The organism is Hydrogenophaga sp., assembly GCF_965657535.1.
Lineage (GTDB): Bacteria > Pseudomonadota > Gammaproteobacteria > Burkholderiales > Burkholderiaceae_C > Hydrogenophaga.
Genome location: NZ_CBFHOP010000005.1, coordinates 368,379 through 425,022, shown reverse-complemented (window position 1 = coordinate 425,022; position 56,644 = coordinate 368,379). Strand labels below are relative to the sequence as shown.

The following is a 56,644-nucleotide window of genomic DNA, read 5'->3' as shown; positions in this document are numbered from 1 at the left end:
CGGCATCAGTGTGGGCAGCATGCTCGCCGTTTCGGTGGCCGCGCGGGCCTTGTGCCTTGTTGATGATATGGACGACCGCACTCAGCGTAAAAAGGAGTGCCATACGCTCTCCCTGCTGACCTTGGGGCAGTGCATTCCCATGCTGGGTCTGATGCGTCGAGCCGCTCGGTTTCGAGCCGATCTCGCTGCACTGGCGGTTCACGCACGGCTGGGCTGGCGCGACTTTTCATCGCCCACCGACTGGGTCAGCTTTGGCTTGACCGATCCGGTGGCGGCATGTGGTCTGCACGTCAGGCCTCGCCCGCCAGGCCAGCCGCAACAGGCTTCTCCGCGCTTCCACACCCTCTTTGAGCCCGACAACTACCGCGCGCTTGTCAAAGACAAGATCCGTCTGCACCGCCAGTACATCATGTCCAGCGACCGTCCCGGCCCTTACGATTACTTCGCCATCACTGCCGGCTCGACGAGCCTGGTGCAACGTTTCCCATTGCGCGATCCAGTTCCATGAGTCATTTCTGTCCAGCCTACCCCAAGCCCCGCAAGAGCCGTGCATCCGCGCTGCTGATGTTTTTCAGTGCCCGGCGCTCCTGGTTAGATGCGCTGTATGAGCGAAGCTACCGCATGCAGATGGGGGAAGTGCATCTGCCGGGTCTAGACCTTTACATGGTCAACGAACCGGGACTCGTGAGGAAAGTGCTGTCGGAGCGGGCGGCCGATTTCCCAAAGAGTGCGCTGCTGGGCGAAGCCTTGAAACCCTTGCTGGGCGAAAGTATCTTCACGACCAACGGTGCGCAGTGGCAGCGTCAGCGCGACATGATGGAGCCAGCCTTTGCCCAGGCTCGCTTGGGCGTAGCGTTTACGGTGATGAGGGCAGCCACGGAAGACATGCTGAAACGCCTGGCGGCCCTGCCGCGAGGCGCCGAGCACGATCTAGAGGTGGAAATGACCCATGTCACCGCCGACATCATTTTTCGCACCATTTTTTCGGTACCCATGGAAGGGCCTGACGCACACCGCGTGTTTGACGCCTTTGCTCGATTTCAGGCGCTGGCACCCCGCCTGTTGCTCCCCTCCATTTATGGCGTGCGCTGGTTGGTGTGGCCCTGGGACGCGTGGCGCAGCCGTCGCGCAGCCCGCGAGATCCGGGGTTTGCTCGAAAAATTGATTCGGCCGCGTTTTGAAGCGCACAGAAACGGGACGGCGGCATCGCAGGTCGACATCCTTTCATCGTTTCTTGAGGCGCGAGATGCTACAACGGGCGAGGCGTTTGGTTTTGACGAGTTGGTCGATCAGGTCGCCATGCTGTTTCTTGCGGGCCATGAGACGTCGGCCAGTGCGCTCACGTGGGCATCCTATTTGCTGGCTGAGGCACCCGATGTGCAGCAACGCATGCATACAGAAGTTTGCGCTCAGTTGGGGGAGCGCAAGCCGGAGCATGGTGATATGAAGCAGCTTACGCTGACCTGGAATGTGTTCCGGGAGACCTTGCGGCTGTTCCCCCCCGTGGGATTCATGGCGCGCCAGTCAGCCAAAACCTGCCCCATGCGCGACAAGTCGGTACCTGCGGGTGCCACCGTGGTGGTGGCGCCGTGGCTGATGCAGCGGCACCGAGATATTTGGCCGCAACCCGATGCATTTGACCCCGATCGATACGACGACGATCAATCGCGCGATGCCCTTCGGCAGGGTTACCTGCCTTTTGGCATGGGCCCTCGCGTGTGCATGGGGGCGGCGTTTGCGTTGCAGGAAGCCGTGCTCATTCTTTCCAGTCTGATCCAGCATTACCGCCTGACGCCGGTGGCTGGCCACACCCCACAGCCTGTGGGTCGGTTGACGATACGCTCGGCCAACGGCGTTCGCCTGCAACTGCACCGGCGGGCGGGCGCATGCTGAAAGAGCGATTGGCTGGGTTTTTGCTCATGGCCGCCATGGTGCCGCTCGCCGTCTTGGGTTACCTGATCTTGGTGTGGGTGGGCTACTTCGGGCGCAGCAATGCGCGTGCGCGCGCCGGCGTGCGCGCACTGGACAATTTTGTCAACGCCACCGTGTTTAACGGCTGCGCCTGGGAGTCGGTTTCGTCTCATGCGTGGCGCGTGCGAGACGAGAAACGTTGGGCCAGGGTGGTGATCCGCCTGACCGACAAAGTGCAGAAGGACCATTGCCAGCGAGCCAACAAACGCGAGCAACCCTTGGTGGATTTCGTTGTGAAGTCAGGACTTGACAAGCAAACCATCTTTTGAAGCCATGAGTGAACCTACCGTGCGCAAGCGCTGCGTTCTGTATGTCAGCGGGTTCGACCCCAAGGGGGCAGGGCATTATCACGCGTCGTACCGGGATGGGGCTGCCCGACAGGCACGGGTGAGCGGGCTCAAGGTTGCTGTAGGCCCACGGCGAAAGCTGTCGAATGGCAACGCGCAGTGGTCTTTGCAAGCCGAGGACGGCGGTGGGCTTGTTGCGACCGACTATGAGTTTTTGCGTTGGGATGACGTGGTGCGCCAACATTGGCACCGCCAGGCTTGGCGTGTCTGGGTGGACGTGATGACCACGTCTATGCACTATATGAGGACGGGCGCTCTGTGGCGTATGAAGCGCCTTTCTTGGCCCCCCTTCATCGCGTTATTTGCACCTTTTTTGTTGCTGTGCGCGGTGGTGCTGGTTATTCCTGCCGTGGCCTTGGGGATTTGGTTTTTGGCTGGCAACCTGGGTGGCAACCGGGCCTTTGCTGGTGTTCTGGCGGTTGTTTGGCTGCTGGGTACATTTTGGGGCGCGCAGCGGCTGGAGGGCCGCTTCAGCATGTTGTGGCTGATGCGCAGTTATGCGTTCACCCGCCGGCAGGCGGCCGGTGAAACACCGGAACTTGAGAAACGACTGGATCAGCACGCCGCGACCTTGCTGGAGCGCGTTGCGTCGGGTGAATACGATGAGGTGTTGCTGGTCGGTCACAGCTCGGGTTGCATCATGGCAGTCGAGGTCTTGGGCCGGGCGCTACAGCGTGTGCCTGAGCTGGCCTGCCAGAGGACGGCTGTTAACTTGCTCACGCTGGGACAGTGCATCCCCTTGTTGGGCACCTTGCCCGAAGCGACCGCTTTTCGAGGCCATCTGGCGCGTCTTGGAACCGCCGATCGCGTGGGTTGGATCGACGTGTCGGCCCCACCCGACGGCTGTTGTTTTGCCTTGTGCGATCCATTGGTCGTATTGCCGGTGCCACTCGCTGGACGACAGCCTGACCGGCCCAAACTGGTTTCTCCGCGGTTTGTAAAAATGTTTGAACCTGCGGTGTACGACAAACTCAAGCAGGATCGGTTTCGCATCCACTTTCAGTACATCATGGCCGCTGACCTGCCCACCGATTACGATTATTTTCAGTGGACGGCTGGAAGCCGATATCTGGTCAAACCCACTGGAGACAACCCGCCTTGAACCCCGAACACCCAGCAGACCTGCCGCCCGCAGGGCTGAGCAGCTGGCTGCAAACCGCGCCAGGCCAATATCTGTTGGGCTGGGAGCAGGCGCAGTTTGATCTGGCTGTGGCCGATATGTTTGGCTACAACGCCTTGCAGTTGGGACTGGCCGAGCTGGAGGCGCTGCGCGCAAACCGCATGCCGCACCGCTGGTTGGCTTTGCCCGAAGAGCTGGCGCCGCTGTTGAGCGGTCACTTGATCTGCACAGAGGGCGAGCGCTCGGTCGACAGCCGCGCTGAAGCCGCTCCCACGCCGCGCGTGGCGCTCATCACCGATGCCGCTGCGTTGCCGTTTCCGGCTGCCAGCCTCGATTTGGTTGTGCTGCCTCACGCGCTCGAACTCAGTGCCGATCCGCACCAGGTGTTGCGTGAAGTCGAGCGCGTGTTGGTGCCCGAGGGGCGGGTGGTCATTTCAGGCTTCAACCCGGCGAGTTTGTGGGGCCTGCGCCAGGGGCGTGGGCGGTTGGGTTTGAAGCTGGGTCTGGGGGGAGCGGACGCTGCCCACCTGTATTTGCCAGAGGCAGGCGACTTCATTGGCCCGTGGCGCTTGCGCGATTGGCTGCGTCTGCTCGGTTTTGAAGTAGAGTCTGACCGCTACGGGTGCTATCGCCCAGCGGTGCAGACCGAAAAATGGTTGCAGCGCACCGCCTGGATGGACCCGGCCGGGGCGCGCTGGTGGCCCATATTGGGTGCGGTTTATTTTGCGGTGGCGGTCAAGCGCGTGCGTGGCGTTCGCTTGTTGGGGCCGGCCTGGAAACCCCGGCGGGCATCGGCGTCGGCCCCCGTGGCGGTGACGAACCGCCACTGATCCAAACCTTGTCTTGAAGCTGCCCGCAGTGCGCTGTGGGCAGCTTTTGCATTTTTTTCTATTTTGTGGAGTTTTCGATTGAATCACGTGGTGATCTACACCGACGGTGCCTGCAAGGGCAACCCCGGTCCAGGCGGTTGGGGCGTTTTTCTCAAAGCCGCAGGGCATGAAAAAGAGCTCTGGGGCGGTGAACGCGAAACCACCAACAACCGCATGGAACTCATGGCGGTGATTGAGGGCATTTCGGCCCTGAAGCGCCCTTGCACGGTGGCGGTGTACCTGGACAGTGAATACGTGCGCAAGGGCATTACCGAGTGGATCCATGGCTGGAAGACCAAGGGCTGGAAAACGGCGGCCAAACAGCCGGTGAAAAACGCCGACCTGTGGAAGCGGCTGGATGCACTGACGCACGATGGCGTTCACACCATTGAATGGCACTGGGTAAAGGGCCACGCGGGCGATCCGGGCAACGAAAGGGCCGACGCACTGGCCAACCGGGGCGTGCCGGGTTGACGGTTGGTTCAACCAGCGTGGAGCTTGGCAACCCGCAAGGTGATTGAACTTCTGCCTGCGCCACCGTCTCTGGACTGTTACATTGTTTTTTTGCGTGCGTCCTGTGGTCGCTGTGTGTCACCTTCCTGTTGAATTGAAACATGTCAAACAAGACGCTTTACGTGGTGGTCGCTGCTGCAGGTATCGGGCTGGCTTCTGCCGGTGCCTGGTGGTTTCAAAACCGGGCCGCGCCGGCCCCGGTGGGTGGGCCACTGGTGGGAAAACCCGCCACCGGCGCACCTGCTGGAGCCGGGCGCTCGGGCGGTGTACCGGGTGTGGAGGTTGCACTTGTGAAGACGCTGCGCATTCAGGACGACGCCCAAGCTGTGGGCACGCTGCGTTCGCGCCAGAGCGTGACGCTGCGACCCGAGGTGAGTGGGCGCATTGCCCAGATCGGTTTTGCCGACGGTGCGCGTGTGCGACGCGGACAGATGCTGGTGCAGCTGGACGACGTGTTGCAGCGCGCCGAGCTCAGCCAGGCGCAGGCGCAGTTGTCCATTGCACGCGCCAACCTCAAGCGCAACCAGGAACTGGTGGCCGAGAATTTTGTGGCCCAGCGGGTGCTGGATGAAAGCCAAGCCAACCTGCAAGTGGCCGAGGCCCAGGTGGCGCTGGCGCAGGCACGTTTGCAGCGCATGCGGGTCACGGCGCCGTTTGACGGCACCGTCGGTCTTCGCAGCATCAACTTGGGCGAATACGTCAAAGACGGCGCCGATCTGGTCAACCTGGAAGACACATCGGCGCTCACGGTGGACTTTCGTTTGCCCGAGCGCTACCAGACGCGCATAGCGCCTGGCCAGTCGGTGCAGGTGCAGCTCGATGCCTTGCCTGGCCAGTCATTTGTGGCCCGCGTGCAGGCGGTGGACCCGCTGCTCGACGCCAATGGCCGCTCGGTGGCGGTGCGTGCGGTGCTGCCACCGTCGCCCGCCGGCGACTTGCGCCCGGGCATGTTTGCACGCGTGCTGACTGTTTTTTCGGTCGATGACGCGGCGCTGGTGGTGCCTGAAGAGGCGCTGGTGCCGCAGGGCGGCAAGCAATTCGTGTTCAAGCTGGAAAAAGGAGGCGAGGGCGATGCCGCCAAACTCGTTTCGCGCCGCACCGAAGTGCAGCTGGGTGTGCGCCAGGGCGCCCAAGTGCAGGTGCTGGCTGGGCTGGCTGCAGGTGACACGGTGGTGGTGGCGGGGCAGCAGCGGCTGCAGCGCGACGGCACAGCCGTGCGGGTGGTGGACATGAACAAGCCGGGTGGCGGGCCTCGTGCCGCAGGCGGTGCACCCGCAGGCGCCGGTGCCGCCCCGGCTGCTTCCTCCGCCAAATGACGGTGTTTGATGCGGTCCTGACCGCTTGACGGCCCTTTTCCTCGGGAGCTCGCTGCATGCAATTGCCTGAAATTTCCATTCGCCGCCCGGTGTTTGCCACCGTGTTGTCGCTGCTGATTCTGCTGGTGGGCTGGGTTTCGTTCAACGGACTTACGGTGCGCGAATACCCCAAGATCGACGAACCCACGGTCACGGTCAGCACCAGTTTCACGGGTGCCTCCAGCGAGGTGGTCGAATCGCAGGTCACCAAAACGCTGGAAGATTCGCTGGCTGGCATTGAAGGTGTGGACGTCATCACTTCCATCAGCCGCCAGGAGCGCAGCCAGATCACGGTGCGCTTCAAGCTGGAGCGCGATCCTGACTCGGCCGCGGCCGATGTGCGCGACAAAGTGAGCCGGGTGCGTCAGCGCCTGCCCCAGGGCATTGACGAGCCAGTGATTGCCAAGGTGGAGGCTGACGCTTTCCCGGTCATCTGGCTCGCGCTCAGCTCGGACACGCACGACGCGCTGCAACTCTCCGACTTTGCCAACCGCCTGGCCAAGCCGGTGCTGCAAACGGCGCCGGGTGCGGCCGATGTGCGCGTGTACGGCGAGCGCAAATACGCCATGCGCATCTGGATCGACCCCGACCGCCTGGCCGCCTACCGCCTAACGGTGCAGGACGTGGAAGACGCGCTGCGCCGGTCCAACCTGGAGGTGCCTGCCGGCCGCATTGAAAGCACGCTGCGCGAGTTCAATGTGACCGCCGCGACCGACCTGCAGACGCCAGCGCAGTTTCGCGACGTGGCCATTCGCAACATCAACGGCCAGACCATCCGTCTGGGCGACGTGGCCCGGGTGTTGCAGGGCCCGCAAGACGAACGCACCTCGGTGCGGCTGAACGGTCGCGACTCCATTTCGCTCGGCGTCATTCGCCAGGCCACGGCCAACCCGCTGGAGCTCTCGGCCGGTGTGCGCCAGTTGCTGGAAAAAGTGAAGGAAGACCTGCCACCCGGCGTGAACGTGGACATTGCCAACGACAACTCGGTCTTCATCGACCGCTCCATCAAAGCGGTCTACACCACCATTGCCGAGGCGGTGGTGCTGGTGGCGCTGGTGATTTTTGTTTTCCTGCGCACCTTGCGCGCGTCCATCATCCCGCTGGTCACCATACCGGTGAGCCTGATCGGCACTTTCGCGCTCATGGCTTTGTTTGGCTTTTCCATCAACACGCTCACCCTGCTGGCGTTGGTGCTGGCCATTGGTTTGGTGGTGGACGACGCCATCGTCGTGCTGGAGAACATTTACCGCCACATCGAAGAGGGCATGAAACCGTTTGAAGCGGCCATTCAAGGTGCCCGGGAGGTGGGTTTTGCCGTGGTTGCCATGACGCTTACGCTGGCTGCGGTGTACGCGCCGCTGGCGTTCACGCCCGGTCGCACGGGGCGTCTGTTTGCCGAATTTGCGCTGGCGCTGGCCGGCGCGGTGGTGGTGTCCGGCTTTGTGGCGCTCACGCTCTCGCCCATGCTGTGTTCCAAGTTGCTGCGACACAACCCCACCCCGGGCCGTTTTGACCGTGGCATGGAACGCGTGTTGACCGGCATGACGCGCGGCTACAGCCGCGCGCTGGCGCTCGCGCTGAAGCTGCGCTGGGCGGTGGTGCTGGTCATGGTGGCCAGTGCGGCCGGCAGCTGGTGGCTGCTGCAAACCACCAAGCAAGAGCTGGCGCCCATTGAAGACCGGGGTGTGATCTTGGCCAGCATCAACGGGCCGGACGGCGCGACGCTGGCCTACACCCGCCGCTACGCCGAAGCCATTGAGCGCATTGGGCAGGACTACCCCGAGTTTGACCGCATTTTCAGCAACATTGGCAACCCCACCGTGGCGCAGGGCAACGTGTTCTTGCGGGCGAAACCGTGGGAAGAACGCACGCGCACCACGCAAGAAATCGCCCGCGAAATTGCGCCGCGCATGGCGGCTTTGCCGGGTATCAGCGCGTTCCCCATCACGCCGCCTTCGCTGGGTCAGGGTTTTCGCGAGCGGCCGATCAACTACGTGATCGTCACTTCCGACAGCTACGACAACTTGTCCAAGGTGGTGCGCCAGTTTCAGGACGCCTTGGCCAAGAACCCCGGCTTTGTGCAGGTGGACACCGACCTGCGCCTGAACAAACCCGAGATCCGAATGGACGTGGACCGCGAGCGGGCCGCCGACATGGGCGTGAACGTGGACGCGATTGCCCGCACGGTGGAAACCATGCTGGGCGGCCGCATCGTCACCCGCTACAAGCGCGATGGCGAGCAGTACGACGTGATCGTGCAGACCGACAGCGCCCAGCGCAGCACGCCCGACGACATCGACCGCCTGTTTGTGCGGGGGCGCAACGACGCCATGATTCCGCTGGCTTCTCTGGTCAAAATCAGTGAAGTGGTGGTTCCGCGGGAGCTCAACCACTTCGGGCAACGCCGCAGCGCCTCCATCACGGCCAACCTGGCGCCCGAGTTGGCGCTGGGTGACGCGCTCAAGTTCATGGACGCCACCGCTGCCGAGATATTGCCGCCGGGTTACACCACCGACCTCAACGGCCAGAGCCGTGAGTTCAAAAGCTCGTCGGGCTCGCTGGCCATTGTGTTTGTGCTGTCGCTGCTGTTCATCTACCTGGTGCTGGCCGCGCAGTTTGAGAGCTTCGTAGATCCCCTGATCATCATGCTCAGCGTGCCGCTGTCCATGCTCGGCGCGCTGCTGGCACTGAAGTTTTCAGGGGGCACACTCAACGTGTTCAGCCAGATCGGGTTGATTACCCTGGTGGGGCTGATCACCAAGCACGGCATTTTGATTGTGGAGTTCGCCAACCAGCTGCGTGAGCAAGGCCTGGACACGCTGGAGGCGGTGAAACAATCGGCTGCGCTGCGGCTGCGCCCCATCCTCATGACCACCGGCGCCATGGTGCTGGGCGCCATTCCACTGGCCCTGGCCAGCGGCGCAGGCGCCGAGAGCCGCCAGCAGATTGGCTGGGTCATTGTGGGCGGCATGAGCCTGGGTACCTTGCTCACCATCTTTGTGGTGCCCACCATGTACACCTTGCTGGCGCGCAAGAAAACCTCGGGTGAGGTGCGCCAGGCTGGGTTGAATGCGGTGGCTTCGCCGCTGGAAACCCCGGCGACCTGATCGGCTGAGCGTCTTTCGCTCATGCCGGCGCACCCACCCAAAACGCTCAGTTTCTGAACCGGCAAGGAAGCCCGGCCTTTGAGCCAGCGCAATCTGGCTGTGAACTGAGGCCGGTAGCATGGTACGGCACCGGCTGCTTGTCGGTGCCGCGTTGAGGGTCGTGCCGTCGATCTCGCCGTGGTGTGGTCGGCGGCGGCCACGGGAGATCTCTGCGTGGGCACTGTTTTTGATCCATTTTTGTTGGCCAGCACCACAGCCCAGGTGCTGTCGCAAGCCCGCGCCAACGAGGCTTCGGTGGCCCGGTTGCAGCAGGAGCGCCTGGGCCAACTGCTGTCCGCGGCCCGGCGTGGCTCGGCCTTGTACCGGGAACGCTTGGCTAAATTGCCCGACAACGCCAGCGCCCTCGGGCGCGTGGCTCCCGTCGGGCGCGACGAGCTCATGGGCCGCTTTTCGGATTGGGTGACCGACCCCGATCTATCGCTGAACGACCTGCGGGCTTTCATTGCCGACCCTATGCGCGTGGGCGAGCCTTATCTGGGACGCTACCTGGTGTGGGAGAGCTCGGGCACCAGTGGCTCGCCCGGCATTTTTGTGCAAGACGCGCGCGTCATGGCCGTGTACGACGCCCTGGAAACCGTACGCCGCAGTCCCGACCAGCGCAGCCGCCGCTGGTTGGACCCGTTCTACCTGACCGAGCGCATGGCGTTTGTGGGCGCCACGGGGGGGCATTTTGCGAGCTTTGTCAGCATGGAGCGGCTGCGCCAGTTGCAGCCCTGGCTGGCGCCGTCCATGCGTTCGTTCTCCATCCTGCAGCCGGTGGACGCGCTGGTAGATGCGCTGAATGCATTTGCCCCCACCGTGTTGGCCAGTTACCCCACCGCTGCGCTGTTGCTGGCCGAAGAGGCCGAGTGTGGGCGCCTGAAGATGGGTTTGCGCGAGCTGTGGACGGGCGGCGAAACGCTGAGCCCTGCCGTGCGCCAGCGCATTGAAACGGCGCTGGAATGCCGGGTACGCAACAGCTACGGTGCCTCAGAGTTTCTGGCCATGGGATGGGAATGCGGGGCCGGGCATTTGCACCTGAACACCGACTGGCTGGTGTTGGAGCCGGTGGACGAACACAACCGCCCGGTGCCGCTTGGCCAGCCGTCTTGCGGCGTGTTGCTGACCAGCCTGGCCAACACCGTGCAGCCCCTGATCCGCTACGCCATGGGCGACCAGGTGACGCTGCACGCCGAGCGCTGCGTCTGTGGTTCACCGTTTCCGGTGATCGAAGTGCAAGGCCGGCGCGACGACATTGTGCGTGTGCGAGGGCTCAACGGTGAGGTGGCGTTGTTGCCGTTGGCCTTGTCAACCGTGCTGGAAGAGCAGGCCGGGGTGTTTGATTTTCAGCTGCGCCAGCGCGACGACAGCACGTTGGTGTTGCGTTTGCCGCTGGCGGGGCAAGCCGGGCGCGAGGCTTTGAAGTGTTGTCGTGCGGCGTTGCAGGCTTTCGCCACGGCGCAGGGTGCTTTACCCATTCGGGTGCTCGGCGAACTGGGTCAAGTGGTGCCTCGGGGACGCAGCGGCAAGGCCTGCCGCATCCTGGCCAAAGCTGCAGGCGGTTGACCGCTTCAAATCGCGCCGTCAAACATCATCACGTCCACCGCATCGCCCACCGCCACGTTGCCTTGGCTGTGGTGCAGCACGATCAGGCCGTTGGCTTCGACCATGGAGCGCAGCACACCCGACCCCTGGTTGCCGGTGGTGCACACATGCAGTGCGCCATCGGCACCGCGCGTGACGATGCCGCGCTGGTATTCGGTACGGCCCGGCTTTTTGCGCAATGGCTCACCACTCTGGGCCTTGAGCAACAGCGGTTCGGCGGTTGTGCTGCCCATGAGCCGCAGCAGAGCAGGGCGCACGAAGGCGAGAAACGTCACCATGACGGCCACCGGGTTGCCGGGCAAACCAAACAGGATGGCGGACCGGCCTTGTTCGGTGATCCGACCCACCGCCATGGGCCGCCCGGGCCGCATCGCAATGCGCCAGAACGCCACATCGCCCAAGTGCTTCATCATGGCCTTGGTGTGGTCGGCTTCACCCATGCTCACGCCGCCGCTGGTGATGATGGCGTCGGCCGTGGCCGCCGCTTGGCGGAAAGCCGCTTCAAGCAAGGCGGGCTGGTCGCCCACCACGCCCATGTCGACCACCTCTACGCCCAGGCGGGTGAGCAGGCCAAACACGGTGTAACGGTTGCTGTCGTAAACCGCGCCTTCGCGGGGGCAATCACCCAGGCTCAGAATCTCGTCGCCGGTTGAAAAATACGCGACCTTGATGCGCCGGAACACGCTGACGCTGGGCAGGCCCAGGCTGGCGATGAGCCCCAGCGCAGCCGGGCCCAGAGTTTGGCCCTTGCGCAGAGCGGGTTGGCCCGCCATTAGGTCTTCACCCAGCAGGCGCCGGTTGTCACCGGCGCTCACCACGCCGGGCGGAATGTGCACGCTGCCGTCTTCTCCCGCGCGCACGAATTCCAGTGGCACCACGGTGTCCAACTCGGGCGGCATGATGGCGCCCGTCATGATCTTGAGGCATTCGCCAGCACCCACTGGGCTTGCCCAGGCTTTGCCAGCCAGCGCGGTGCCGACCACACGCAGGGTGAGCGGCTCGCCGGGACGCAACTGCGCGCTGTCGAACGCAAATCCGTCCATGGCGGAGTTGTCGTGCGGCGGCACGCTGATGGGCGAGACCACGTCTTGCGCGAGCACGCGACCTAGGGCGTCAAAAACGGGCAGGGTCTCGGTCTCGGTGACGGGTTCGATCAGCTGGGCAAGAAAGTCGTTGACGCGCTCGGCGCTCAAGGCCTGCGGGTCGTAGCCCTGCAATTCAGCGGCTATCTGGGCAATGGTTTTCATGGCGCAACTCAGGGCTTGTCAGGGGTTTTCCAGCGCGTGCAGCTCGGCCAGTGTGTTGGTGTTGCAAAAAGCACGGGCATCGTCGCCCGGCAGGTTGAACGGCACCAACACCGTCTTGTGCTGATCGGTCCATTGGTCTATCTTGCGGCCCCCCGCTTGTGTGAACGCAACCAGGCTTTCCAGCAGTTCCACGCGCATCAGGCAAAACACCGGCTGTGCGCGCAGCTGGCCGTCTTCCTCCAGCGCCGCAGCCATCGCAATTTCGGTACTGTCGTCTTCAAAAGCTTGGGCCAACCGCTGCACGAGATCAAATGGAAACAGCGGCGTGTCGCAGGGCACAGTGAGCAAATAAGGTGTTTCGCAGCGCTCTAGCCCGGTCATGAAACCGGCCAGCGGGCCCGCGTAATCGGTCAGGGTGTCGGGCCAGACCGGTGCGCCAAAGGCTTCGTAGGCCGACAGGTTGCGGTTGGCGTTGATCATCAGTTCGCCCACCAAGCCGCCTTCTTGCATTTGCAGCCGCAGCACCGTGTGCAGCGCCAGGGGCGTGCCGTGAAAATTTTGCAGACCTTTGTCGACCCCGCCCATGCGGGAGCCACGGCCACCCGCCAACACGATGGCGGTGATTTCGTTGGGTTGAATGCTATTCATCTCGAAGTTTAAAAAGGGGTATTCGGCGCGTGAAGCGGACCAAACCGGGGACACCGCTGGGCCGGCTGTGCCGGACGGCAGGTGGTGCCCCCTCGGGGGGAGTCTTCAGCCACCGATGTAGCTCATCTCGACACGCCGCCCTCCGGTGGAGGCGTCGGGCGGCAGGCTGGCTCGCAGCTCGGAATAGCGGTCGCTGCGGCCTTGCCATATGGCGGCAATGGCGCTGGCCAGCTGCTCGTCGGTGGCGTCGCCGCGCACCAGGGGTTTGAGGTCGTGGCCTTGGTTGGCAAACAGGCACAGGTAAAGCTTGCCCTCGGTGGACAGGCGGGCGCGGTTGCAGTCGCTGCAAAAAGCCTGCGTCACGCTGCTGATGACGCCGATTTCTCCGGCGCTGGCGTCGTGCTGGCCGTTGGCGTCGGCATAGCCCCAGCGCTCGGCGGTTTCCCCCGGTGCTGACGGCTCCAACTGCACCAGCGGCAGTTCGCTGTGAATGTGCCTCACCACCTCGGCGCTGGGCATCACCTCGTCCATGCGCCAGCCGTTGGTGGCGCCTACGTCCATGTACTCAATGAAGCGCAGCACAATGCCGGTGCCCTTGAAGTGGCGCGCCATGGGCAAAATTTCGTGGTCGTTGGTACCGCGTTTGACCACCATGTTGACCTTGATCGGCCCCAGCCCCGCCGCTCGCGCTGCCTCGATGCCGCGCAGCACGTCGGCCACCGGAAAGTCCACATCGTTCATGGCCCGGAAAACCGTATCGTCCAGCCCGTCCAGGCTGACGGTGACGCGCTGCAGCCCTGCGGCCTTGAGCGATGCGGCTTTGCGTTCCAGCAACGAACCGTTGGTGGTCAGGGTGATGTCCAGCGGTTTGCCTTCCAATGTGCGCAGGGCCGCCAGTTGCTCGATCAGGATTTCAATGTTTTTGCGCAGCAGTGGCTCACCACCGGTGAGTCGGATTTTTTGCACGCCATGGGCGACAAACTGCTTCGCCAAGCGGGTGATTTCTTCGAAACTGAGCAGTGCGCTGTGTGGGAGGTAAGGGTAGTCCTTGTCAAAGACCTCTTTGGGCATGCAATAGCTGCAGCGGAAGTTGCAGCGGTCGGTCACGCTGATGCGCAGGTCGCGCAGCGGGCGACCCAACTGGTCGCCCAGCAGGCCGGTGGCCGCAATCGGCACAGAAGGAATGGCGGCAGAGCGCGAGGCCGTGCGCTGGTCTACCAGAGGAATGACGCGTTCAGACATGATGCGATTATGGGCGACACCTGCGCTTAGCGAGGGGACGCGCCCATAGACACTGGGGTTTCACCCGAGGGATGAAGCTCGCTCAGGCAGAACCAACCCGGGTGTACAGGTTGGCGTTTTGCTCCAGCCAGGTTTCAGACAAATCGCTCGACTGCTGGCTGGGGTGAAAGTCTGCACGGAAGTAAGCCCGCCAGGGCTGCAAGCTCAGGCGCAGCAGGCCCTGGCGGCCGAGCATGTGGTGCCAGCCGCTTTGCCAGGTGCTCCAGCGCCACAGCGTGCCGTCGCGCCTGAGGTTGTTCACGGTCTGGCGCAGGGTGTCGGTCAGAAAAATCAGGGTGACGCGGCGCATCCATTTCACGCGCCAGGCATGGCTGCCGCCGAGTGCCTGGTACAGGTCGAAGGCGGTGCATTTGTGCTCAGCCTCTTCGGCGCTGTGCCACAGCCACAGGGCTTTAAGTCGAGGTTCGCAGCCATCCAGCCGCTGCGGGTGTGCCAGCATCCATTCGGCGAACAGGGCGGTGAAGTGCTCGTTGGCTGCGGTGATGGCCAGTCCGTGGCGCGGATCGCTGCCTTCCACCAGACTCAAGCGCACGCGAGCCCTGGGTTCCCATTCGTTGACCAGACCATGTTTTTCGATTTGGGCGTTGAACAGCGCGTGGATGCGGCGGTGCGTGGCCTCCTGGCCCACGAACCCTTGTACCTCGGTTTTGAAATGGGTTTGTTGGCCATCCGGCAGCGCTTTGAATCCGGCTCGCACCGAATCGATGAAAAATTGCTCGCCCACAGGAAAGCTCATGGACAGGGCGTTGAACCACGCCGTCAGGAACGCGTCACCGTTACACCAGTGACGTGGCACCGGTTTTTCCAGGTCGATCAACAAGCGGCGGACGGTGAGTTCGGTCATGGGTGCGATGCTTTTTGACTGGTACCTTGTAGTACCGATAGCCGGATGTTGCACCCCTGGAGCCGGCCTGTCAACGGGGAAAGCCCGCCGCGCACTGTCAGCCAGGTGCAGCCTGTGCCACCTAAGATTGAGCGCATGAACACAGTCGAAACGCTCGATCACCCCCAAGAACTGGAGCCTGTGCACCGCACGCGCCTGCTTCAGGCCATGGCCACTGTGTCGGCCGGCAAAGGTCTGGCGTTGACCACCATCGCCGACATCGTGCGGGAGGCGGGGGTTTCAAAACGCACCTTTTATGAGCATTTCGCCAGCAAGGAAGCCTGTTTTTTGGCGCTGTACCGTGCTGCCAGTGCGTCGGCGTTGCGCACCCTGCGTGAAGCGCTCAAGCCTGATCGGCCGTGGCAGACCCAGATTGAGCATGCGCTGCTGGCGTATTTTGAGCATCTGGCAGCGGGGCCGGGCCTGGTTCGGGTGCTGTTCATTGACATTCACCACCTCGGCCCCGAAGGGCTTCGTGCGCGCCGCGATGTCATGCAGCAGTTGGCCAATTTCATGGTCGCCACCGTGAACGGCGCAGCCTTGCCAAGCGCTGCTCCGCTGCGCGCCCTTTCACCGGCCATGGCGATGGCGGCGGTGGGCGGCATCAACGAACTGGTGCTGCAGGCCATTGAGCATGGGCAGGCTGCCGAGCTGAAAAAACTCACGCCTTGCGCGGGTGAAATCGTGCGGGCGCTGACACACGCCGATCTCGCCGGGCTTTGAAGCCGGTTGGCGCCGTTTGGATCGACCATCCCCGAAAGCAAAACGGCCCGCATGAGCGGGCCGTTGGTCTTTCAGCAGAGCGGCATCACACCATGGGCAGCAAAGGCACGATCAGCAGCGCCACGATGTTGATGATCTTGATCAATGGGTTGATGGCTGGGCCGGCGGTGTCTTTGTAGGGGTCACCCACGGTGTCGCCGGTCACGGCGGCCTTGTGCGCTTCGCTGCCCTTGCCGCCGTGGTGGCCGTCTTCAATGTATTTCTTGGCATTGTCCCAAGCGCCGCCACCGGTGCACATGGAAATGGCCACAAACAGGCCGGTGACGATGGTGCCCATGAGCAAACCGCCCAGCGCTTTGGGCCCCAGGAAAATGCCCACGAGGATGGGCACCACCACCGGGAGCAACGAGGGAATCACCATTTCCTTGATGGCTGCGGTGGTCAGCATGTCGACCGCGCGGCCGTATTCGGGCTTGGCCGTGCCGTCCATGATGCCGGGGATCTCTTTGAACTGGCGGCGCACCTCGACCACCACCGCGCCGGCGGCTCGGCCTACGGCTTCCATCGCCATGGCGCCAAACAGGTAGGGGATCATGCCGCCAATGAACAGCCCAACGATTACCATCGGATCGCTCAGGTCGAACGTGATCTGGTGTCCGTAGGTCTCCAGCTTGTGGGTGTAGTCGGCAAACAGCACCAGAGCCGCCAGTCCAGCCGAGCCGATGGCGTAGCCCTTGGTCACCGCCTTGGTGGTGTTGCCCACGGCGTCCAGCGGGTCGGTCACATCGCGCACGCTGCTCGGCAGCTCAGCCATTTCGGCGATGCCACCGGCGTTGTCGGTGATGGGCCCGTAAGCGTCAAGCGCCACCACAATGCCGGCCATGCTCAGCATCGACGTGGCCGCAATGGCAATGCCGTAAAGCCCGGCGAGCTGGTACGAAGCCAGAATGCCGACGCACACAAACAGCACCGGCCAGGCGGTGGACCGCATGGAAACGCCTAGGCCGGCAATGATGTTGGTGCCGTGTCCGGTGGTGGAAGCCTGTGCAATGTGCTTGACCGGTGAGTACTGGGTGCCGGTGTAGAACTCGGTGATCCAGACCAGCGCGGCGGTGAGCACAAGGCCCACGGCGCAAGCGCCCCACAGGCGCAGCTGGCTACCGTCGGCGCTGATGGCGTTGTCCGGCATGATCCAGGCGGTGGCAAACCAGAACGCAATGAGCGAGAGCACACCGGCAATGGCCAGGCCCTTGTACAGCGCAGGCATCACGTTTTTCATGCCCGGGCTGGCCTTCACAAAAAAGCAGCCAATGATGGAAGCGATGATGGAAACGCCACCCAGCACCAGGGGGTACAGCACCGCCTGCATGGGCGCGGCAGACACCATGAGTGCGCCCAGCACCATGGTGGCAATCAGCGTGACCGCATAGGTTTCAAACAGATCGGCGGCCATACCGGCGCAGTCGCCCACGTTGTCGCCCACGTTGTCGGCAATCACCGCCGGGTTGCGGGGGTCGTCTTCCGGAATGCCGGCTTCCACCTTGCCCACCAGATCGGCACCCACGTCAGCGCCCTTGGTGAAGATGCCGCCGCCCAGACGCGCAAAGATGGAAATGAGCGACGAGCCAAACGCGAAGCCGATCAGGGGGTTGAGCAGCTTGGCCAGGTCTTTGTCGGGTGTGAGGTTGCCGTTGCCCACCAGAAACCAGAAGAAGCCCGCCACGCCTAGCAAGCCCAGGCCCACCACCAGCATGCCGGTGATGGCGCCGCCGCGAAACGCCACGTCCAGCGCCGGGCCAATGCCTCGGGTGGCGGCCTGGGCAGTGCGCACGTTGGCCCGTACCGAAATGTTCATGCCAATGAAGCCGCAGGCACCCGAGAGCACCGCGCCCAGCACAAAGCCCACAGCGCTTTGACCATCCAGAAAAACACCAATGAGAACCGCCAGCACCACACCGACGATGGCGATGGTTTTGTATTGCCGGGCAAGGTAGGCGGCAGCGCCAGTTTGAATGGCCCCGGCAATTTCCTGCATGCGGTCGTTGCCCGCGTCCTGCGAAAGAATCCAGCTGCGGGACCAGAAGCCGTAGGCTACCGCCACCAGTCCGCACACCAGCGCAAATATCAGCGCAGATTGTCCAACCATGTATTTCTCCTGCTCGTTTTGACTTGGAGGGGGCAACGCCTTTGGGTCATCCCCGCTGCGTTGCTTCCTCGTGTCCTCGTGCACTCGCTTTCAGGCGAGCGTGCAGGGCGATTGGCCAACGTACCAAATTTAGCGGGTATTGCGGTCGCTGGGTACCGCTTGCGCGACGGAAGTAAGTCTGGAATCAGTAAAATCAGGGTAAATCCTAGGCGCCGCAGGGTCCACACCGTCATGTGGCCCGCGCTACGGCGCCAAGGTGCCCCAAGGGCCGATCCGTTTTCAACCAACCTTCAGACTCACAACATGTCCCTCGACAACGTCACCCCTGGAAAAAATGTCCCCGACTCGTTCAACGTGATCATTGAGATCCCGATGAACGCCGACCCGATCAAGTACGAAGTGGACAAAGAAACCGGCGCGATTTTTGTCGATCGTTTCATGAGCACGGCCATGCACTACCCGACCAACTACGGTTACGTGCCCAAGACCCTGTCGGGTGACGGGGACCCGGTGGATGTGTTGGTGATCACGCCCGTGCCGCTGATTCCGGGCGTGGTGGTGCCATGCCGCGCCATCGGTATTCTGAAAATGCAGGACGAAGCCGGCGAAGACGGCAAAGTGCTGGCGGTGCCGATCGACAAGATCTTGTCGATTTACACCCAGTGGCAAAAGCCAGAAGATCTGAACCCCATGCGCCTGAACACGATTCAGCACTTCTTTGAGCACTACAAAGACCTGGAGCCAGGCAAGTGGGTGAAGGTGATTGGCTGGGAAGGCAAAGACGCTGCCCACAAGGAAATCACCGACGGCATTGAGGCCTACAACAAAGCCCAAGGCTGATCACGTAGCGCTTCAGGCTCCAAGAAAGCGCCTGTGCGGGCAACCGCACAGGCGCTTTTTTCTTGGTCAGATCGGCCGGCTTGGCGGTTCGATCAAGACGCCGCTGCGTCGATGTCGCCACGGTACTCGATCTTGCCCCGCACCCTCGCCCGCGGATGCATGTCGATCATTTCGTCGTAGCTGGCGTCGCCAATCAAGGTGGCAGAGCCGGTGATTTCCAGCGCCTTGCGCGCGATCACCGTACCGATGACCTTGCCCTCGATGAACACGTAGTCGGCTTCCAGGCGGGTGTTTTCAATCACGCCGGTGGCGCCCACATGCAGCGTGCCACCACTCTCAAACGTGATGTTGCCTTTGAGCACGCCATCCACCTTGATCCCTTGGTCGCGGGTGGTGTTGAAGTTGCCGTCAAACACGGCGCCCTCGGCAATCAGGCTGGTGATGGCGCTCAGGCGCTCGACGGGCACCAGGCGGGTGGTGGCGGGTTTTTGGCTCATGGGGTCAGGGCTCCTTGCTGTGCAACCAGTTTTCGGGTTTGAGAGAGAGATCTTGTACAGCGTCTGTGGTAACCGGCGAGGCGCTTGCTGCAGGCGGTGCGGTGCGGCTTGGCGACCAACCCGGCTCCAGACGCAGTGTGATGGCGTCGGTGGCCGGGTATGCTGCCTCTGCTGCTGGCACAAGCGGCGCAGCTGCTGGAGCAGCCAAGGGTGCGAGCGTGTCCAGTCTTGTCGTTGCCAGCGCCTGATGCAGGCCGGGCAGCAGCCAGAGCCCCACGGCCACAGCCGCGGTGAGCACCAGCAGCAAGGGCAGGCCATAGCGCCAAAAGCCCCACACCAGCCAGCGCATCGCCACCCGGAGCCGGCCCACGCGCCGGTCGCGCCGCCAGCTGGCTTGCAGCGCCATCTGTAGCAGCGCCTGGGCATCGGGCACGGTGGCTGACGCGGTGGGCATGTTGGCCGTTGCGGCGGACATGTCGGGTGGAGCCGAGCGCGACCACTGCATGGTTATCCGTCAGGCTGGTCGGCGGGTTCAGTGACCACCGCCGCTGGGTGCTACGCGCTCCAGCGTCGCGTTCAGGTCTGCACCATTGACTTGAATGCGACCGTAGCGCACCAATCCGTGCACGCTGGCGGTGTCGTGTAGGCTCACTTCGCCCTGACCCGAGTCCAGGATGCCGTCGGTGTGCCCCATGACGGAAATTTTTTGCGCTGTGATGTCACCCTTGACCCTTCCAGTCTCGGTGACCACCACCGAAACCACGGCACCAGGGGCCTGCGTCAGGTTCCCTTCCACCGTGCCTGCAACACTGCATGGGCCGCGCAGCTCGGCATGGCCTATGAAGTGCAGCCCCTCCGCGATCTTGCTGCAAGCTTGGCCAATGTCGCTGTTTTCGCTGGACATGACCGACTGCACCTGGGGGTGCAATACCGGCATTTGGGCCGGCTGGGTCGGCGGCATGGCGTTGCCCACACCCACTTCAAGCACGTGGTTGGAGCGGCTCCCCTCGTCTGCATCTCCCGCTTGGGGTTCTGCATCGAAAGGTTCTTCGTTAGGGTGCATTGTCTGGTTGTCCATGTCCTGTTCCAGGTGGCGGTCGGGGTGGAGGTAGCGGTCGGCTTTCATGGTGGGTCGGCTCCTTCCGCTCAAGGCTGGTCAGGCAGCACGTCGTGCAGCACCGGGAAGTTGTCACCCTTTTTAAGTGTCTTGAATGGGCCTTGCAAGTCGGCACCCTCGTAGAGTTGCAGCCGCCTGGCCATGAGCGTGCCAGTGGAGACCCCAGTTTTCGAGACGTAAGCCATGCCTTGGCATTCCAGACTGGTTTCGTGGGCGCTGGCGCCGGCAGCACCCAAGCAACCAAAAAGGTAGGTGTCGCCTGACACCCGAACGCGACCGCGCACGATGCCGCCGGTCCAGACGATCAAACGGCCATTGACGCGGATGTTGCCTGCAATTTCACCTTGCACCAGCAAACCACCCTCAAAGTTCAAATCGCCACTCAGTTGACTGCCCGCCGCGACCCGGTTCACCACGTTCATGGCAATGGGGTCGATGGTGAGCGTGTCTTGCGGGGTTTTTACCTCCATTGCAGGAGCCCCCAGAAAACCACCGTGGCCAGCAGGCTGGACAGCCCAAGCACGGCCAGCCACAGCGCGTGGCGTTCCAGCCAGCGCCGCCCTCGGCCTGGGCGATGGCGCGGCTGGCCGATGCGGTCACTGGCGTGGGTCATCAAGATCCAGTCTTTCCAGACTTGGCTCAAGCGGGTTTCGGCGCCGAGCATGTTGACCTTAATCCCCGCGGTTTCGACACGGCCTGGATCAAGCTGGCGTCCTAGCAGCACCGAAAAAGGTGCGCCCACGATGGTCTGGGTGAAAAAGGCGTCGGTATCGTTCATGCTCGCGCTAGTTTATAGAGCAGCTAGCGCGTCCCGAGGCCTGGGCTTTAGACGCGCTCATGAAAGTTGCTGCCTTGAGCAGCTTGTCACGCTTTGCTGGGTGGCCCAAGCGCTTGCTGCACCGCAGCGATGCTCTTCATCGGGTTGCGCTGCGCCAGATGGTCCAGGTATTGCTGTATGCCTTGGTCTTCTCGTTCAAGAAAGCGCTCTACCGCGTCGGCGAAAGACGGATGGTCCAGCCAGTGGGCGCTCGTGGTCTTGACGGGCAGCAACGCACGCGCCATCTTGTGCTCACCCTGCGCGCCGCCTTCGAAGCGGGTGTACCCATGGGCGATGCACCAGGCCAGGGGTTGGTAATAGCACGCTTCAAAGTGCAAGCAGTCCACGCGCTCGAGCGCACCCCAGTAGCGCCCGTATGCCACGCCCGCTTGCGCGTCGATTCCGATGAGGCTGGTGGCCATGGGATTGCCGTCACGCTCGGCAACGAAAAGCAGCCAATGCTCGGGCATGGTCTGCGCCATGCGCTGAAAGAAATCCCGGTTCAGGTAGGGTGCGTTGCCGTGTTCCCGGTAGGTGCGTTCGTAGCAGCGGTAGAAAAAGCCCCAGTCCGCTGCCGATATCGCAGTGCCCAACGACCAGCGGAACACCACGCCCGCTTCGGCCACCTTGCGCCGCTCTTGCCGGATTTTTTTTCGCTTTTCCTGCTGCAGGCTGGCTAGGAAGTGGTCGAAATCTTGAAATGGCTGCGGCGCGGCGCCAGCAAGGCCAGCCCCCTCTGGGAGCGTGGGGGCCACAGGCCGCAGCGCCGGACCGCCCCAAGCAAGGTCAGCCCCCTCGGGGGGCAGCGAACCACGCGCAGCGGGGAGCGTGGGGTCCACAGGCCGCAGCGCCGGGCCACCCCAAGCAAGGTCAGCCCCCTCGGGGGGCAGCGAACCACGCGCAGCGGGGAGCGTGGGGGCCACATTCTTCCAGTGAAATTGCACCGTGTGCCGCAGCATCATGCCTGCGGCTTCGCAGGCCGCCACGTCTTGCGGCTGTGCAAACAGCAGGTGCAACGACGACAGGTTTTCTTGGCGGGCATGATCAATGAGCGCTTGCACCAGCGCGGTTCGAGCTTGCGGGTGGGTGGCCAGCAACCGGGCACCGGGTACCGGAGTGAACGGCACGGCCACCAGGGCCTTGGGGTAGTAGTCGAGCCCGTGTTGGGCGTAGGCATTGGCCCAGGCCCAGTCAAACACGTATTCGCCGTACGAATGGTTCTTCAGGTACATGGGGCATGCCGCTTGCAAGTCGTCGCCTTGCCAAAGGGTGACAAACTGGGCTTGCCAGCCTGACGGGTGTTGTGCGCAGCCGCTGGCATGCAGGGCCACCAGGTAGGCATGGCTCATGAAGGGGCTGGGATCGGTTTCTCTGGCCAGCAGCTCGTTCCAGGCTTCGGCGGGTATGTCCAACGGTGAAGAAAAGACCCGGGTGACATAATTAGATGCGCTCATTTTCTGCCCTCAAATGCCTGCTTGTTCGGGCCGTTGCTGGGTTGGTGACGCACCGGTGTTGATGCCCCTTCCATTGATCGATTTCGTTCCTCTTCCAGACCGCATGACACTTCCAATTTGCGTGGCCCAGCTCAACTTTGTGGTGGGCGACATGGCGGGCAATGCCCAAAAAATCATAGACGCTGCACGCCAAGCGCATGCACGCGGCGTGCGGGTGTTGCTGACGCCGGAGCTGGCGCTCAGCGGTTACGCAGCCGAAGATCTGTACCTGCGGCCCGCGTTCATCGACGCCTGTGATGATGCCCTGAAATCCATTGCCCTTCAGACCGCAGGACTCCAAGGCCTGCACATCGTGGTGGGCCATCCGGCGCGCGTGGTGGAGCCCGGCACGGGTGCCCGGCGCGAACGCAGCGTGTCGGTGGCGCAGCTGCACAACGCAGCCAGCGTGGTGCTGAACGGGCAGGTGACCCACACCTACGCCAAGCGCGAGCTGCCCAACTACCAGGTGTTTGATGAGCGGCGGTATTTCGTCCCCGGCCAAGACGTGTGTGTGTTTGATGTGGACACCGCTGACGTCGCGCCGGTGCGGCTGGGTTTGCTGATCTGTGAAGACGCCTGGTTTGACCTACCTGCAGCGCAGGCGAGGGCCGCAGGTGCAGAGCTGCTGGTGGTCATCAACGCTTCGCCATTTCACACCGGTAAAGGTGGTGAGCGCGAGGCGACGATGCGCGCGCGCGCGCAGGCCACCGGCTTGCCGCTGGTGTACGCGCACTTGGTGGGCGGGCAAGACGAAATCGTGTTTGAAGGGCGCAGTTTCGTGTTGGCCGCCGACGGCGCGCTGGCGGGCCGTGCCGTGAGTTTTGAAGAAACGCTGTTTGACTGCACGTTTCAGCGCCAAGGCGCCGGCTGGACCATTGAAGCCAGCACCGACCGCGATCACAGTGCCGATGCCGACCTGTGGCACGCCCTGGTGCTGGGCGTGCGGGACTACATTGGCAAAAATGGTTTTCCCTCGGCTCTGCTGGGTTTGTCGGGCGGTATCGATTCGGCGCTGGTGTTGGCGATTGCGGTGGATGCACTGGGCAAGGATCGGGTGCGCACAGTGATGATGCCCTCGCCTTACACGGCCGACATTTCATGGATTGACGCGCGGGACATGGCCGAACGCCTGGGCGTGCGTTACGACGAAATCGACATCGCGCCGCAGTTCGAAGCCTTCAAAGCCAGCCTGGCGAGCGAATTTGCCGGTCTGCCCGAAGACACCACCGAAGAAAACCTGCAGGCCCGTATCCGCGGCACTTTGCTGATGGCGCTGTCCAACAAATTTGGCGGCATCGTGCTGACCACGGGCAACAAGAGCGAAATGGCCACCGGTTACTGCACGCTGTACGGCGATATGGCCGGCGGTTTTGCCGTGATCAAAGACGTGGCCAAGACGGTGGTGTTTCGCCTGGCGCGCTGGCGCAATGCGCACGACCCCTACGGCACCGGCGCCAACCCGATTCCCGAGCGCATCATCACGCGGCCACCCAGCGCCGAGCTGCGGGCCGACCAGAAAGACCAGGACAGTCTGCCCGAATACGACGTGCTCGACGGGATCATTGAACGCTACATGGAAGACGACCAGAGCCCGGCCCAGATCGTGGCGGAGGGCTTCAACGCTGCCGACGTGGACAAAGTGGTGCGGCTGATCCGCATCAACGAATACAAGCGGCGCCAGGCCCCGGTGGGCGTGCGGGTGACGCACCGCAGCTTTGGCAAAGACTGGCGCTACCCGATCACCAGTCAATACCGGGCATGAACGCGCCCGTCTGAAACGGGCCCTCAGGGCCGGTGTATGCGTGCGCCGTCGGCCAGTTCGCGGGGCGGGTGGATCACCAGCGTATCCCCCTCGGACAGGCCTTTCACGATCTCCGTCTGGCCGCTGCCTTGCAGGCCCGCGTCCACCGCCGTGAGGTGGGCCTTGCCGGCCTCCATCCGAAACACCCAAGCCCCGCCGTTGTGCCGAAACACGGCGCTGCTGGGCGCATGCAGGGTATCTGCCACCTCGCGCAGGACAAATCGCGCATGCACACGGTAGGCCTCGCCCAGGCGTGCCCACTGTTCGTGCGGGCTGGTGATGTCGATGACCACCCAGACCCGCTGCTCCTCAACGCCGAGAGCCGACGTTTTGGTGAAAGCGCCGGGGTCCACCCGCCGCACTTTGCCCTGCAGGGCAGGGCCGTCGCCCCACCGCAGCAGCGCTACCGCCATCCCGTGCTGTATTTGCACCGCGTCGGACGACAACACGTCCACGGTCACCTCCAGTGCGGCGGGGTCGCCAATGTCAAGCAAGGTCTCGCCAGGCAGCACCGGACGGGCGCTTTCGACTGGGCGCCTGAGCACCACGCCATCCACGGGTGACGTGATGTGCAGGGCCGACGCCGACGGGCCGCCGGGGCCGCCCAGTGCCAGCGCGGCGCGGGCGGCTTCAAGCTGGTGGGCCGCCGTGGCCTGTCGGAAGCGGGCGCTCTGCGCATGCAGGTCGTCGCGCTGCCAGCCGGTTTCGGCGGCCAGCAGGCCCTGAGCTGACACCATGCCTTGTGCGGCCATCGGGCGCAGGCGCTCCAGCTCGACCAGCGCTTGCGCCGCACTGGCTTGGGCCGAACGGGCTTCGGCCTGGGCTGCTTGCAGCTGCGCCTGCGCAGCGGCGAGTCGGGCGGTGGCCTCCTTGCGGCTGCGTGCATCCAGCGTGGGCGCAGCCACGGGGTCCAGCGTGACCAGCACCTGCCCGGCGCGCACCACATCACCGGGCGCCAGGCCGATGCGTCGGGCCATGGCCGCCACCGGTGAGGTGATGGCGTACGGCTCGCGCAGGCGGGTGCGGCCTTCTGCTTCCAGCGTCTGGTTCACGGTTCCGCGCTGCACGGTGGCGGTGTCCACCTTCTGGCTGTCAGGCCACAAGGCCATCAGGGCCAGCGCCAGCGCCACCAGGAACAACAGCGCGTAACGAAACCAGCGGGCGGTTGGGATGTGCTTCATATTCATTCCCGTGTTTTCAAAATGGCCACCAGGTCCAGCTGGTCGAGCCGGCGCAGCACCAGCCAGGCGGACAAGCCTGCTGCAACCAGCAACACCGCGCCCGCCATGGCGAAACCCGACGGCAGCAGCACCAGCGGAATGCGGTACAGGTCCGACTGCATGCCCCAGACCAGCAGGGCGCTCATCCCAAAACCCATGGCAAAACCGGGCAGCAGGGCCAGCAGGGTGAGTGTGCCCAGCTCGCCCAGCAGCAGGCCGCGCACTTCGTGCCGGGTGTAGCCCAAAATCCGCAGGCTGGCGAGGTCTCGTGAGCGCTCGGCCAGGGTGATGCGCGCGGCGTTGTAAACCACCCCGGCCGCCATGCTGGTGGCCATCAGTGTGGCAACAAGGGTGAACGTCAAAATATTTTCGGCCATGGTGTCTCGAAAGCTGGCGATGCTGGCGTTGCGGTCGCTCACGGCCGCGACCCGTGGGCGCTCGCGCAGCGCCGCCACCACCGCAGGGCGGGCCTCAGCGGGCACCTTGAGCCAGCTGCCCGAGACCAGGTCGCCGTCCTGGCGCAGCCGGTTGAGCCAGGTGCGTTGGGCATAGGCACCCACGCCCAGGTATTCGGTGACCGTTGCCGCCAGCGGCAGTTGCAGCGTTTCACGGCGTCCATCCAGAAACTCTACGTCCAGCAGGTCGCCGGGCCGAACAGCCAGCACATCGGCCAAATAGTCGGTCAGCAACAGGCCTTCAGCCGGTACGCGCACCGGTTGGAGCGCAGCGTCGAGCACGCGTTTGAGATCGGCGGATTCGCTCATGCCTTGCAAGGCGGTGGTGTAGCTGCGGTGGCCGTTGCGCAGTTTCACGGCGCTGACACGAAAGCCCTCAGCAGTTTGCACGCCGGCAATGGACCGCAGTTCGTCGATGACCCGAGCGCTCGCAGGCTCGGCCAGAGTAACCGTGAGGTCGTCGCGTTGAGCCAGTCCAAACTGCACGGCAATCATTTCCTCGATGGCATCGCGCTGCAGGTTGGACATCACCAAGATGCCGCAAGCCATGCCCATGCCCAACACCGACATGAGCGAGCGCAAAGGGCGACGCTCCAGGTTGCGCACCACCATGCGGGCGGCGGCGTCCAGCAACTGGCCACCGCCCAGGCGTTCGGTAAGCGTGCGCCGGTACACCGCAGGCGCTTCGGGGCGCATGCCCTCGGCTGGCGACAGGTAAAACACACGCAACAAGCCCTGGGCTGTACCCAGCGCGGCCGCGACCAACCCGAAGCCCACCGCCAGGGCCCATACCACCGGCTGCACCGACCATTCCAGAAATGGGAACCTGTAGAAGTCCATGTACAGATCGGCCATGCCACGGCCCATCCACGCGCCCAGCGCTACGCCGGGCAACACGCCCACGCCCACCATGAGCAGCACCAGTTGGGCGTAATGCAACCCCACTTCCCAGCGGCTGTAGCCAAACGCCTTGAGCACCGCAATCTGCCCGCGCTGGGTGCCGATCAGGCGGCCGATCACCACGCTCAGCAAAAAGGCCGATACCGCCAGAAAAATACCACTGAACAGCCGGCTCATGGTGTGGAGCTGCTTGAGTTCTTCGTCCAGAAACCGGTGCGACATTTGCAGCGCGCGGTTGTGCGCGCCCAGGCCGCCGTAGGGCCTCAGCAGGCGGTCCAGCGGGTCAATGACCCCGTGGGCTGCGGCTTCAGGCATCAGCCGAATGCTCAGTTGGTTGAACGCACCATCAAGATCAAACGCGCGCGCCAGCGCTTCTCGCCGCATCCACACAATGGCAAAGCGCTCGAAGTCGGGGAACACGTCGCCCGCGCGTATCTGGTAAACGAATTCCGGTGACAAGCCCACACCGCTGACCGTGACCCGCTGGCGGCGCCCGTTTACGATGGCGGTGAAGCCATCGCCGGGGTGCAGACCGTGGGCCTGCGCAAATGCTTCGCCTACCACCACCTCCCAGGCCTGCTCGGGCCGGCGCCCTTCACGCAGGTAGAGCTGGTTCAGGTCGTCGTCACCCGGTTCAGGCAGCGATACCACCTGTGCCGTGACCGCCTGGTCGTACCCATCGACCTCCAGGTTCACGCCCGCCACAATGCGCGCTTGTGCCTGCGCGACGCCGGGCAAAGCACTAACCTCTTGCAGCAAGTTCAGCGGCGCGCGCTTGAGTACCACGAACACATCGGCGAACCGGTAGGTTTCGTAAAATCGCGCACGCGTATCAGACAAGGCCTGGTGGTTGGTCACCGCCATCACCATGGTCGCAATGCCGCCAATGACCACCAAGGCAATAGCCAGCGACTGTCCGCGCAGCTGCCAAAAATCGCGCCATAGCTTGCGGTGCAGCGCTTTCACCAGCGCAGCTCCGCTGCGGCCCGGGGCACCGCGTTGCGTTCCTCGCGTGCAATCGAGCCATCGCTCAAGTAGATCACCCGGTTGGCCATGGCCGCGATGCTCACGTTGTGCGTGATGATCACCGTGAGCGCGCCGGTTTCCCGGTGTATGTGCTCCAGCGCCTGCAACACCAGCACACCGGTGGCTGAGTCCAGGGCGCCAGTGGGTTCGTCGCACAACAGCACGGCCGGGCGTTTGGCAATGGCGCGGGCAATCGCCACGCGCTGTTGCTCCCCACCCGAGAGCTGTGCCGGGAAATGGTGCCTGCGGTCGGCCAGCCCCACCAGCGCCAAGGCATCCAGCGCGGGCATGGGGTCGCTGGCAATGTCGGTGACCAGCTCCACGTTTTCCAGCGCCGTCAGGCTGGGTATGAGGTTGTAAAACTGAAAAACAAACCCCACTGAGGAACGCCGAAAACGGGTCAGGGCGTCTTCGTCGGCACAGGTGAGCTCGTGCCCCTGGCAAACCACCTGACCATTGGTGGGCGCATCCAAGCCGCCCAGAATATTCAGCAAGGTGGACTTGCCGCTGCCCGAAGCGCCCAGCAGCACCACGAATTCACCCGCGTACAAGTCGAGATCCACACCGCGCAGTGCCTGCACGGTGACCTCACCCATGGTGTAAGTCTTGGTGAGCCCGCGTGCACGAAACACCGGCATGGGTGAGGTCTTGGGCAGTGGCTCCATGCCCGCAACTTACCCGTGATCACCCGCCCTGCGGTTGATCGAGAACAAGCGCTGTGCAGAGAGTCTGAGTGCCGTGCACCGGTGCGGTGCGCGTGATACATTTTTGGCTTCCTAGTTACCCCGCACCCTGGAGCCGTTCGCATGAAGCAAATCACCGCCATCATCAAGCCATTCAAGTTGGAAGAGGTGCGCGAGGCCTTGGCAGAGCAGGGCGTGACCGGTCTGACCGTGACCGAAGTGAAGGGCTTTGGCCGCCAGAAGGGCCACACCGAGCTGTACCGCGGTGCCGAATACGTGGTCGACTTTTTGCCGAAAGTCAAACTGGAGGTGGTGGTCAAGTCCGACGACGTGGACCGCTGCGTTGACGCCATCATCCGCGCCGCTCACACCGGGAAAATTGGCGACGGCAAGATTTTTGTCACCTCGGTGGAGCGTGTGGTGCGTATTCGCACCGGGGAAGAGGACGAAACGGCGGTCTGATCCCGCCGCTGGGTTCAGATGGCGTCCAGCCGTGCAACGGGTGACAGGCCAGCCGCTTGCACCAGTTCGGGCAGCAACTGTAGCGCGTTGGCGCTCACGCGAATCAGATCCATCTGCCAAGGGCTCATGAATGCTTGCTCGACGCCCGTCTTCAAAAAAGTCAGCAGTCCGTCGTAATAACCCGTCTCGTTGAGCAGGCCAATGGGTTTGTCGTGGTAGCCCAGCTGGCGCCACGTCCACACCTCAAAAAATTCTTCAAATGTGCCGATGCCGCCAGGCAGCGCCAAAAAGGCATCGGCGTGTTCGGCCATCAGGCGTTTGCGCTCGTGCATGGTGTCCACCACATGCAGTTCGGTGCAGTTGTTTTTGGCCCATTCCTTTTCCACCAAAGCTTTTGGAATGATGCCAATCACGCGGCCACCGGCGTCCAGCGTGGCCTGCGCGGTAATACCCATCAGACCATTGCTGCCGCCGCCGTACACCAGCTGACCGCCGTGGCTGCCGATCCAGTGGCCAACGGCCCGTGCCGTGTCTGCGAACGCTGGGCGGGCACCAGGGCGGGATCCGCAATACACACAAATTGAAAAGTTGGGGGTGTTCATCGAACAGTGAGGCGTTGGAAATTTAGAAAAAACGGGCCCAAAGCGCTGCGGCCCAGACGCCCGCACACAGGACCAGACTGAGCAGCACGGCCGCACTGCCCATGTCCTTGGCTCGCTTGGACAGTGGGTGCCATTCGGGGCCAATGCGGTCTATGGCAGCCTCGATGCCGGAATTGAGCAGCTCAACAATCATCACCATCAGCACCACACCCGCCAGCAGCACGACCTCGACCCAGGTCTGGCCGACCCAGGGTGCAAGCGGTAACAGCACCGCCGAAGCCACGGCTTCCTGCCTGAAGGCGGTTTCCCTCAGGCCTGCACGCAAACCCGCGAGCGAATAGCCGAAGGCATGCCACACGCGAACCAGCCCCTTGCGGTGCTTTTGCGCATCGGTCGCTTCTTCTGTCGTGTCCTGCTGCATGGGTTGATGGCTGTGCATTTCAGAAGGGCCAGAGCTTGCGGCGCTTGGCGGGTACGTCAGGCTTGTAATGCACCAGCCGCGTGCCTGCCAGCGCATCGTGCAAAAACTGGCGCTGCGGATGAAACCGCGCCAGCAGTGCCCAGACAGCAACCCAGCCGAGCACGATCACGGTCAGCTCGCCGCCCGGCAAACTGAAATACCCGCCAGCGGCCAGTGGCGGCAGAACCCACATCCACGCCCACAAATACCGCAAAAATGCCCTAGGCCGGGTGAGTGCGCGCCCCTGGCGGTCCACCACGCGGATATGCCAAGTTTTCATGGCCAATGTCTGGCCTTTAGACCAGAACCAGCTGAAGTAAAGCGCCAACAGCAAGAAAATGTAGGCCTGCAGGGCGTAGCGGTTGTTGACTGCGTCTTGCAAGCCTGCAAGCGACGGCACAAGGTGCCCGATGGCAAACACCAGCCCAAACACAAAAAGCCCGGTTCCAAAGACCACCCCGAACAACAGCGCTCCTTCGTACAGCCAGCAAGCCATGCGGCGCGTCAGCGGTGGTGCTGTGCGATGGCCTCTATGCGTTTCGTCTGGGGCAGTGGGTGGTGCGGTGCTCGCAGCAGGTGTCGTGGTCATGGTTGCGAATGGATTACGTCAAGGGTGCCGGCTGGGACTGAAGCCAGCCTTAAGCCACGGCTCGCCAGGCGGCAAAGATCGGGTGGGATTCTCGCATTGCAGCAAAACTGGCACATTTTCCTGCGGGCCTGTAGCTATGTTTGGAAAAACGGCCATGCTGCAGTGCGATAATGCGAGCTGCAATCAAAACACGGCAAACGGGTCAAGGTCCGGCGGGGTATGCGTCCGCTCATGTCCATTGGCCTCAAGTCTCAACACCGCTTCACAAGAGTAGGCGCAGAGGCACCCAAGGTTTTTCGTCAGAGAAATTCTCGAAAGGTTCATCATGGAAATCAACAAGGCCGAACTGGCCTCAGCCGCTGCCGCCACCCCATCTGGCACAGCCACTCAAGATCTTCGCGGCGCAGAGATTCTCGTCAAGGCCTTGCAGGCCGAAGGCGTCAAATACATCTGGGGTTACCCCGGTGGTGCTGTGCTGCACATTTACGACGCTTTCTACAAGCAAGACACCATTCAGCACGTGCTTGTGCGCCACGAGCAAGCCGCCGTGCACGCGGCCGATGGCTACGCACGCGCCACGGGGGAGGTGGGCGTGTCCCTGGTGACGTCAGGCCCCGGCCTGACCAACGCTGTAACCGGCATCGCCACCGCCTACATGGACAGCATCCCCATGGTGATCATCAGTGGTCAGGTGCCGACCGCTGCGATCGGCCTGGATGCTTTCCAGGAATGTGACACCGTTGGTATCACGCGCCCTATCGTGAAACACAACTTTCTGGTGAAAGATGTGCGCGACATGGCCATGATCATGAAGAAGGCGTTTCACATTGCCCGTACCGGTCGCCCCGGCCCTGTCGTGGTGGACATTCCGAAGGACGTGTCCTTCAACAAAACCGCCTATGCAGGCTACCCCGAGTCGGTTGAAATGCGCTCGTACAACCCGGTGCGCAAGGGTCACGGTGGTCAGATTCGCAAGGCCTTGCAGTTGCTGCTTTCAGCCAAGCGACCCTACATCTACACCGGTGGCGGCGTGCTGCTCGGCAATGCGGTGCAAGAGTTGCGCACCCTGGTGGATCTGCTGGGCTACCCCGTTACCAACACGCTGATGGGATTGGGCGCTTATCCCGCGTCTGACAAGAAGTTTCTGGGCATGCTGGGCATGCACGGCACCATCGAAGCCAACAACGCGATGCAAAATTGCGATGTCTTGCTGGCTGTGGGCGCGCGTTTTGATGACCGTGTGATTGGCAACCCCAAGCATTTTGCGTCGGTGGACCGCAAAATCATTCACATCGACATTGATCCCTCGAGCATTTCCAAGCGCGTCAAGGTCGACGTGCCGATCGTCGGCGACGTGAAAGACGTGTTGACCGAACTGATCAACATGGTGCGTGAGACCTCCGCCCGTGTCGAGCCGGCAGCGCTGGCTTCCTGGTGGGACACCATCGAGGCGTGGCGCTCGAAGGATTGCCTGAAATACGACCGTGGCAACACCGAGGTGATCAAGCCCCAGTACGTTGTGGAAACGCTCTGGAACATGACCAAGGACGCCGACGCCTACGTCACGTCCGATGTGGGGCAACACCAAATGTGGGCCGCCCAGTACTACCGTTTTGACGAGCCGCGCCGCTGGATCAACTCGGGCGGCTTGGGCACCATGGGCGTGGGCATTCCTTACGCCATGGGCATCAAACTGGCCAAGCCCGAGAGCGAAGTGTTCTGCGTGACCGGTGAAGGTTCGGTGCAGATGTGCATCCAGGAACTCTCCACTTGCTTGCAATACAACACGCCCATCAAGATCATGGCGCTGAACAACCGCTACTTGGGCATGGTGCGTCAGTGGCAGGAAATTGACTACGAAGGTCGCTACAGCCACAGCTACATGGACGCGCTGCCTAACTTCGTTAAGCTGGCCGAGGCTTATGGCCACGTGGGCATGCTGATCGAGCGGCCGCAGGACGTGGAGCCCGCTCTGCGCGAGGCTCGCAAGCTCAAGGATCGGACCGTGTTCATGGACTTCCGTACCGACCCCACCGAGAACGTGTTCCCGATGGTCAAGGCCGGCAAGGGCATCACGGAAATGTTGCTGGGTTCTGAAGACCTCTAAGACCTCCAACCCGCTTACTCTGCTGCAGGCCTGCAGCAGCCCCTGACGAATCTATTTGCAGCCAAGCCTGCGCATTACCGTGCGCAGGGGAGGGCTCAGAAAGCCATGCTTCTTGCGGCCGTTGTTGACCGACCATGGTCGCCGCAAAAAAGAGGAATCCAATCATGAAACATATCATTGCTGTCTTGCTCGAAAACGAACCGGGCGCGTTGTCCCGCGTGGTCGGGCTGTTTTCTGCCCGCGGCTACAACATCGAGTCGCTCACCGTTGCACCGACCGAAGACCCCAGCCTCTCACGCATGACGATCCAGACCACTGGGTCGGACGATGTGATTGAGCAGATCACCAAGCACCTGAACCGCCTGATCGAGGTGGTGAAGGTTGTTGACCTGACCGAAGGCGCCTACACCGAGCGTGAACTCATGATGGTAAAGGTGCGCGCGGTCGGCAAAGAGCGCGAGGAAATGAAGCGTATGGCGGACATCTTCCGTGGCCGCATCATCGATGTGACCGAGAAGAGCTACACCATTGAGCTCACTGGCGACTTGAGTAAAAACGACGCCTTCCTTGAAGCCATCGACCGCTCCGCCATTCTGGAGACGGTACGTACCGGCGCCAGCGGTATTGGCCGAGGTGAGAGAATCCTTCGCGTTTGAGTTTTTCAGGGCTCAGCCATTTGCCCGTTCGGGCTGAGCCTGTCGAAGCCTTGGTGTGTGCTGGCACCCACCGGGGTCCCGAGAGCCCTTCGACAGGCTCGCGAAGAACGGCACAACCCCCAAACCACCTACTGGAGCAAAAGATGAAAGTTTTCTACGACAAAGACTGTGACCTGTCCCTGATCAAGGGCAAAACCGTCGCGATCCTCGGTTACGGCAGCCAGGGTCACGCCCACGCACAAAACCTGAACGACAGCGGCGTGAAGGTCGTTGTGGGTCTGCGCAAGGGTGGTGCTTCGTGGGACAAGGTCGGCAAAGCCGGCCTGACCGTCATGGAAGTCGATGAAGCCGTCAAGGCCGCCGATGTGGTCATGATCCTCTTGCCCGACGAGATGATCGCAGAGGTCTACAACAACAACGTGGCCCCCAACATCAAGCAAGGCGCTTCGCTGGCCTTCGCACACGGCTTCAACGTGCACTACAACCAGGTCGTGCCCCGCGCCGATCTGGATGTGTGGATGGTGGCGCCCAAGGCCCCCGGCCACACCGTGCGCAACACCTACACCCAGGGTGGCGGCGTGCCTCATCTGGTCGCTGTGCACCAGGACAAGAGTGGCAAGGCCCGCGAACTGGCCCTGAGCTACGCCATGGCCAACGGTGGCGGCAAGGCCGGCATCATTGAGACCAATTTCAAGGAAGAGACCGAGACCGACTTGTTCGGCGAGCAGGCTGTTCTGTGCGGCGGCGCTGTGGAGCTGATCAAGATGGGCTACGAGACCCTGGTCGAAGCTGGCTACGCGCCCGAAATGGCCTATTTCGAGTGCCTGCACGAGCTCAAGCTCATCGTCGATCTGATCTACGAAGGCGGCATTGCCAACATGAACTACTCGATCTCCAACAACGCGGAGTTCGGCGAGTACGTGACCGGGCCTGAGGTCATCAATGAAGAGTCGCGCAAAGCCATGCGCAATGCGCTCAAGCGCGTCCAGAACGGTGACTACGCCAAGATGTTCATTCAGGAAGGTCGCCTGAACTACCCGAGCATGACCGCCCGCCGCCGCAACACCGCCGATCACCAGATCGAAGTGGTGGGTGCCCAGCTGCGCGCCATGATGCCCTGGATCGCCAAGAACAAGCTGGTTGACCAGACCCGCAACTGATTTCGTTGCGCACGAATGAACCAGCGGTCTCTTGAAACCGCTGGTCCAATCGACACAAGGCCACCTCGGTGGCCTTTTCTGTTTGCGGCGCTAGCTTGTTGCTGGCTTACACTGGCGTTTTGCCGGTTGGGCGCAGCGCCGGACGGCGTCAGCAGTTGCCCCCGCTTTATCAGAGAACTTCATGCACGACGGATCCGACCCACTCATGCCCCACAACGAAGAGATGCGCAAACGGCGCAAGGGCATCTATATGGTGCCCAACATGATCACGCTGGCCGCGCTGTTTGGCGGGTTCTACGCGATTGTGATGGCGATGAATGGGCGCTACGACCTGGCGACGGTTGCCATCTTCGTAGCCATGGTGCTGGACAGCCTGGATGGCCGCGTGGCCCGCATGACAAATACCCAGAGCGCTTTTGGCGAGCAAATGGACTCGCTCTCCGACATGGTTTCGTTCGGTGCCGCGCCCGCCCTGATCGCCTACATCTGGGCTTTGAGCGGTCTGGGGCGCTGGGGCTGGATTGCGGCGTTTGTGTACTGTGCCTGCGCGGCCTTGCGCTTGGCTCGATTCAACGTGAACACGGGGGTCGTTGACAAGCGCTATTTTCAGGGCCTGCCTTCTCCCGCTGCCGCCGCGCTGGTCGCCGGCTTTATCTGGCTGGCGACCGAATACGGATTTAAAGGCTCCGAGCTGGTCTGGCCCATGTTCGGCCTCACCCTGTACGCAGGTCTGACCATGGTCACCAACGTGCCTTTTTACAGCTTCAAAGACCTGAGTCTGAAAAAGAGTGTGCCGTTTGCATCCATTGTTCTTGTGGCGCTGGGCATCGCTGTGATCAATATCCACCCACCGTCGGTCCTTTTTGGGCTGTTCGTACTTTACGGTCTGTCCGGTTATGCGGTTTATTTCTGGCGCAGGGCCAAGGGACGTCAAACCAGTGTGATCAGCACGTCTACCGACGAGCCCGACGAACGCGGGCTGCACGAGTAAGGTTTTGGCGATCGTTGCCATGGTTTTCCTCAATGCAGGGGCTGCCTACTTTGTGATATATTGATCCTATGAAACGGATTTCTTTCGCTCTACTACTGGGTGTCCTACACGGGCAGTCTTGGTAACGCGCGAGTGATTTCCAACAACGGCCCGTTTGCACCTGCAACGGGCCGTTTGTTTTTGGGTTGCGGGTTTTTTTCAAGAGTGGTCGTTGATGCCACGCACCGGAGATTTGATATGAGCGACAAACTGATCATTTTTGACACCACCTTGCGCGACGGCGAGCAGTCACCCGGCGCCTCCATGACCAAAGACGAGAAGCTGCGCATTGCGCGCCAGCTTGAGCGCCTCCGAGTGGATGTGATCGAGGCCGGTTTTGCCGCCAGTTCCAACGGTGACTTTGACTGCGTGCAAGCCATTGCCAACACCATCAAAGACTCGACAGTGTGCTCGCTGGCTCGGGCCAATGACCGCGATATTTCCCGCGCTGCCGAGGCGCTCAAAGGAGCTCAGCGCGCCCGCATTCATACCTTCATTGCGACCAGTCCGCTGCACATGGAGAAAAAGCTGCGCATGACGCCCGACGAGGTGTTTGAGCAGGCCAAGCAGTCTGTCCGCTTCGCGCGCAATCTGGTGGAAGACGTGGAATTCAGCCCAGAAGACGGCTACCGCAGCGACATGGATTTCTTGTGCCGGGTACTGGAAGCGGTGATCAAGGAAGGCGCCACGACGCTGAACATTCCAGACACCGTGGGTTACGCTATCCCCGAGCTCTATGGCGAATTCATCCGCACCCTGCGCGAGCGCATTCCGAATTCCGACAAAGCCATCTGGTCGGTCCACTGCCACAACGACTTGGGCATGGCGGTGGCCAATTCGCTCGCCGGTGTCAAGATCGGCGGTGCGCGCCAGGTCGAGTGCACCATCAACGGCCTGGGCGAGCGCGCTGGCAACTGTTCGCTGGAAGAAGTGGTGATGGCCGTGCGCACCCGTCGCGATTACTTCAACCTTGATGTGGGCGTCGACACCACCCAGATCGTACCCGCGAGCCGTATGGTCAGCCAGACAACAGGCTTTGTGGTGCAACCCAACAAGGCTGTGGTGGGGGCGAACGCATTCGCCCATGCCAGCGGCATCCACCAAGACGGCGTGCTCAAGGCGCGAGATACCTATGAAATCATGCGTGCTGAAGACGTAGGCTGGGCTGCCAACAAGATTGTGCTGGGCAAGCTTAGTGGTCGCAATGCTTTCAAACAGCGCCTTCAGGACTTGGGCATCGAGATGGAGTCCGAGAGCGAGATCAACACCGCGTTCGCAGCGTTCAAAGAACTGGCCGACCGCAAGAGCGAAATTTTTGACGAGGACATCCTCGCGCTGTGCAGCGACGAAAGCGTGACTGCGGAGAAGGAGCAGTACGGTCTGGTTTCGTTGTCACAGCACAGCGAAACGGGCGAGCGTCCTCACGCGAATATTGTGTTTACCAACGGTGGCAAAGAAGTGGTCTGCGAGTCCGGTGGCAACGGTCCCGTGGATGCATCCTTGAAGGCCATCGAGAGCCAGCTCAACAGCGGCGCCGAGATGGTTCTCTACTCCGTCAACGCCATCACCAGCGGCTCCACCGAGAGCCAGGGTGAGGTCACGGTGCGGTTGCAGCATGGTGGTCGGGTGGTGAACGGTGTGGGCGCCGACCCGGACATTGTGGTGGCGTCGGCCAAGGCCTACCTTAGTGCCCTCAACAAGCTGCACAGCAAGGCAGATCGGGTTTCCGCGCAAGGATAAAACTATTAAAAATCAATCACTTAGACGGCAGTTTTTAGTAAAGTCAAGAATATCATTGCAATGTAGTTCTTTTTAATTCTTTTATTGAGATGAGTTACATAAGTTTTTGATATTGCTAGTTTTTTTCAAATTGTCTATACTCCACTCCAGCACAATTCCGATGGCTGGAGTGGATCCATGAAAATTTGCGTAAATCGCCTTCTAAAAGCCATCCACGGTACTGTTGCTTTCGCGCTTGCAGCAGGGCTTGCATTCCCTGGTGTTGTGTCTGCTGCGGCGGATCAAAAACAGACACAGAAAGCAAAAATTGCTGCGCCGAACCAGACGGCTGGCAAAAAAAAGCCCTCTCAGAAAAACGCAGCTGCGCACGAAAAGTCAGCCTCGAAAAAAGGGATTGCTCCCAAGGCAGGAGTCCAACCTCAATTGGCCAAAGCGCAGCGAGGTAGCAAAGCCACGCTCAAAGTTGCCAAGGCAACCAAGCGCAATGGACACAGCGTGACCGCGAAACAAGGCGCCAGCAAGGCGGGCTTGTCCAAGCAGGCTGGCGCCAAGCAGCCCCGCAAAAACTTGGTTCTTGCGAACCACCGGAACATGCCAGTGAGTAGCAAGGTGGCGGTGCGACACAGCTCGGATGCCCCTTTGGTGCGTGTTGCTTCGGTGGCCAGTCTCTCCGCCGGCGAGCGTCTGGGTCTTAGGGCGAGTCAAGACGCCTTGGACCTCAGCTCCAGCGTGGCACTTGTGGTGGATCAGGACACCAACGAAGTGCTCTTCAGCAAGAACGACTCTGCGGTGCTCCCAATCGCATCGCTGACCAAACTGATGACAGGCCTCGTGATTGCGGACGCGAACCTCTCCATGGATGAGGCCATTACCATCACGCAAGATGATGTGGACATTTACAAAGGCAGTCGCTCGAGGCTGGCTGTGGGCACCACCTTGAGTCGTGGTGAGTTGATGCATCTGGCGCTGATGTCTAGCGAAAACCGTGCGGCCCACGCATTGGGGCGTACCTATCCCGGTGGTCTGCGGCATTTTGTTTCTCTGATGAACAGCAAGGCCCGTGAACTGGGCATGTACGACACCCGTTACGTGGAACCGACGGGCTTGCTAAGCCAGAACCAGTCCAGTGCGAGGGACCTGGCCACGCTGGTTTCAGTGGCCTACGAGCGGCCCATATTGCGTGACCTGTCCACCTCGCCGAGCCACCAATTGGAACTTGGTCATCGGACGCTGCAGTTCAACAATTCCAACCGCTTGATTCGCGATCCAGAGTGGGACATCGGTTTGCAGAAAACAGGCTATATCTCAGAGGCGGGTCGTTGCCTCGTGATGCAGGCCAAGGTGGCAGGGCGCAAGGTCATCATGGTGTTTCTGGATTCGGCGGGCAAGCTCAGCCGCGTCCAGGACGCCGAGCGCGTGCGGCGCTGGGTAGAGGCGCAGTCCCGCGAGCCCGTGTTGATCAGACCCCAAGGCTAATAACCGCCTTGTTTTCATAAAAAAACGGTCCCTATGGACCGTTTTTTTGGTGCTTGGCTGATGCCTTCAGCGTTCAGCCTCGTCCCGTGACCAGCTGTGCTTTGGGGCAGCCCAAGGCGGCGGAAATTTCGGCCGCTGTGGCGCGAAGTTTGGGAACCCAGCTCTCGTCAATGCGATCTGCGGGCGCCGAAATAGAAAGCCCCGCGACCAACTTGCATTGATCGTCGTAAATGCCTGCGGCCATACAACGTACGCCCAGCTCCAGTTCTTCGTTGTCTCTGGCAACGCCAGCCTGACGGCATTGATTCAGTTCGCGTTCCAATGTCGCCAACTGGGTCAAACTGTTGCGCGTGTTGCCGACCAGACCTGTGCGGGTGGCATAAGCGCGCACACGTTGAGGGTCATCGGCAGCCAGAAACAATTTCCCCACCGATGTGAGGTGCAGCGGTGCACGCCCACCAATGGCCCGGACAACCTGCATACCCGAGCGCTCGCTGTAGGCCCGTTCAACATACACAATCTCGTCACCCTGGCGCATGCTGAGGTTCACGGGCTGCTGAATCAGTTTGTGCAGCTCACGCATAGGGACCAAGGCTGCGTCACGCACACTCAGGCGGGCTTTCACCAGGTTGCCCAGCTCGAGCAAGCGCATGCCCAGACGGTAACTGCCTGCTTCTGGACGGTCAACAAAGCGGCCTATGGTGAGATCGTTCAAAATGCGGTGCGCTGTCGAAGGGTGGAGCCCTGTTTTTTCGCTGATTTCCTTGAGCGATACCGGCTCTTCTCGTGAGGCCAGCACTTCCAGCAAATTGAACATGCGTTCAATCACCTGAACGGTTGGTGTAGTGGGCAGTTGGTCGGATCGTTTGGTCATGGGCTCTGCAGTGGTTGTTTTTATTTTACGAGATGAAATTGCACCCCGCCAAATGAGCCGCTGCAGGGTGGTGCCCGAGCACGGATGGGTGAGCAATTGGTCCAGGCGCCTGGACTAAACGTTGCCGCGGACCCAGTCCCCGTCGATCAGCAGTTCGTGAGGGCCGTAGCCAGCCTTGTAGTTCATCTTGTGGCTTTGATCAATCCAGTAGCCCAGATACACATAGGGCAGGCCTAAGATGCGCGCCTGGTCGATCTGCCACAGCACGCCATAGGTGCCGTAACTGGCTTTTTCGTCCGGCTCGTAGAAGGTATAGACAGCAGACAGACCATCGTTCAAGACGTCGACAATAGAGACCATTTTCAAGGAACCTGGCTCGCCGTTCGGGCTGGCTTCGTAAAACTCAACCAGACGGGAATTCACCCGACTTTGCAGCAAAAACTGGGTGTACTGATCAATGCTATCGTGGTCCATGCCACCGCCCGCGTGTCGGCTGTTTTGGTAGCGCAGGTAGAGCTGGTAGTGCTCGGGCACGTAACAAAGTTTGAGCACCCTTGTCTGCAGCGTGGCGTGTTGCCGCAGGCTGCGCCGCTGGCTGCGGGTGGGAGTGAAATCAGCCACCGGAACCCTGAGCGGCACACAAGCTTTGCAGCCATCGCAATAGGGCCGGTAGGTGAACATGCCGCTGCGGCGAAACCCATGGGTGACGAGATCGGAGTAGGCGTCGTTGTGAATCAGGTGGCTGGGCGTGGCCACCTGTGAGCGGGCCTGTCGCCCTGGCAGGTAGCTGCAAGGGTAGGGCGCCGTGGCATAAAACTGCAGCGCTTGAAGCGGGAGTTCTTTGAGGTTCGTCACGCGGATGGGTTGTGTTCGGCGAACAATTTTTGCCAGTATATCGGCTCAAATTTCCAGTCGGGCGCTGCGTGTTGCGTGGCCCGCCGAACGTGCTGGTGAAAAGTTTGGCGCGGCATGAGTTCACCGCCCAGCGAGGTGAGGTGGGCCGTGTCTTGCTGGCAGTCGATCAGTGGAATTTGCTTGGCCCGGCAAAATGCGACCAGCGCCGCCAAGGCGATTTTGGATGCGTTGCTTTGTCGGCTGAACATGGATTCACCGAACACCATGGCACCAAGGTTGACGGCGTAGAGGCCGCCCACGAGCTCGCCGTCGATCCAGGTTGCCACGCTGTGCGCCACGCCCGCCTGGTGCAGCCGCAGGTAGGCCTGCAACATGCCAGGTAGTATCCAGGTGCCGTCTTGACCAGTACGGGATATATGGGCGCAGCTGCGGATCACGCGCTCGAAATCGTGGTCAAAATGCACCTCCAGCCGGCCGGCGTTCAGCAAGCTCTGGATGGTTTTGCGCAACGATCGGTGCAGGCGAAAGGCGTCGGTGCGCAGCACCATGCGCGGATCGGTGCTCCACCACAAGATGGGTTGGCCAGCGCTGTACCAAGGGAAAATGCCCTGCGAGTAGGCCGACACCAGCGTTGCCACATCCAACAGGCCACCTGCAGCCAGCAGACCCGGTGCCGGGTCGTGCGCTCCCCAGGCCGTTTCTACTGGTGGAAAGGCTTGACCCGGCTCCAGCCAGGGCAGCGCAGGGGTGGAGGGATTGTTGGACATGCTTCTATTGTGCCGGCAGGTGCCGGCACGGACCGAAAGCACATGCCTGCGCAGCAGACAGGCCGCGCCTGGGTTTCAAGGGGCCGATGGGCGTTGCCACAGGTACCGTGCGGTGAGTGCCGTGACGATGCCTACCGCGTCGGCCAGGAGATCGAGCCAGTCGCCGTGGCGCCAGCCCGTGGCTGACTGCGCCAGTTCGATGGCAGCCCCGGCCAGCAGCAAGACCATGCCCAGGTAGCGCCAGTGCTTTTCTGGGTAGGCCAGCGAGGCCAGGCAAGTCAAACCCAAGAAGCCGAGTGCATGCTGCGCCTTGTCCCAAAAATTGAACACAGGGGGCAACATGGCACCGGGCATGAGCGAGAGTGCAACGACCGCTGCAAGTGCGCACCAAAAAGCTGCTTTTTTCATGGAGGCAACAGCCGGCAGGTTGGCGTGGTGGCCTGCGGTGCCTGTGCTTGGTCAAACACCCCGCAAGTTGTCATTTCTTTTTGATGAAACCGTAAATCACCAGCAACAGCACCGCGCCGATGACCGATGCCATGAAGCCCGCGGCCTGGCCGGGCGCGTACAGGCCGAGGGCAGCACCCAGGTAACTGGCGACAAACGAGCCGGCCACGCCGAGCACGGCGGTCATGATCCAGCCCATGCCGTCTTCACCGGGTTTGATGGCCCGGGCGATGAAGCCTGCAATGAGGCCAATGAAAAGCGTGCCGAGAATGGACATCATGTGGAGACCCTGCTTCGTTGAAAAGATGGAACGGCTTGCGACAGCCGCAAACCCTGATCAACTGTATCGACTATTGAGCTGTTAAAACACCAACGGCAGCAGTTCAACCGAGGGACCGCAACCCAGGCATGTGCCTTGTCACTGTCCTGTGGTCAGCACGCGCCTTGAGATTGCCCGATCATGCGCTGGCGGCTTCAATAGCTTCGGTCAGTTCCAGCCAGCGCGCTTCCAGGGTGTCGTTTTCATCGTTCACCGTCTTGAGGCGGCGCCCGGAATCGGCGATATCACTGCTGTTCAGCGGCTGGCTCAAAGCGGTTTCCAGCTTGGTCTTTTCGAGTGCAAGCAGCGCCATGCGCTTTTCGGTTTGCTCCAGCTCTTTCTTCAGTGGCCGGGTTTTTTCGGCCACTTGCTGACGGCGCAGGGCGTCTTGGCGGCGCTGCTCCGGGCTGCGGCTGGTGAGCGACTGAAGCTCCACCGCTTGGGAAACCTGGGCTGGCGCGGCAGCCACCACGGCCGCCTTGTCATGGGCCCTGGGCGCTGGGGACGGTGCTGCCGCAGACGCGCTGCTGCGCTGCTGGTCGCGCTGTTCCTGGCGTTGTGCTTCGCGCGACTGTTTGGCCATGTCCAGCAGGTAGCGCTGGTAGTCGTCCAGATCGCCGTCAAACGGCTCAATGCCGCCGCGAGAGACCAGCCAGAACTCGTCACACACGGCGCGCAGCAGGGCGCGGTCGTGGCTGACGAGCATGACGGTGCCTTCAAACTCGTTGAGCGCCATGGACAGCGCTTCGCGTGTGGCCAGGTCCAGGTGGTTGGTGGGTTCGTCCAGCAGCAGCAGATTGGGGCGCTGCCAGACGATCATGCACAGCACCAGGCGGGCTTTTTCTCCGCCGCTCATGCTGCCCACGGCCTGTTTCACCTGGTCGCCCGTGAAGTTGAAGCTGCCCAGGAACCCGCGCAGGTCTTGCTCGCGCGTGGCCTGGCCGCTCAGGCGGCCTTCGGCCGTGCATTCGCGCACCAGTCGGATCATGTGTTCCAGCGGCGTGTCGGCTGGACGCAGCACGTCAAGCTCCTGCTGGGCAAAGTAGCCAATGTTGAGCCCCTTGCCTTCGGTGATGGTGCCGGCCAGCGCTTGCAGGTCGCGCGCAATGGTTTTCACCACGGTGGACTTGCCCTGGCCGTTGGCGCCCAAAATGCCGATGCGTTGTCCCGCCAGAACCGATTTGCTGACGTTACGCACGATCAGCGTGGGCTCGCCGCCTTCCACCGCCGGGGGGTAGCCAAAGCTCACGTCCTGCATGGCCAGCATGGGGTTGGGCAGGTTTTGCGGCTCGCTGAATTCGAAGGTGAATTCGGCGTCGGCCAGCACCGGGCCGATTTTCTCCATACGCTCCAGCGCTTTCACGCGGCTCTGCGCCTGCTTGGCCTTGCTGGCCTTGGCCTTGAAGCGGTCAATGAACTTTTGCAGGTGCGCCATCTTGTCCTGCTGCTTGGAATAGGCGGTGGCCTGCAGCGCCATTTGTTCGGCGCGCATGTCTTCAAAGCGGCTGTAATTGCCGCCGTAGCGCGTGAGCTGGGCGCGTTCGATGTGGATGGTGACGTCGGTCACGGCGTCCAGGAACTCGCGGTCGTGGCTGATCACGAGCATGGTGCCCTCGTAGCGCTTGAGCCAAGCTTCCAGCCACACCAGAGCGTCCAGGTCCAGGTGGTTGGTGGGTTCGTCCAGCAGGAGCAAGTCGCTCGGGCACATCAGGGCGCGGGCCAGTTGCAGGCGCATACGCCAGCCACCCGAGAAGCTGTTGACCGGGTGCTCCAGCTCGTCGGTGCGAAAACCCAGGCCCAAAATCAGCGCTTGCGCGCGCGCCGGTGCATCGTGTGCGCCAGCGTCGTGCAGCGCCATGTAGGCGTTGGCCATGCGTTCGCCGTCGCCGCTGTCTTCGGCTGCGGCCACTTCGGTTTGCGCGGCCAGCAGTGTCACATCGCCTTCGATGACGAACTGCGTGGCGGGCATGTCGGTTTCAGGCATATCCTGAGCCACCTGGGCCATGCGCCACTGGGCGGGCACGTAGAAGTCGCCCTTGTCTTCGTGCAGGGTGTGGTTGAGCAGGCCGAACAGGCTGGACTTGCCAGCGCCGTTGCGGCCCACCAGGCCGACTTTTTCACCGGGGTTGATGGTGCAAGAGGCGCCATCGAGCAGGACCTTCGTGCCGCGACGAAGGACAAGGTTTTTGAGCGTGATCATGGATGGGGCGAGGGCGATGCTGCCAGCGCCGAAAGAGATTCAAAGGTGAGAAGGAGGACCTGGTCGTCGCCTGCACTGGTGCTCAGCCAGACGGTTTCCAGTTGCGGGAAGGCCGCTTCAAAATGTTCGCGCTCGTTGCCAATTTCAAGCACCAGCACGCCCTGTGGACTGAGCCGCGCGGGCAGGTCGCGCAGCAAGGCGCGGATGAAATCCATGCCGTCGGTGCCGCCGGCCAGGGCCAGCGCGGGTTCCGCCCGGTATTCGGCGGGCAGGGCGTTCATGCTGTCGGCATTCACATAGGGTGGGTTGCACAGCACCAGGTCCCATGGGCCGGGACAAGCAGCCAGGCCGTCGGACTCGATGAGGGTGATGCGGTCTTGCAGGCCGTGTTGGTCCACGTTGATGCGGGCCACGGCCAGGGCTTCGGTGGAAATGTCGGCTCCGGTGACATGCACGTCGGGCCAGGCCAGGGCCGCCAGCACGGCCAGGCTGCCGTTGCCAGTACACAGGTCGAGCACCGTGCGGGTATGCGCGCCCAGCCAGTGGTCGATGCTGCCTTCGGCGATCAGTTCGGCAATGAAACTGCGTGGAACGATGGCGCGGCGGTCTACGTAAAACGGCACCCCCTGCAACCAAGCTTCTTGCGTGAGGTAGGCTGCGGGCTCACGGGTGTCGATGCGGCGTTGCACGAGTGCGCGCACCGCGGCTTGCTGGTCGGGTGAAACGGACTGTTCGGCCAGCGCGTCCAGGTCGCTGTCCAGCGGCAGGCCCAGCTGCCACAGCACCAGCCAGGCGGCTTCATCCTGGGCGTTGGTGGTGCCGTGGCCGTAGGCCAGTTGGGCCGTGTCGAGGCTGTGGGCGGCCTCGGTCAAAAGTTGTTGCAGTGTCAAAAGGATGTCCGATGAAACGTTCAGCGGCTGACTCTGGCCACCTGGGCCAGGTTGTCCAGGGTGCGCCGGTAGATGTTTTTTAGGGGTTCAATGTCGGCCACGGGCACACATTCGTCGATTTTGTGGATGGTGGCGTTGGTCGGGCCCAGTTCGATGACCTGCGGGCAGACCTGGGCAATGAAGCGCCCGTCGCTGGTGCCGCCGGTGGTGGATAGCTGGGTGTTCAGGCCGGTTTCGGCGTGAATCGCTGCCCGCACGGCGTCCACCAGGGTGCCGGGTGCGGTGAGGAAAGGCAAACCACCAATGGTCCAGGCCAGGTCGTAGTCGGCCCCGGCGTGCAGGCTGTGGTGCTGCAAGATGTCGGCCACGCGCTGTTGCAGGCCCTCGGAGGTGGATTCGGTGGAAAACCGGAAATTGAAATCCACCACCACGGTGCCGGGAATGACGTTGCTGGCGCCTGTGCCGCCGTGGATGTTGCTGATCTGCCAGCTGGTGGGCGGGAAATAGGTGTTGCCGGCGTCCCAAGCTGTGGTGGCCAGCTCGGCCAGTGCCGGTGCCGCCATGTGGATCGGGTTTTTCGCCAGGTGCGGGTAGGCGATGTGGCCTTGAATACCCTTCACGGTGAGCTTGCCGCTCATGGTGCCACGGCGGCCGTTTTTGATCATGTCGCCGGTGCGTTCCACCGAGGTGGGCTCGCCCACAATGCACCAGTCCATGCGCTCGCCGCGGCGCTGCAGTTCGCGGCATACCACCACGGTACCGTCCAGCGCCGGGCCTTCTTCGTCACTGGTGAGCAAAAAGGCGATGTCGATCGCCGGTTGGGGGTGCGCGGCCACGAACTCTTCGCACGCCACCACCATGGCAGCCAGCGAGGCTTTCATGTCGCTGGCGCCCCGGCCAAACAGCTTGCCGTCGCGGTGCGTGGGCACAAATGGGTCGCTCGCCCAGGCGCTGGTGGGGCCGGTCGGAACCACGTCGGTGTGGCCTGCAAAGACCAGGGTCGGTTGCTGGCCGCTGCCCAGCCGCGCCCAGAGGTTGGTGACCCGGAAGTCGGCCGGGCCGCTTTCGATGGATTCACACACAAAACCGAGCGCTGACAGGCGATCAGCGATCACCGTCTGGCACCCCTCGTCGCGCGGGGTAACAGAGGGGCGGGCCAGCAGTTCTTCGGTCAGGCGCAGGGTGGCGTTCATAGGCTCAGAATTTCACGTCGAGCGTGAAGTCGGTAAAAGTGGCGTTGTCGCCGTGGTCCTCGTCAGGCGGTGTCGCCTTCTGGTTGGATTTCAACGCGTTGAAATCGTTTTGCAGGCGCCACAAGAGGTTGCTGGGCGAGTCGGCGTGGGCCAGGCCCTCGTTGCGCGACACCAGGCCGTCGTTGATGAGGCGAGCCAGGTCTTGCTCAAAGCTCTGCGAGCCTTCTGCCAGCGACTTTTCCATGGCTTCGCGTACACCGGAGAAATCGCCTTTTTGAATGAGATCCGAGATCAGCGCCGTGTTGAGCATGACCTCCATGGCCGGCAAGCGCCCGCCGGTGTGTGTGCGCATGAGCCGCTGCGAAACAACGGCCCGCAGCGCAGATGCGAGGTCGCCCAGCATGACGGGGCGCACTTCTACAGGGTAGAAATTCAAAATGCGGTTGAGTGCCTGGTAGCTGTTGTTGGCGTGCATGGTGGCCAAGCACAATTGGCCAGACTGCGCATACGCGATGGCCGCCGACATGGTTTCACGGTCCCGGATCTCACCGATCAGGATCACGTCGGGCGCTTGGCGCAGGGCGTTTTTCAGTCCGATCTGCAAGGATGCTGTGTCGCTGCCAATTTCCCGCTGGTTGACCACCGACTTTTTGTTGCGGTGGACATATTCGATCGGGTCCTCGATGGTGAGGATGTGGCCGGTAGAGCGGTCGTTGCGGTGGTCGATCATGGCGGCCAGCGTGGTCGTCTTGCCGGCACCCGTGGCGCCCACCATGAGCACCAGACCCCGCTTTTCCATCACCAGATCGCCCAGGATGGGCGGCACGTTGAGCGATTCAAGTGCAGGCACTTCGCTGGGCACAAACCGGATCACCACCGCGTAGTTGCCGCGCTGGCGAAAAGCACTCAGCCGGAAGTTGCCTACTCCATCCAGTGGCACTGCCATATTGAGTTCGCCGGTTTCAACCAACTCTTCTATGCGCGAGGCCAGCACAATTTCGGCCAGCAAGTTGCGTGGTGCATCGGGCGGCAGCACCTGGCTGTTCACGGCGATGGTCTGCCCGTTGATCTTGATCATGGCCGGTGCGTGCGCCGACAGGTACACGTCCGAAGCCTTCTTCTCGGCCATCAGGCGCAGGATGCGCTCCATCGTTCCGCTGCTCATGCCATGTCCTTAAAAGGAGAAAACAGATTCGTGATCGGCGACCGTGCCCAAAGGCCAGAACACTGCGGAACAGGCTTTGCCAGGCCGCAGGTGTTGCCCCTTGAGGGCGGCGCGCAGCGACGGGGGTGGGCCCAGCTCAATCTCTGAGCAAGTCGTTCAGGCTGGTTTTGCTGCGCGTCTGGGCGTCAACCCGCTTGACGATGATGGCCGCGTACAGGCTGTACTTGCCGCCGTCTTTGGGCAAGCTGCCGCTGATGACCACCGAGCCCGACGGAATGCGGCCGTAGCTCACTTCGCCGGTGGCGCGGTCGTAAATGGGGGTGCTCTGGCCAATGTAGACGCCCATCGAAATCACCGAGTTTTCTTCCACCACCACGCCTTCGACCACTTCCGAGCGGGCGCCAATAAAGCAGTTGTCTTCAATGATGGTGGGGCCAGCCTGCAGCGGCTCCAGCACGCCGCCAATGCCGACGCCGCCGGACAAATGCACGTTCTTGCCAATCTGGGCACAAGAGCCCACGGTGGCCCAGGTGTCGACCATGGTGTTTTCGTCCACATAGGCGCCAATGTTTACATAGCTGGGCATCAGGATCGCGCCCTTGGCGATGTAGCTGCCACGGCGGGCCACGGCTGGCGGCACCACACGCACACCGGTGGCTTTCATTTCAGCCTCGCTCAGGTGGGCAAACTTGGTCTGCACCTTGTCGTAAAACGCCAGATCGCCGCTGCGCATCATTTGATTGTCTTTCAGGCGGAACGACAGCAGCACGGCCTTTTTGATCCACTGGTGCACGGTCCACTGGCCCACGGCTTCGCGGGTGGCCACGCGCAGCTTGCCGACATTGAGTTCGGCGATCACGTGTTCCACGGCATCCAGCACCTCTTTGGGGGCCGAGGCGGGCGAGAGTTCGGCGCGGTTGTCCCAGGCGGTGTTGATCAGGGTTTGCATTTGTTGGGTCATGGTCTCAGGCTCTGTAGAAAAGATGCAGTGAAAAAAAGTTAGGGATCAGTCGTTGTGGAACACAAACGCGTTGATACGCCCTGCGGCGTCCAGGCATTCGGCGGGCTCGGCCACCAGCGCCATGCGGACACGGGCTTTGCCGGGGTTGACGCCGGCCACTTCTCGGGCCAGGTAGCTGCCCGGTAAAACCGTCACATTGTATTGAGCCAGCAATTCGCGGGCAAAGGCTTCATCTGCCGTCAGGCCGGGAATGCGCCCTTCAAACACCGCGGGCACCTCGGCCCACAGGTAAAACGCGGCGTCGGGCAGGGCGACGTCCAGCGCCTGGGCCATCACCGGTGTGACCTGGGCAAATTTTTCGCGGTACTGGCGGCGGTTGTCCACCACATGGGCCTCGTCGTTCCAGGCCGCCACGCTGGCGGCTTGCACGGCCGGGCTCATGGCGCCGCCGTGGTAGGTGCGGTAGAGCAAAAACGGCTTGATCAGCGCGGCGTCGCCTGCCACGAAGCCGCTGCGCAGGCCCGGCACGTTGCTGCGCTTGGACAGGCTGGTGAACATGAGCAGGTTTTTGAAGTCGGTGCGGCCCAGCTTCAGCGCCGCTTCCAGCCCGCCCAGCGGCGGTTCGTCGCGGAAGTAAATTTCGCTGTAGCACTCGTCCGAAGCAATCACAAAGCCGTAGCGGTCGCTCAGGTCGAACAGCTTTTTCCATTCGTCCAACGGCATCACGGCGCCGGTGGGGTTGCCGGGCGAGCACACAAAGACCAGTTGCGTCTGGGCCCACACCGCTTCGGGCACGCTGTCCCAGTCCACCGCAAAATTGCGGGCCGGGTCGCTGGCCACGTAGTGCGGGCGGGCACCGCTCAACAGCGCCGCACCTTCATAAATTTGGTAGAACGGGTTGGGAAACACCAGCGTGGCGCCCGGCTGGGTCGGGTCGATCACCGTCTGCGCAAAGGCAAACAGCGCTTCCCGCGAGCCGTTCACCGGCAGCACCTGGGTGGCCGGGTTCACGCTCACGCCGTAGCGGCGCTGCAGCCAGGCGGCACAGGCTTCGCGCAAAGCGGGCTCGCCGGCGGTGGCGGGGTAGGTGGTCAGGCCGGTGTCGAGCGCGGCGGCCAGGGCCTGCTTCAGAAAGTCGGGCGTGGCGTGTTTGGGTTCGCCTATGCCCAGACTGATCGGGTGGTAATCCGGGTTGGGGGTGACGTCGGCAAACAGCTTGCGCAGCCGCTCGAAGGGGTAGGGCTGCAAGAGGGACAACTTGGGATTCATGGCGTGCATTATCCCAAGGCGCGATGCAGGGCTGCTGGCGCAGGGGCGTCCCCAGGGCCGGGGGTGGGTGGACACGGGTATCATGCGCATTGCGGTCCGGCCCCTGTGGGGGGAGGATTTTCGTTACAAATCAAACAGTTAGCCATCCGCGACCGAATTCCCGTGCGCCTCAATTCGATCAAGTTATCCGGGTTCAAGTCGTTCGCCGAACCGACGAACTTCATGCTGCCTGGCCAGTTGGTTGGCGTGGTGGGGCCCAATGGTTGTGGCAAGTCCAACATCATGGATGCGGTGCGCTGGGTGCTGGGCGAGTCCAAAGCGTCTGAGCTGCGTGGCGAGTCCATGCAGGACGTGATCTTCAACGGCACCAACACCCGCAAACCAGCCAGCCGCTCTAGCGTGGAACTGGTGTTTGACAACGCCGACCACCGCGCGGGCGGCCAATGGGGCCAGTTTGGCGAAATTGCGGTCAAGCGCGTGCTCACCCGCGACGGCACCAGCAGCTACTACATCAACAACCAGCCGGTGCGCCGGCGCGATGTGCAAGACGTGTTTCTGGGTACCGGCCTGGGACCGCGTGCCTACGCCATCATTGGCCAGGGCACCATCAGCCGCATCATTGAAAGCAAGCCCGAAGAGCTGCGCCTGTTTCTTGAAGAGGCCGCCGGGGTTTCCAAATACAAAGAGCGCCGCCGCGAGACCGCTCACCGCCTGGCCGACACGCGCGAAAACCTCACCCGCGTGGAAGACATCCTGCGCGAACTCAATGCGAACCTCGACAAGCTCGAAAAACAGGCCGAGGTGGCAGCGCGTTACAAAACCCTGCAAGCCGGCGCCACGCTCAAGCAGCACCAGCTGTGGTTTCTGAAACGCAGCGAGGCCGATGCCGACCAGGCCAAGGTGAAAAACGACGCCGCGCAAGCGCTCAACGACCTGGAGTCGCGCACCGCCGACCTGCGGCGTGTGGAGTCCGAACTGGAAACCATTCGGCAGGCCCACTACGCCGCTGGTGACCAGGTGAACCAGGCGCAGGGCAAGCTCTACGAAGCCACCGCCGAGGTCGGCAAGCTGGAAGCTGAGATTCGCTTTGTGGTGGAGGGCCGCCAGCGGGTGGAACAGCGTTTGGTGCAGCTCAAAGAGCAAATCGGCGCCTGGAGCACGCGCAGCGAAGACGCCGGCTTGGAGCTGGAGCAACTGGCCGAAGCCATGCTGGAGGCCGAAGACAAGTTGGTCGTGCTGGCGGCGCAGGGCGAAGAACAGGCCATGGCCCTGCCCGCACTGGAAGACAGCCTGCGCCAGACCCAGAGCCGCGCCAACGAACAGCGCGCCAGCGTGACGCAGGTGCAGCAGCAAATTCAGGTGCTGGCCGCCGAGCAGCGCAACATCGAAGAACAAAGCCGCCAGCTCAACCAGCGCCGTGAGCGCCTGGCCGCTGACCGCAACGCACTGGCCGCGCCCGACGAAGCGCGCTTGGAGCAGGCGCAAACCCAGCTGACCAGCGCGCAAGAACTCACCCAATTGAACGACGCCGTGTTGCAGGAACTGCAAGACAGCGTGCCCCAGCTTGACGACGAGCGCCGCAGCGCGCAGCAGGTGGTCAACCAAGAGTCGGCGCGGCAGTCCGATTTGTCAGCCCGCCTTGAAGCGCTCAAAGCGCTGCAAGATAAGGTGCGCACCGACGGCAAGCTGCGGCCCTGGTTGACCAAGCATGGTCTGGACGGCCTGCAAGCGCTGTGGAGCCGTTTGCATGTGGAGCCCGGCTGGGAAAACGCCCTGGAAGCCGCGCTGCGCGAGCGCCTGGGCGCGCTGGAGGTGTCGCGCCTGGACATGATGCGCGCCTTTGGCAACGACGCACCACCCGCCAAACTGGCCTTTTACAACCTGCCCGCCAGCGCAGCGCCCGTGCTGGATGCTGCCAGCGCCACTGGCCTTAAGCCGCTGGCCAGCTGGCTGCGCCAGCAAGACGCTGCCCAGCAAGCCTTGCTCGGCGAGTGGCTGCACGGCTGCTTGACGGCCGCTACGCTGGAAGAAGCGCTGGCGCAGCGCGGCCAATTGCAGGCGGGTGAAGCCATCTTTGTGCCCGGTGGCCACGCCGTTACCGTGCACAGCGTGAGCTTTTATGCTCCCGACAGCGAGCAGGCCGGCCTGCTGGCCCGGGCGCAAGAAATTGAACATCTGGAAAAAGAAGTGCGCGCCCAGGTGCTCATGGCCGAGCAGTCTCGCACCGCGCTGGTGCGCGCCGAAGCCGCTTATGCCGACGCTTCCCAGCGCCTGGTGAGCGCCCGCCGCGAAGCCGCCGACGCCCGCACCCGCGCCCACGAACTGCAGGTGGAAGCCCTGCGCCTGGCCCAGCTGGCCGAGCAAACCCGCGCACGCAGTGAGCAAATTGCGGGCGACATGGCCGAGGTGGACGCCCAGCTGGACGAACTGCAAGAACGCCGTGTGACCGCCGAAGCCCGCTTTGAAGAGCTGGACATGCAACTGGCCGACAGCCAGGAGCGCCACGCTCAGCTGGACGACAAGGTGATTGTCGCCGAGCGCGCCCTGAGCCAGGCGCGCGAGCAGCAACGCACGCTGGAGCGCACCGCCCAGGAGGCCACGTTTGCCCTGCGCAGCCTGCAAGCGCGCCAGGGCGAGTTGCAGCGTTCGCTGGAAACGGCAGCCAGCCAAGAAAAGTCGCTGGCCGACGAAGAGCAGCGCGCCCGCGACGAGCTTGCCCGCCTGAACGACGCCGCCGCCCAAGGTGGGCTGCAAAGCGCGCTGGCCGTGAAAATGGAGCGCGAGCAGGCGCTGGGCACGCTGCGCAGCGACTACGACGGCCTCACCGCCAAACTGCGCGTCAGCGACGAACGCCGCCTGCAGCTGGAGCGCGAACTGGAGCCGCTGCGCAACCGCATCACCGACTTCCAACTCAAAGAACAGGCCGCGCGCCTGGGGGTGGAGCAATACAGCCAACTGCTGACCGAAGCCGAAGCCGATCTGGCCGCCGTGGCCCAAAGCGTGACCGAAGGCAACGTGCGCCTGACGGGGCTGCAAAGCGAGATTGACCGTATACACCGTGAAATCCAGGCGCTGGGCGCGGTGAACTTGGCCGCGCTGGACGAACTGACCGCCGCGCGCGAGCGCAAAACCTTTTTGGACGCGCAGTCAGCCGACTTGGTGGAAGCCATGAACACGCTGGAAGACGCGATCAAAAAGATCGACGGCGAAACCCGCGAGCTGCTGGGCAGCACCTTTGAGACCGTCAACGGCCATTTTGGGCGCATGTTCCCCGAGCTGTTTGGCGGCGGCAACGCCCGCCTGGTGATGACGGGAGAGGAAATTCTGGACGCGGGCGTGCAGGTGCTGGCGCAGCCACCGGGCAAGAAAAACCAGACCATTCACCTGCTCTCTGGGGGGGAAAAAGCCCTAACGGCCATTGCGCTGGTATTTGCCATCTTTCAGCTCAATCCCGCTCCGTTTTGCCTGCTGGACGAGGTGGACGCGCCGCTGGACGACGCCAACACCGAGCGCTACGCCAAGCTGGTCACCAGCATGAGCAAAAAAGGCACCCAGTTCCTGTTCATCAGCCACAACAAGATCGCCATGGAAATGGCCGAACAACTGATTGGCGTGACCATGCAAGAACAGGGCGTTTCCCGCATCGTCGCGGTGGACATGGAGTCCGCTGCCGGCATGATTGAGTCCTCCTAAAAAAAACCAAGTCCCAAGCACCATGAGCACACTGCAAATCAGTCTTGCCATCATCGGCGGTCTCGTGCTGGCGGGCGTGGTCGCCTACAACGCCTGGATCACGCGCAAGAGCGCACCGCGCACGGCGAGCGAGCGCGTGCAAGACGGCCGTAGCGACGCCACTGGCTTTGACGACACCGCCCCCGTGGCCGACATTGTCGAGCCTCGCCCACGCGGCGATCACCGCATCGACCCGGTGCTGGGCGGCGAGTTTGAGAGCGGTAGCAACTGCAGCGATGCCAACGCGACGGTCGATGCCGAACGCCTGCAGCCGCCGCCCATGGTGCCGGTCACGCTCAACCACGTGGTCAACCCCCCTGAGAAAAAAGCCGGGCTTGACGCCCTGATTGACGTCATCACCCCGCTGTTGCTTGAAAGCGAAGTGTCTGGTGACGCCTTGCTCGCTGCGCTGCCCGGCACGCGCCGGGTCGGCAGCAAACCCTTTGCCGTGGAAGGGCTGAGCGAAGCCACGGGCGAGTGGGAAACCCCCCGCCTTGGCCAGCGCTACCGGGCCTTGCAGGCCGGTGTCCAGCTGGCCAACCGCTCGGGTGCACTCAACGACATTGAGTTTTCTGAATTTGTGGTGAAGGCCCAGGCCTTTGCCGACGCGGTGGGCGCCGCGCCCGACTTTCCCGATATGCGCGCCGAAGTGGCCCGCGCCCGCGAACTTGACGCGTTTGCAAGCGGCCACGACGCGCAGCTGGGCTTTACCCTGCGCGCACGCCGCGCCGCCTGGAGCCCCGGCTATGTGGCGCAGCACGCCGCCCGCCTGGGTTTTGTGCCTGGTGCCTTGCCCGGTCGCATGGTGCTGGCCGGTAGCCAGCAAGGCCAGGCGCCCGTCCTCAGCCTGGCGTTTGACCCCCAGGCCGCCATGGCCGACGACCCCGAACAAAGCGCCCTGCGCGACATCGCCCTGTCGCTGGAAGTGACCCACGTGCCGCGCAGTGAACAGCCGTTTGTGCGCATGCGCCAGGCTGCCGCCGCCTTGGCAGAAGCCATGGACGGCGTGATCACCGACGACGCTGGGCAACTGTTGTCCACCGACACCATGGACCGCATCGGCGCCGACCTGGAAAGCCTGTACGACGCGTTGGACAGCCGCGACCTGGCGGCGGGCTCGGCGCAGGCGCGCAGGCTGTTTAGTTAACCCCCCCGCGCCGCCTGCGGCGTCACCCGCAGGGGGGCAACGCTGGCGGCCCGGCTGAGCCGGTTCCGCGGCGTTCTGGGTCAGACCTCCTTCAGATTCGTAGCATCTTGTTTATGACGACCCCTGACCTGTTTTCATTGCAGCCCACGCCGACCGAGCGCGCGGCCGAGTTGCGCGATCAGCTCAACCGCCACGCCCACCTGTACTACACGCTGGATGCGCCTGAAGTTCCGGACGCTGAGTACGACCGCCTGTTCCGTGAACTGCAGGCGCTGGAGGCGGCCCACCCGGCGTTGTTGACGCCGGATTCACCGACGCAGCGGGTGGGTGGCCGGGTACTGGACGCTTTCACGCCGGTTCGTCACGCGGTGCCCATGCTGTCCATCAACACCGAGACCGACACCGAACCCACCGGCGCCCAAAACTTCGACACCCGCGTGCGCCGCGCGCTAGGGCTTGGCGAAGCAGATGCCTCGCTGGAATACGTGGCCGAGCTGAAGTTTGACGGCCTGGCCATGAGCCTGCGCTACGAAAACGGTGTGCTGGTGCAAGCCGCCACGCGCGGCGATGGCGAGGTGGGGGAAGACGTGACGGCCAACATTCGCACCATCGGGCAGATTCCGCTGCGTTTGCCGGCCGACGCACCGCCCGTGCTGGAGGTGCGGGGCGAGGTCTACATGCGGCGCGACGACTTTGATGCGCTCAACGACAAGCAGCGCGCCAAGATGGCAGCCGGTGCCAAAGGCGAAAAAACCTTTGTGAACCCGCGCAACGCCGCCGCCGGCGCGGTGCGCCAGCTGGACTCGGGCATTGCCGCCCAGCGCCCCCTGAGCTTTTTTGCCTACGGCCTGGGTGACATGACGCCACCCGAGCTAGGCGGCCCGGTGTTTGACACCCACTTTCAACTGCTCATGCAGCTCAAAGCCTGGGGTTTCCCAGTGGCCGAGCAGACCACGGTGGCGCACGGAGCGGACGAACTCATCGCCTTTCACCAGCGCATCGGCGCCAGCCGCGAGCAGCTGCCCTACGACATCGACGGCGTGGTCTACAAGGTCAATTCGCTCGCACTGCAGCGCCAGCTGGGCTTCGTCACCCGCGAGCCGCGCTGGGCCGTGGCCCACAAATACCCAGCGCAAGAGCAGCTCACCACCGTGCTCACTATTGACGTGCAGGTGGGCCGCACCGGCAAGCTCACGCCCGTGGCCAAGCTCGCGCCCGTGTTTGTGGGCAACGTGACCGTGACCAACGCCACCCTGCACAACGAAGACGAAGCACGCAGAAAAGACGTGCGTGTGGGCGACACCGTGATCGTGCGCCGCGCGGGCGATGTGATTCCTGAAGTGGTGGCCGTGTTGCCCGAGAAGCGCGTGGGCAACCCGCCCCCGTTCACCATGCCACACCAGTGCCCGGTGTGCGGCAGCGCCGCCGTGCGCGAGGACGGCGAGGCCGACTACCGCTGCACCGGCGGCCTGTTTTGCAGCGCCCAGCGCAAAGAAGCCATCTTGCATTTCGCCCATCGCCGCGCGGTGGAAGTGGAAGGCCTGGGCGACAAGCTGGTGGAGCAGCTGGTGGACGCCGGCGTGGTGAAAACCCTGCCCGACCTGTACCGCCTGGGCCTCATGGCCCTGGCCAACCTCGACCGCATGGCCGACAAGTCGGCCCTGAACATCCTGGCGGCGCTGGAAAAGTCCAAAACCACCACGCTGCCGCGTTTTTTGTTTGGCTTGGGCATTCGCCATGTGGGCGAAGCCACCGCCAAAGAACTGGCCCGCCACTTCGGCCAGCTCGACCGCATCATGGACGCCACCGAAGAAGAGCT

50 protein-coding genes (2 of these 50 only partly in view) are annotated in these 56,644 nt (G+C 62.7%); 22 read left to right on the top strand and 28 right to left on the bottom strand.

What is annotated here, in order from left to right:
* The 9 genes from ACTG4K_RS11525 to ACTG4K_RS11485 form a co-directional block, all read left to right on the top strand.
* On the top strand, nucleotides 1-508 hold the 3' portion of the coding sequence (locus tag ACTG4K_RS11525) for a hypothetical protein (RefSeq protein WP_439114350.1). It extends 665 nt beyond the left edge of the window; only the last 508 of its 1,173 coding nucleotides appear in the window; the start codon falls outside the window, past its left edge; it ends in the stop codon at nucleotides 506-508.
* Nucleotides 505-1,893, top strand: a complete 1,389-nt coding sequence (locus tag ACTG4K_RS11520) for a cytochrome P450 (RefSeq protein ID WP_439114349.1) — start codon at nucleotides 505-507, stop codon at nucleotides 1,891-1,893. Before ACTG4K_RS11525 ends, ACTG4K_RS11520 begins: the two co-directional genes overlap by 4 nt.
* Nucleotides 1,887-2,240, top strand: coding sequence for a hypothetical protein (locus ACTG4K_RS11515; RefSeq protein ID WP_439114348.1), 354 nt, complete (start codon nucleotides 1,887-1,889; stop codon nucleotides 2,238-2,240). The genes ACTG4K_RS11520 and ACTG4K_RS11515 overlap by 7 nt, the downstream gene beginning before the upstream one ends.
* On the top strand, nucleotides 2,218-3,420 hold the full coding sequence (locus tag ACTG4K_RS11510; RefSeq protein WP_439114347.1) for a hypothetical protein: 1,203 nt from the start codon (nucleotides 2,218-2,220) through the stop codon (nucleotides 3,418-3,420). The genes ACTG4K_RS11515 and ACTG4K_RS11510 overlap by 23 nt, the downstream gene beginning before the upstream one ends.
* Nucleotides 3,417-4,268 (top strand): class I SAM-dependent methyltransferase, encoded by an 852-nt coding sequence (locus tag ACTG4K_RS11505; protein ID WP_439114346.1) that lies wholly within the window; start codon nucleotides 3,417-3,419, stop codon nucleotides 4,266-4,268. Before ACTG4K_RS11510 ends, ACTG4K_RS11505 begins: the two co-directional genes overlap by 4 nt.
* Before the next feature lie 78 nt (nucleotides 4,269-4,346).
* Nucleotides 4,347-4,781 (top strand): ribonuclease HI, encoded by a 435-nt coding sequence (gene rnhA / locus ACTG4K_RS11500; RefSeq protein WP_439114345.1) that lies wholly within the window; start codon nucleotides 4,347-4,349, stop codon nucleotides 4,779-4,781.
* Between the two features lie 140 nt (nucleotides 4,782-4,921).
* A complete protein-coding gene (locus ACTG4K_RS11495) occupies nucleotides 4,922-6,136 on the top strand; it encodes an efflux RND transporter periplasmic adaptor subunit (protein WP_439114344.1) in 1,215 nt (404 codons plus the stop codon).
* Between the two features lie 56 nt (nucleotides 6,137-6,192).
* Nucleotides 6,193-9,282, top strand: coding sequence for an efflux RND transporter permease subunit (locus tag ACTG4K_RS11490; protein WP_439114343.1), 3,090 nt, complete (start codon nucleotides 6,193-6,195; stop codon nucleotides 9,280-9,282).
* A 213-nt stretch (nucleotides 9,283-9,495) separates the two neighbouring features.
* Nucleotides 9,496-10,887 (top strand): phenylacetate--CoA ligase family protein, encoded by a 1,392-nt coding sequence (locus ACTG4K_RS11485; protein ID WP_439114342.1) that lies wholly within the window; start codon nucleotides 9,496-9,498, stop codon nucleotides 10,885-10,887.
* 5 nt (nucleotides 10,888-10,892) lie between these two features.
* Here the strand turns inward: ACTG4K_RS11485 and moeA are convergent, their stop codons facing one another.
* From moeA to ACTG4K_RS11465, 4 genes are all read right to left on the bottom strand, one after another.
* A complete protein-coding gene (moeA, locus tag ACTG4K_RS11480) occupies nucleotides 10,893-12,173 on the bottom strand; it encodes a molybdopterin molybdotransferase MoeA (RefSeq protein ID WP_439114341.1) in 1,281 nt (426 codons plus the stop codon).
* Between the two features lie 18 nt (nucleotides 12,174-12,191).
* On the bottom strand, nucleotides 12,192-12,821 hold the full coding sequence (gene mobA, locus ACTG4K_RS11475) for a molybdenum cofactor guanylyltransferase MobA (RefSeq protein WP_439114340.1): 630 nt from the start codon (nucleotides 12,819-12,821) through the stop codon (nucleotides 12,192-12,194).
* Nucleotides 12,822-12,926: 105 nt separating this feature from the next.
* Nucleotides 12,927-14,063: a GTP 3',8-cyclase MoaA gene (gene moaA, locus ACTG4K_RS11470; protein WP_439114339.1), complete on the bottom strand. Its 1,137-nt coding sequence runs from the start codon at nucleotides 14,061-14,063 to the stop codon at nucleotides 12,927-12,929.
* Nucleotides 14,064-14,145: 82 nt separating this feature from the next.
* Nucleotides 14,146-14,967 carry a metal-dependent hydrolase gene (locus ACTG4K_RS11465; protein WP_439114338.1) on the bottom strand — a complete coding sequence of 274 codons (822 nt, stop codon included), beginning with the start codon at nucleotides 14,965-14,967 and terminating at the stop codon, nucleotides 14,146-14,148.
* A 135-nt stretch (nucleotides 14,968-15,102) separates the two neighbouring features.
* Between ACTG4K_RS11465 and ACTG4K_RS11460 the strand changes: the two genes are divergently transcribed.
* On the top strand, nucleotides 15,103-15,729 hold the full coding sequence (locus tag ACTG4K_RS11460) for a TetR/AcrR family transcriptional regulator (protein WP_439114337.1): 627 nt from the start codon (nucleotides 15,103-15,105) through the stop codon (nucleotides 15,727-15,729).
* Nucleotides 15,730-15,814: 85 nt separating this feature from the next.
* Here the strand turns inward: ACTG4K_RS11460 and ACTG4K_RS11455 are convergent, their stop codons facing one another.
* Nucleotides 15,815-17,875, bottom strand: coding sequence for a sodium-translocating pyrophosphatase (locus tag ACTG4K_RS11455; protein WP_439114336.1), 2,061 nt, complete (start codon nucleotides 17,873-17,875; stop codon nucleotides 15,815-15,817).
* A gap of 303 nt (nucleotides 17,876-18,178) precedes the next feature.
* Between ACTG4K_RS11455 and ppa the strand changes: the two genes are divergently transcribed.
* Complete coding sequence (gene ppa, locus ACTG4K_RS11450) at nucleotides 18,179-18,715, top strand: inorganic diphosphatase (RefSeq protein ID WP_439114335.1); 537 nt, start codon at nucleotides 18,179-18,181, stop codon at nucleotides 18,713-18,715.
* A gap of 92 nt (nucleotides 18,716-18,807) precedes the next feature.
* Here the strand turns inward: ppa and ACTG4K_RS11445 are convergent, their stop codons facing one another.
* The 6 genes from ACTG4K_RS11445 to ACTG4K_RS11420 all read right to left on the bottom strand — a co-directional run bounded on the left by ACTG4K_RS11445 (nucleotide 18,808) and on the right by ACTG4K_RS11420 (nucleotide 22,600).
* Nucleotides 18,808-19,212: a bactofilin family protein gene (locus ACTG4K_RS11445; RefSeq protein WP_439114334.1), complete on the bottom strand. Its 405-nt coding sequence runs from the start codon at nucleotides 19,210-19,212 to the stop codon at nucleotides 18,808-18,810.
* A gap of 4 nt (nucleotides 19,213-19,216) precedes the next feature.
* The gene (locus ACTG4K_RS11440; RefSeq protein WP_439114333.1) at nucleotides 19,217-19,687 is read right to left on the bottom strand and encodes a hypothetical protein; all 471 of its coding nucleotides are present in this window, start codon (nucleotides 19,685-19,687) and stop codon (nucleotides 19,217-19,219) included.
* A gap of 57 nt (nucleotides 19,688-19,744) precedes the next feature.
* A complete protein-coding gene (locus ACTG4K_RS11435; RefSeq protein ID WP_439114332.1) occupies nucleotides 19,745-20,338 on the bottom strand; it encodes a bactofilin family protein in 594 nt (197 codons plus the stop codon).
* Between the two features lie 20 nt (nucleotides 20,339-20,358).
* Nucleotides 20,359-20,799 (bottom strand): bactofilin family protein, encoded by a 441-nt coding sequence (locus ACTG4K_RS11430; protein WP_439114331.1) that lies wholly within the window; start codon nucleotides 20,797-20,799, stop codon nucleotides 20,359-20,361.
* On the bottom strand, nucleotides 20,790-21,107 hold the full coding sequence (locus tag ACTG4K_RS11425) for a hypothetical protein (RefSeq protein ID WP_439114330.1): 318 nt from the start codon (nucleotides 21,105-21,107) through the stop codon (nucleotides 20,790-20,792). The genes ACTG4K_RS11430 and ACTG4K_RS11425 overlap by 10 nt, the downstream gene beginning before the upstream one ends.
* 86 nt (nucleotides 21,108-21,193) lie before the next feature.
* Nucleotides 21,194-22,600, bottom strand: a complete 1,407-nt coding sequence (locus tag ACTG4K_RS11420) for a GNAT family N-acetyltransferase (RefSeq protein WP_439114329.1) — start codon at nucleotides 22,598-22,600, stop codon at nucleotides 21,194-21,196.
* A 103-nt stretch (nucleotides 22,601-22,703) separates the two neighbouring features.
* Between ACTG4K_RS11420 and ACTG4K_RS11415 the strand changes: the two genes are divergently transcribed.
* A complete protein-coding gene (locus ACTG4K_RS11415; protein ID WP_439114328.1) occupies nucleotides 22,704-24,401 on the top strand; it encodes an NAD+ synthase in 1,698 nt (565 codons plus the stop codon).
* Between the two features lie 23 nt (nucleotides 24,402-24,424).
* Here the strand turns inward: ACTG4K_RS11415 and ACTG4K_RS11410 are convergent, their stop codons facing one another.
* Genes ACTG4K_RS11410 through ACTG4K_RS11400 form a run of 3 tightly spaced genes read right to left on the bottom strand, consistent with a single transcriptional unit; the run spans nucleotide 24,425 to nucleotide 28,706 of the window.
* Complete coding sequence (locus tag ACTG4K_RS11410; RefSeq protein WP_439114327.1) at nucleotides 24,425-25,621, bottom strand: efflux RND transporter periplasmic adaptor subunit; 1,197 nt, start codon at nucleotides 25,619-25,621, stop codon at nucleotides 24,425-24,427.
* Between the two features lie 2 nt (nucleotides 25,622-25,623).
* The gene (locus tag ACTG4K_RS11405) at nucleotides 25,624-27,981 is read right to left on the bottom strand and encodes an ABC transporter permease (RefSeq protein ID WP_439114326.1); all 2,358 of its coding nucleotides are present in this window, start codon (nucleotides 27,979-27,981) and stop codon (nucleotides 25,624-25,626) included.
* Nucleotides 27,978-28,706: an ABC transporter ATP-binding protein gene (locus ACTG4K_RS11400; protein WP_439114325.1), complete on the bottom strand. Its 729-nt coding sequence runs from the start codon at nucleotides 28,704-28,706 to the stop codon at nucleotides 27,978-27,980. The genes ACTG4K_RS11405 and ACTG4K_RS11400 overlap by 4 nt, the downstream gene beginning before the upstream one ends.
* A 141-nt stretch (nucleotides 28,707-28,847) precedes the next feature.
* Between ACTG4K_RS11400 and ACTG4K_RS11395 the strand changes: the two genes are divergently transcribed.
* Nucleotides 28,848-29,186 (top strand): P-II family nitrogen regulator, encoded by a 339-nt coding sequence (locus tag ACTG4K_RS11395; RefSeq protein WP_304840000.1) that lies wholly within the window; start codon nucleotides 28,848-28,850, stop codon nucleotides 29,184-29,186.
* 14 nt (nucleotides 29,187-29,200) lie between these two features.
* Here ACTG4K_RS11395 and ACTG4K_RS11390 read toward each other — a convergent pair whose 3' ends face one another.
* From ACTG4K_RS11390 to ACTG4K_RS11380, 3 genes are read right to left on the bottom strand one after another with little or no spacing between them, the layout of a single operon-like run.
* Nucleotides 29,201-29,788, bottom strand: a complete 588-nt coding sequence (locus tag ACTG4K_RS11390) for a TIGR00730 family Rossman fold protein (RefSeq protein ID WP_439114324.1) — start codon at nucleotides 29,786-29,788, stop codon at nucleotides 29,201-29,203.
* Between the two features lie 22 nt (nucleotides 29,789-29,810).
* A complete protein-coding gene (locus tag ACTG4K_RS11385) occupies nucleotides 29,811-30,209 on the bottom strand; it encodes a diacylglycerol kinase (RefSeq protein WP_439114323.1) in 399 nt (132 codons plus the stop codon).
* Nucleotides 30,210-30,228: 19 nt separating this feature from the next.
* A complete protein-coding gene (locus ACTG4K_RS11380) occupies nucleotides 30,229-30,837 on the bottom strand; it encodes an RDD family protein (protein WP_439114322.1) in 609 nt (202 codons plus the stop codon).
* A gap of 325 nt (nucleotides 30,838-31,162) precedes the next feature.
* On the opposite strand from ACTG4K_RS11380, the gene ACTG4K_RS11375 reads away from it, so the two are divergent.
* The 6 genes from ACTG4K_RS11375 to ACTG4K_RS11350 all read left to right on the top strand — a co-directional run bounded on the left by ACTG4K_RS11375 (nucleotide 31,163) and on the right by ACTG4K_RS11350 (nucleotide 39,006).
* The gene (locus ACTG4K_RS11375) at nucleotides 31,163-32,944 is read left to right on the top strand and encodes an acetolactate synthase 3 catalytic subunit (protein ID WP_439114321.1); all 1,782 of its coding nucleotides are present in this window, start codon (nucleotides 31,163-31,165) and stop codon (nucleotides 32,942-32,944) included.
* Nucleotides 32,945-33,108: 164 nt separating this feature from the next.
* The gene (gene ilvN, locus ACTG4K_RS11370; RefSeq protein WP_439114320.1) at nucleotides 33,109-33,600 is read left to right on the top strand and encodes an acetolactate synthase small subunit; all 492 of its coding nucleotides are present in this window, start codon (nucleotides 33,109-33,111) and stop codon (nucleotides 33,598-33,600) included.
* A gap of 143 nt (nucleotides 33,601-33,743) precedes the next feature.
* Complete coding sequence (ilvC, locus tag ACTG4K_RS11365) at nucleotides 33,744-34,760, top strand: ketol-acid reductoisomerase (RefSeq protein ID WP_439114319.1); 1,017 nt, start codon at nucleotides 33,744-33,746, stop codon at nucleotides 34,758-34,760.
* Nucleotides 34,761-34,941: 181 nt separating this feature from the next.
* Nucleotides 34,942-35,751: a CDP-diacylglycerol--serine O-phosphatidyltransferase gene (gene pssA, locus ACTG4K_RS11360; RefSeq protein ID WP_439114318.1), complete on the top strand. Its 810-nt coding sequence runs from the start codon at nucleotides 34,942-34,944 to the stop codon at nucleotides 35,749-35,751.
* A gap of 237 nt (nucleotides 35,752-35,988) precedes the next feature.
* Entirely contained in the window at nucleotides 35,989-37,530 is a 1,542-nt protein-coding gene (locus ACTG4K_RS11355) for a 2-isopropylmalate synthase (RefSeq protein ID WP_439114317.1), read from the top strand.
* Nucleotides 37,531-37,707: 177 nt separating this feature from the next.
* Nucleotides 37,708-39,006 (top strand): serine hydrolase, encoded by a 1,299-nt coding sequence (locus ACTG4K_RS11350; RefSeq protein ID WP_439114316.1) that lies wholly within the window; start codon nucleotides 37,708-37,710, stop codon nucleotides 39,004-39,006.
* A gap of 73 nt (nucleotides 39,007-39,079) precedes the next feature.
* Here the strand turns inward: ACTG4K_RS11350 and ACTG4K_RS11345 are convergent, their stop codons facing one another.
* The 11 genes from ACTG4K_RS11345 to dapC form a co-directional block, all read right to left on the bottom strand.
* Nucleotides 39,080-39,880: an IclR family transcriptional regulator gene (locus ACTG4K_RS11345; RefSeq protein WP_439114315.1), complete on the bottom strand. Its 801-nt coding sequence runs from the start codon at nucleotides 39,878-39,880 to the stop codon at nucleotides 39,080-39,082.
* Nucleotides 39,881-39,994: 114 nt separating this feature from the next.
* Entirely contained in the window at nucleotides 39,995-40,735 is a 741-nt protein-coding gene (locus tag ACTG4K_RS11340) for an arginyltransferase (protein WP_439114314.1), read from the bottom strand.
* Nucleotides 40,732-41,502, bottom strand: coding sequence for a leucyl/phenylalanyl-tRNA--protein transferase (gene aat, locus ACTG4K_RS11335; protein ID WP_439114313.1), 771 nt, complete (start codon nucleotides 41,500-41,502; stop codon nucleotides 40,732-40,734). Before aat ends, ACTG4K_RS11340 begins: the two co-directional genes overlap by 4 nt.
* A 75-nt stretch (nucleotides 41,503-41,577) precedes the next feature.
* Complete coding sequence (locus ACTG4K_RS11330; protein WP_439114312.1) at nucleotides 41,578-41,910, bottom strand: VanZ family protein; 333 nt, start codon at nucleotides 41,908-41,910, stop codon at nucleotides 41,578-41,580.
* A gap of 70 nt (nucleotides 41,911-41,980) precedes the next feature.
* Nucleotides 41,981-42,229 carry a GlsB/YeaQ/YmgE family stress response membrane protein gene (locus ACTG4K_RS11325; RefSeq protein WP_439114311.1) on the bottom strand — a complete coding sequence of 83 codons (249 nt, stop codon included), beginning with the start codon at nucleotides 42,227-42,229 and terminating at the stop codon, nucleotides 41,981-41,983.
* Nucleotides 42,230-42,407: 178 nt separating this feature from the next.
* Nucleotides 42,408-44,468 carry an ABC-F family ATP-binding cassette domain-containing protein gene (locus ACTG4K_RS11320; protein WP_439114310.1) on the bottom strand — a complete coding sequence of 687 codons (2,061 nt, stop codon included), beginning with the start codon at nucleotides 44,466-44,468 and terminating at the stop codon, nucleotides 42,408-42,410.
* The gene (gene prmB / locus ACTG4K_RS11315; RefSeq protein WP_439114309.1) at nucleotides 44,465-45,358 is read right to left on the bottom strand and encodes a 50S ribosomal protein L3 N(5)-glutamine methyltransferase; all 894 of its coding nucleotides are present in this window, start codon (nucleotides 45,356-45,358) and stop codon (nucleotides 44,465-44,467) included. Before prmB ends, ACTG4K_RS11320 begins: the two co-directional genes overlap by 4 nt.
* A gap of 20 nt (nucleotides 45,359-45,378) precedes the next feature.
* Nucleotides 45,379-46,551 carry a succinyl-diaminopimelate desuccinylase gene (gene dapE, locus ACTG4K_RS11310; RefSeq protein ID WP_439114308.1) on the bottom strand — a complete coding sequence of 391 codons (1,173 nt, stop codon included), beginning with the start codon at nucleotides 46,549-46,551 and terminating at the stop codon, nucleotides 45,379-45,381.
* Between the two features lie 4 nt (nucleotides 46,552-46,555).
* Entirely contained in the window at nucleotides 46,556-47,716 is a 1,161-nt protein-coding gene (locus tag ACTG4K_RS11305) for a PilT/PilU family type 4a pilus ATPase (RefSeq protein ID WP_439114307.1), read from the bottom strand.
* Between the two features lie 136 nt (nucleotides 47,717-47,852).
* Nucleotides 47,853-48,677, bottom strand: a complete 825-nt coding sequence (gene dapD, locus ACTG4K_RS11300; protein ID WP_439114306.1) for a 2,3,4,5-tetrahydropyridine-2,6-dicarboxylate N-succinyltransferase — start codon at nucleotides 48,675-48,677, stop codon at nucleotides 47,853-47,855.
* Between the two features lie 45 nt (nucleotides 48,678-48,722).
* Nucleotides 48,723-49,946, bottom strand: coding sequence for a succinyldiaminopimelate transaminase (dapC, locus tag ACTG4K_RS11295; RefSeq protein ID WP_439114305.1), 1,224 nt, complete (start codon nucleotides 49,944-49,946; stop codon nucleotides 48,723-48,725).
* A gap of 162 nt (nucleotides 49,947-50,108) precedes the next feature.
* Here dapC and smc point away from each other — a divergent pair, with 162 nt between their 5' ends.
* The 3 genes from smc to ligA all read left to right on the top strand — a co-directional run.
* A complete protein-coding gene (gene smc, locus ACTG4K_RS11290) occupies nucleotides 50,109-53,639 on the top strand; it encodes a chromosome segregation protein SMC (protein WP_439114304.1) in 3,531 nt (1,176 codons plus the stop codon).
* A 22-nt stretch (nucleotides 53,640-53,661) separates the two neighbouring features.
* Nucleotides 53,662-54,825, top strand: a complete 1,164-nt coding sequence (locus ACTG4K_RS11285; protein WP_439114303.1) for a cell division protein ZipA C-terminal FtsZ-binding domain-containing protein — start codon at nucleotides 53,662-53,664, stop codon at nucleotides 54,823-54,825.
* A 113-nt stretch (nucleotides 54,826-54,938) separates the two neighbouring features.
* Nucleotides 54,939-56,644 carry the 5' portion of an NAD-dependent DNA ligase LigA gene (gene ligA, locus ACTG4K_RS11280; protein ID WP_439114302.1) on the top strand. The gene runs 370 nt beyond the window's last position, so the window shows 1,706 of its 2,076 coding nt (coding positions 1-1,706); its start codon is at nucleotides 54,939-54,941; its stop codon lies beyond the right edge, outside the window.

Excerpts from the sequence above, each read along its gene's own strand:
- ACTG4K_RS11520 (WP_439114349.1), top strand. The coding sequence starts at position 505 with ATGAGTCATTTCTGTCCAGCCTACCCCAAGCCCCGCAAGAGCCGTGCA.
- ACTG4K_RS11515 (WP_439114348.1), top strand. The coding sequence starts at position 1,887 with ATGCTGAAAGAGCGATTGGCTGGGTTTTTGCTCATGGCCGCCATGGTG.
- ACTG4K_RS11495 (WP_439114344.1), top strand. The coding sequence starts at position 4,922 with ATGTCAAACAAGACGCTTTACGTGGTGGTCGCTGCTGCAGGTATCGGG.
- ACTG4K_RS11490 (WP_439114343.1), top strand. The coding sequence starts at position 6,193 with ATGCAATTGCCTGAAATTTCCATTCGCCGCCCGGTGTTTGCCACCGTG.
- moeA (WP_439114341.1), bottom strand. The coding sequence starts at position 12,173 with ATGAAAACCATTGCCCAGATAGCCGCTGAATTGCAGGGCTACGACCCG.
- mobA (WP_439114340.1), bottom strand. The coding sequence starts at position 12,821 with ATGAATAGCATTCAACCCAACGAAATCACCGCCATCGTGTTGGCGGGT.
- moaA (WP_439114339.1), bottom strand. The coding sequence starts at position 14,063 with ATGTCTGAACGCGTCATTCCTCTGGTAGACCAGCGCACGGCCTCGCGC.
- ACTG4K_RS11465 (WP_439114338.1), bottom strand. The coding sequence starts at position 14,967 with ATGACCGAACTCACCGTCCGCCGCTTGTTGATCGACCTGGAAAAACCG.
- ACTG4K_RS11460 (WP_439114337.1), top strand. The coding sequence starts at position 15,103 with ATGAACACAGTCGAAACGCTCGATCACCCCCAAGAACTGGAGCCTGTG.
- ACTG4K_RS11455 (WP_439114336.1), bottom strand. The coding sequence starts at position 17,875 with ATGGTTGGACAATCTGCGCTGATATTTGCGCTGGTGTGCGGACTGGTG.
- ppa (WP_439114335.1), top strand. The coding sequence starts at position 18,179 with ATGTCCCTCGACAACGTCACCCCTGGAAAAAATGTCCCCGACTCGTTC.
- ACTG4K_RS11445 (WP_439114334.1), bottom strand. The coding sequence starts at position 19,212 with ATGAGCCAAAAACCCGCCACCACCCGCCTGGTGCCCGTCGAGCGCCTG.
- ACTG4K_RS11440 (WP_439114333.1), bottom strand. The coding sequence starts at position 19,687 with ATGTCCGCCGCAACGGCCAACATGCCCACCGCGTCAGCCACCGTGCCC.
- ACTG4K_RS11435 (WP_439114332.1), bottom strand. The coding sequence starts at position 20,338 with ATGAAAGCCGACCGCTACCTCCACCCCGACCGCCACCTGGAACAGGAC.
- ACTG4K_RS11430 (WP_439114331.1), bottom strand. The coding sequence starts at position 20,799 with ATGGAGGTAAAAACCCCGCAAGACACGCTCACCATCGACCCCATTGCC.
- ACTG4K_RS11425 (WP_439114330.1), bottom strand. The coding sequence starts at position 21,107 with ATGAACGATACCGACGCCTTTTTCACCCAGACCATCGTGGGCGCACCT.
- ACTG4K_RS11420 (WP_439114329.1), bottom strand. The coding sequence starts at position 22,600 with ATGAGCGCATCTAATTATGTCACCCGGGTCTTTTCTTCACCGTTGGAC.
- ACTG4K_RS11415 (WP_439114328.1), top strand. The coding sequence starts at position 22,704 with ATGACACTTCCAATTTGCGTGGCCCAGCTCAACTTTGTGGTGGGCGAC.
- ACTG4K_RS11410 (WP_439114327.1), bottom strand. The coding sequence starts at position 25,621 with ATGAAGCACATCCCAACCGCCCGCTGGTTTCGTTACGCGCTGTTGTTC.
- ACTG4K_RS11400 (WP_439114325.1), bottom strand. The coding sequence starts at position 28,706 with ATGGAGCCACTGCCCAAGACCTCACCCATGCCGGTGTTTCGTGCACGC.
- ACTG4K_RS11395 (WP_304840000.1), top strand. The coding sequence starts at position 28,848 with ATGAAGCAAATCACCGCCATCATCAAGCCATTCAAGTTGGAAGAGGTG.
- ACTG4K_RS11390 (WP_439114324.1), bottom strand. The coding sequence starts at position 29,788 with ATGAACACCCCCAACTTTTCAATTTGTGTGTATTGCGGATCCCGCCCT.
- ACTG4K_RS11385 (WP_439114323.1), bottom strand. The coding sequence starts at position 30,209 with ATGCAGCAGGACACGACAGAAGAAGCGACCGATGCGCAAAAGCACCGC.
- ACTG4K_RS11380 (WP_439114322.1), bottom strand. The coding sequence starts at position 30,837 with ATGACCACGACACCTGCTGCGAGCACCGCACCACCCACTGCCCCAGAC.
- ACTG4K_RS11375 (WP_439114321.1), top strand. The coding sequence starts at position 31,163 with ATGGAAATCAACAAGGCCGAACTGGCCTCAGCCGCTGCCGCCACCCCA.
- ilvN (WP_439114320.1), top strand. The coding sequence starts at position 33,109 with ATGAAACATATCATTGCTGTCTTGCTCGAAAACGAACCGGGCGCGTTG.
- ilvC (WP_439114319.1), top strand. The coding sequence starts at position 33,744 with ATGAAAGTTTTCTACGACAAAGACTGTGACCTGTCCCTGATCAAGGGC.
- pssA (WP_439114318.1), top strand. The coding sequence starts at position 34,942 with ATGCACGACGGATCCGACCCACTCATGCCCCACAACGAAGAGATGCGC.
- ACTG4K_RS11355 (WP_439114317.1), top strand. The coding sequence starts at position 35,989 with ATGAGCGACAAACTGATCATTTTTGACACCACCTTGCGCGACGGCGAG.
- ACTG4K_RS11350 (WP_439114316.1), top strand. The coding sequence starts at position 37,708 with ATGAAAATTTGCGTAAATCGCCTTCTAAAAGCCATCCACGGTACTGTT.
- ACTG4K_RS11345 (WP_439114315.1), bottom strand. The coding sequence starts at position 39,880 with ATGACCAAACGATCCGACCAACTGCCCACTACACCAACCGTTCAGGTG.
- aat (WP_439114313.1), bottom strand. The coding sequence starts at position 41,502 with ATGTCCAACAATCCCTCCACCCCTGCGCTGCCCTGGCTGGAGCCGGGT.
- ACTG4K_RS11330 (WP_439114312.1), bottom strand. The coding sequence starts at position 41,910 with ATGAAAAAAGCAGCTTTTTGGTGCGCACTTGCAGCGGTCGTTGCACTC.
- ACTG4K_RS11325 (WP_439114311.1), bottom strand. The coding sequence starts at position 42,229 with ATGATGTCCATTCTCGGCACGCTTTTCATTGGCCTCATTGCAGGCTTC.
- ACTG4K_RS11320 (WP_439114310.1), bottom strand. The coding sequence starts at position 44,468 with ATGATCACGCTCAAAAACCTTGTCCTTCGTCGCGGCACGAAGGTCCTG.
- dapE (WP_439114308.1), bottom strand. The coding sequence starts at position 46,551 with ATGAACGCCACCCTGCGCCTGACCGAAGAACTGCTGGCCCGCCCCTCT.
- ACTG4K_RS11305 (WP_439114307.1), bottom strand. The coding sequence starts at position 47,716 with ATGAGCAGCGGAACGATGGAGCGCATCCTGCGCCTGATGGCCGAGAAG.
- dapD (WP_439114306.1), bottom strand. The coding sequence starts at position 48,677 with ATGACCCAACAAATGCAAACCCTGATCAACACCGCCTGGGACAACCGC.
- dapC (WP_439114305.1), bottom strand. The coding sequence starts at position 49,946 with ATGAATCCCAAGTTGTCCCTCTTGCAGCCCTACCCCTTCGAGCGGCTG.
- ACTG4K_RS11285 (WP_439114303.1), top strand. The coding sequence starts at position 53,662 with ATGAGCACACTGCAAATCAGTCTTGCCATCATCGGCGGTCTCGTGCTG.